This is a genomic window from Streptomyces sp. NPDC005266 (assembly GCF_040607655.1).
Lineage (GTDB): Bacteria > Actinomycetota > Actinomycetes > Streptomycetales > Streptomycetaceae > Streptomyces.
Genome location: NZ_JBEXHC010000016.1, coordinates 1 through 57,392, shown reverse-complemented (window position 1 = coordinate 57,392; position 57,392 = coordinate 1). Strand labels below are relative to the sequence as shown.

At 70.9% G+C, this 57,392-nt stretch carries 50 protein-coding genes, 1 tRNA gene and 2 pseudogenes (1 of these 53 running past the window's edge); 29 read left to right on the top strand and 24 right to left on the bottom strand.

Features of this window, described 5'->3' with window-relative positions; genetic code table 11:
• From topA to ABZU99_RS24855, 8 genes are all read left to right on the top strand, one after another.
• A protein-coding gene (gene topA / locus ABZU99_RS24890) for a type I DNA topoisomerase (protein WP_356047834.1) crosses the window boundary here: on the top strand, positions 1-2,269 show its 3' portion. It extends 581 nt beyond the left edge of the window; only the last 2,269 of its 2,850 coding nucleotides appear in the window; its start codon lies off the left edge, out of view; its stop codon occupies positions 2,267-2,269.
• Between the two features lie 112 nt (positions 2,270-2,381).
• A complete protein-coding gene (gene tmk / locus ABZU99_RS24885; protein ID WP_356047832.1) occupies positions 2,382-5,750 on the top strand; it encodes a dTMP kinase in 3,369 nt (1,122 codons plus the stop codon).
• 181 nt (positions 5,751-5,931) lie between these two features.
• Complete coding sequence (locus tag ABZU99_RS24880; protein ID WP_355947316.1) at positions 5,932-7,170, top strand: DNA polymerase III subunit delta'; 1,239 nt, start codon at positions 5,932-5,934, stop codon at positions 7,168-7,170.
• Between the two features lie 92 nt (positions 7,171-7,262).
• The gene (locus tag ABZU99_RS24875; protein WP_355947318.1) at positions 7,263-8,804 is read left to right on the top strand and encodes an alpha/beta hydrolase; all 1,542 of its coding nucleotides are present in this window, start codon (positions 7,263-7,265) and stop codon (positions 8,802-8,804) included.
• A 108-nt stretch (positions 8,805-8,912) separates the two neighbouring features.
• Positions 8,913-8,986 (top strand) — tRNA-Thr (locus ABZU99_RS24870).
• A 192-nt stretch (positions 8,987-9,178) separates the two neighbouring features.
• Positions 9,179-9,730, top strand: a complete 552-nt coding sequence (locus tag ABZU99_RS24865; protein WP_356047830.1) for a hypothetical protein — start codon at positions 9,179-9,181, stop codon at positions 9,728-9,730.
• A gap of 186 nt (positions 9,731-9,916) precedes the next feature.
• The gene (locus ABZU99_RS24860) at positions 9,917-10,678 is read left to right on the top strand and encodes a DNA alkylation repair protein (RefSeq protein ID WP_356047828.1); all 762 of its coding nucleotides are present in this window, start codon (positions 9,917-9,919) and stop codon (positions 10,676-10,678) included.
• The gene (locus tag ABZU99_RS24855; RefSeq protein ID WP_356047826.1) at positions 10,675-10,887 is read left to right on the top strand and encodes a hypothetical protein; all 213 of its coding nucleotides are present in this window, start codon (positions 10,675-10,677) and stop codon (positions 10,885-10,887) included. The genes ABZU99_RS24860 and ABZU99_RS24855 overlap by 4 nt, the downstream gene beginning before the upstream one ends.
• 140 nt (positions 10,888-11,027) lie before the next feature.
• Here the strand turns inward: ABZU99_RS24855 and ABZU99_RS24850 are convergent, their stop codons facing one another.
• The 3 genes from ABZU99_RS24850 to ABZU99_RS24840 all read right to left on the bottom strand — a co-directional run bounded on the left by ABZU99_RS24850 (position 11,028) and on the right by ABZU99_RS24840 (position 14,082).
• Complete coding sequence (locus ABZU99_RS24850) at positions 11,028-13,175, bottom strand: NACHT domain-containing protein (RefSeq protein ID WP_356047882.1); 2,148 nt, start codon at positions 13,173-13,175, stop codon at positions 11,028-11,030.
• Positions 13,176-13,497: 322 nt separating this feature from the next.
• Positions 13,498-13,758 (bottom strand): hypothetical protein, encoded by a 261-nt coding sequence (locus tag ABZU99_RS24845; protein ID WP_356047824.1) that lies wholly within the window; start codon positions 13,756-13,758, stop codon positions 13,498-13,500.
• An 18-nt stretch (positions 13,759-13,776) separates the two neighbouring features.
• A complete protein-coding gene (locus ABZU99_RS24840) occupies positions 13,777-14,082 on the bottom strand; it encodes a Scr1 family TA system antitoxin-like transcriptional regulator (protein ID WP_355945333.1) in 306 nt (101 codons plus the stop codon).
• Here ABZU99_RS24840 and ABZU99_RS24835 point away from each other — a divergent pair.
• Both ABZU99_RS24835 and ABZU99_RS24830 read left to right on the top strand, forming a co-directional pair.
• Positions 13,998-14,372 carry a hypothetical protein gene (locus ABZU99_RS24835; RefSeq protein ID WP_356047886.1) on the top strand — a complete coding sequence of 125 codons (375 nt, stop codon included), beginning with the start codon at positions 13,998-14,000 and terminating at the stop codon, positions 14,370-14,372. The genes ABZU99_RS24840 and ABZU99_RS24835 overlap by 85 nt on opposite strands.
• A gap of 418 nt (positions 14,373-14,790) precedes the next feature.
• On the top strand, positions 14,791-15,642 hold the full coding sequence (locus tag ABZU99_RS24830) for an RNA polymerase sigma factor SigF (RefSeq protein WP_355945693.1): 852 nt from the start codon (positions 14,791-14,793) through the stop codon (positions 15,640-15,642).
• A gap of 120 nt (positions 15,643-15,762) precedes the next feature.
• Here the strand turns inward: ABZU99_RS24830 and ABZU99_RS24825 are convergent, their stop codons facing one another.
• Positions 15,763-15,933, bottom strand: coding sequence for a hydrophobic protein (locus tag ABZU99_RS24825; RefSeq protein ID WP_355945336.1), 171 nt, complete (start codon positions 15,931-15,933; stop codon positions 15,763-15,765).
• Positions 15,934-16,144: 211 nt separating this feature from the next.
• On the opposite strand from ABZU99_RS24825, the gene ABZU99_RS24820 reads away from it, so the two are divergent.
• Both ABZU99_RS24820 and ABZU99_RS24815 read left to right on the top strand, forming a co-directional pair.
• Positions 16,145-16,501, top strand: a complete 357-nt coding sequence (locus tag ABZU99_RS24820) for a PRC-barrel domain-containing protein (RefSeq protein ID WP_355945339.1) — start codon at positions 16,145-16,147, stop codon at positions 16,499-16,501.
• 91 nt (positions 16,502-16,592) lie between these two features.
• Complete coding sequence (locus ABZU99_RS24815) at positions 16,593-16,763, top strand: hypothetical protein (RefSeq protein WP_355945340.1); 171 nt, start codon at positions 16,593-16,595, stop codon at positions 16,761-16,763.
• Between the two features lie 417 nt (positions 16,764-17,180).
• Here ABZU99_RS24815 and ABZU99_RS24810 read toward each other — a convergent pair whose 3' ends face one another.
• From ABZU99_RS24810 to ABZU99_RS24760, 11 genes are all read right to left on the bottom strand, one after another.
• The gene (locus ABZU99_RS24810) at positions 17,181-18,128 is read right to left on the bottom strand and encodes a polyprenyl synthetase family protein (protein WP_355945343.1); all 948 of its coding nucleotides are present in this window, start codon (positions 18,126-18,128) and stop codon (positions 17,181-17,183) included.
• Positions 18,129-18,302: 174 nt separating this feature from the next.
• Positions 18,303-19,916, bottom strand: a complete 1,614-nt coding sequence (locus ABZU99_RS24805; RefSeq protein ID WP_356047821.1) for a GAF domain-containing sensor histidine kinase — start codon at positions 19,914-19,916, stop codon at positions 18,303-18,305.
• Complete coding sequence (locus tag ABZU99_RS24800; protein ID WP_355945347.1) at positions 19,904-20,593, bottom strand: response regulator transcription factor; 690 nt, start codon at positions 20,591-20,593, stop codon at positions 19,904-19,906. Before ABZU99_RS24800 ends, ABZU99_RS24805 begins: the two co-directional genes overlap by 13 nt.
• Positions 20,594-20,636: 43 nt before the next feature.
• A complete protein-coding gene (locus ABZU99_RS24795; protein WP_356047819.1) occupies positions 20,637-21,290 on the bottom strand; it encodes a hypothetical protein in 654 nt (217 codons plus the stop codon).
• 256 nt (positions 21,291-21,546) lie between these two features.
• Positions 21,547-22,224: a response regulator transcription factor gene (locus ABZU99_RS24790; RefSeq protein WP_355945353.1), complete on the bottom strand. Its 678-nt coding sequence runs from the start codon at positions 22,222-22,224 to the stop codon at positions 21,547-21,549.
• Positions 22,221-24,128, bottom strand: coding sequence for a PAS domain S-box protein (locus tag ABZU99_RS24785; RefSeq protein ID WP_355945356.1), 1,908 nt, complete (start codon positions 24,126-24,128; stop codon positions 22,221-22,223). The genes ABZU99_RS24790 and ABZU99_RS24785 overlap by 4 nt, the downstream gene beginning before the upstream one ends.
• A gap of 2 nt (positions 24,129-24,130) precedes the next feature.
• Complete coding sequence (locus ABZU99_RS24780; protein WP_355945359.1) at positions 24,131-24,562, bottom strand: hypothetical protein; 432 nt, start codon at positions 24,560-24,562, stop codon at positions 24,131-24,133.
• A gap of 165 nt (positions 24,563-24,727) precedes the next feature.
• On the bottom strand, positions 24,728-26,158 hold the full coding sequence (locus tag ABZU99_RS24775) for a hypothetical protein (RefSeq protein WP_356047816.1): 1,431 nt from the start codon (positions 26,156-26,158) through the stop codon (positions 24,728-24,730).
• Between the two features lie 24 nt (positions 26,159-26,182).
• The gene (locus tag ABZU99_RS24770) at positions 26,183-27,871 is read right to left on the bottom strand and encodes a glycosyltransferase family 39 protein (protein ID WP_356047814.1); all 1,689 of its coding nucleotides are present in this window, start codon (positions 27,869-27,871) and stop codon (positions 26,183-26,185) included.
• Positions 27,861-29,156 carry a glycosyltransferase gene (locus tag ABZU99_RS24765; RefSeq protein ID WP_356047812.1) on the bottom strand — a complete coding sequence of 432 codons (1,296 nt, stop codon included), beginning with the start codon at positions 29,154-29,156 and terminating at the stop codon, positions 27,861-27,863. Before ABZU99_RS24765 ends, ABZU99_RS24770 begins: the two co-directional genes overlap by 11 nt.
• Positions 29,153-29,653, bottom strand: a complete 501-nt coding sequence (locus ABZU99_RS24760) for a GtrA family protein (protein ID WP_355945371.1) — start codon at positions 29,651-29,653, stop codon at positions 29,153-29,155. Before ABZU99_RS24760 ends, ABZU99_RS24765 begins: the two co-directional genes overlap by 4 nt.
• Positions 29,654-29,994: 341 nt before the next feature.
• On the opposite strand from ABZU99_RS24760, the gene ABZU99_RS24755 reads away from it, so the two are divergent.
• From ABZU99_RS24755 to ABZU99_RS24735, 5 genes are all read left to right on the top strand, one after another.
• Entirely contained in the window at positions 29,995-31,104 is a 1,110-nt protein-coding gene (locus ABZU99_RS24755) for a S8 family serine peptidase (RefSeq protein WP_356047810.1), read from the top strand.
• Entirely contained in the window at positions 31,104-32,198 is a 1,095-nt protein-coding gene (locus ABZU99_RS24750) for a glycoside hydrolase family 6 protein (protein WP_355945376.1), read from the top strand. Before ABZU99_RS24755 ends, ABZU99_RS24750 begins: the two co-directional genes overlap by 1 nt.
• A 1,060-nt stretch (positions 32,199-33,258) precedes the next feature.
• The gene (locus ABZU99_RS24745) at positions 33,259-33,588 is read left to right on the top strand and encodes a DNA-binding response regulator (RefSeq protein WP_355945379.1); all 330 of its coding nucleotides are present in this window, start codon (positions 33,259-33,261) and stop codon (positions 33,586-33,588) included.
• Positions 33,585-34,874 carry a glycoside hydrolase family 5 protein gene (locus tag ABZU99_RS24740; protein ID WP_355945382.1) on the top strand — a complete coding sequence of 430 codons (1,290 nt, stop codon included), beginning with the start codon at positions 33,585-33,587 and terminating at the stop codon, positions 34,872-34,874. Before ABZU99_RS24745 ends, ABZU99_RS24740 begins: the two co-directional genes overlap by 4 nt.
• A gap of 197 nt (positions 34,875-35,071) precedes the next feature.
• Positions 35,072-35,764: a signal peptidase II gene (locus tag ABZU99_RS24735; protein WP_355945385.1), complete on the top strand. Its 693-nt coding sequence runs from the start codon at positions 35,072-35,074 to the stop codon at positions 35,762-35,764.
• Between the two features lie 37 nt (positions 35,765-35,801).
• On the opposite strand, the pseudogene ABZU99_RS24730 reads toward ABZU99_RS24735, so the two are convergent.
• The 6 genes and pseudogenes from ABZU99_RS24730 to ABZU99_RS24705 form a co-directional block, all read right to left on the bottom strand.
• Positions 35,802-35,876, bottom strand: a pseudogene (locus ABZU99_RS24730) (zf-HC2 domain-containing protein); the annotation flags it as partial.
• 65 nt (positions 35,877-35,941) lie between these two features.
• Positions 35,942-36,487, bottom strand: coding sequence for an RNA polymerase sigma factor (locus tag ABZU99_RS24725; RefSeq protein ID WP_355945387.1), 546 nt, complete (start codon positions 36,485-36,487; stop codon positions 35,942-35,944).
• Between the two features lie 133 nt (positions 36,488-36,620).
• A complete protein-coding gene (locus tag ABZU99_RS24720; RefSeq protein ID WP_355945389.1) occupies positions 36,621-37,436 on the bottom strand; it encodes a zf-HC2 domain-containing protein in 816 nt (271 codons plus the stop codon).
• Positions 37,433-38,029: a sigma-70 family RNA polymerase sigma factor gene (locus tag ABZU99_RS24715; protein WP_355945391.1), complete on the bottom strand. Its 597-nt coding sequence runs from the start codon at positions 38,027-38,029 to the stop codon at positions 37,433-37,435. The genes ABZU99_RS24720 and ABZU99_RS24715 overlap by 4 nt, the downstream gene beginning before the upstream one ends.
• Positions 38,030-38,232: 203 nt before the next feature.
• Positions 38,233-39,261, bottom strand: coding sequence for a rod shape-determining protein (locus ABZU99_RS24710; protein ID WP_355945393.1), 1,029 nt, complete (start codon positions 39,259-39,261; stop codon positions 38,233-38,235).
• 246 nt (positions 39,262-39,507) lie between these two features.
• A complete protein-coding gene (locus ABZU99_RS24705) occupies positions 39,508-41,214 on the bottom strand; it encodes a bifunctional 3'-5' exonuclease/DNA polymerase (RefSeq protein ID WP_356047804.1) in 1,707 nt (568 codons plus the stop codon).
• Positions 41,215-41,550: 336 nt separating this feature from the next.
• Here ABZU99_RS24705 and ABZU99_RS24700 point away from each other — a divergent pair, with 336 nt between their 5' ends.
• Positions 41,551-41,784, top strand: a complete 234-nt coding sequence (locus tag ABZU99_RS24700) for a DUF397 domain-containing protein (protein ID WP_236056705.1) — start codon at positions 41,551-41,553, stop codon at positions 41,782-41,784.
• 61 nt (positions 41,785-41,845) lie between these two features.
• Positions 41,846-42,997, top strand: coding sequence for a site-2 protease family protein (locus ABZU99_RS24695; protein ID WP_355945399.1), 1,152 nt, complete (start codon positions 41,846-41,848; stop codon positions 42,995-42,997).
• 43 nt (positions 42,998-43,040) lie between these two features.
• On the opposite strand, the gene ABZU99_RS24690 is transcribed toward ABZU99_RS24695, so the two are convergent.
• Entirely contained in the window at positions 43,041-43,553 is a 513-nt protein-coding gene (locus ABZU99_RS24690; protein WP_356047802.1) for an ATP-binding protein, read from the bottom strand.
• 332 nt (positions 43,554-43,885) lie between these two features.
• Between ABZU99_RS24690 and ABZU99_RS24685 the strand changes: the two genes are divergently transcribed.
• From ABZU99_RS24685 to ABZU99_RS24655, 7 genes and pseudogenes are all read left to right on the top strand, one after another.
• A complete protein-coding gene (locus ABZU99_RS24685) occupies positions 43,886-44,749 on the top strand; it encodes a helix-turn-helix transcriptional regulator (RefSeq protein ID WP_356047800.1) in 864 nt (287 codons plus the stop codon).
• 91 nt (positions 44,750-44,840) lie between these two features.
• Positions 44,841-46,298 carry an aldehyde dehydrogenase family protein gene (locus ABZU99_RS24680; RefSeq protein ID WP_356047798.1) on the top strand — a complete coding sequence of 486 codons (1,458 nt, stop codon included), beginning with the start codon at positions 44,841-44,843 and terminating at the stop codon, positions 46,296-46,298.
• Between the two features lie 261 nt (positions 46,299-46,559).
• Positions 46,560-47,048 (top strand): annotated as a pseudogene (locus tag ABZU99_RS24675) (DinB family protein); the annotation flags it as partial.
• A 147-nt stretch (positions 47,049-47,195) separates the two neighbouring features.
• Positions 47,196-47,852, top strand: a complete 657-nt coding sequence (locus ABZU99_RS24670) for a PadR family transcriptional regulator (RefSeq protein ID WP_355945413.1) — start codon at positions 47,196-47,198, stop codon at positions 47,850-47,852.
• 135 nt (positions 47,853-47,987) lie between these two features.
• Positions 47,988-48,974: an ATP-binding cassette domain-containing protein gene (locus tag ABZU99_RS24665; protein WP_356047796.1), complete on the top strand. Its 987-nt coding sequence runs from the start codon at positions 47,988-47,990 to the stop codon at positions 48,972-48,974.
• Positions 48,971-49,756 (top strand): ABC transporter permease, encoded by a 786-nt coding sequence (locus tag ABZU99_RS24660; RefSeq protein ID WP_355945418.1) that lies wholly within the window; start codon positions 48,971-48,973, stop codon positions 49,754-49,756. Before ABZU99_RS24665 ends, ABZU99_RS24660 begins: the two co-directional genes overlap by 4 nt.
• An 86-nt stretch (positions 49,757-49,842) precedes the next feature.
• Entirely contained in the window at positions 49,843-51,177 is a 1,335-nt protein-coding gene (locus ABZU99_RS24655; protein ID WP_356047794.1) for a hypothetical protein, read from the top strand.
• Between the two features lie 63 nt (positions 51,178-51,240).
• On the opposite strand, the gene ABZU99_RS24650 is transcribed toward ABZU99_RS24655, so the two are convergent.
• Both ABZU99_RS24650 and leuE read right to left on the bottom strand, forming a co-directional pair.
• On the bottom strand, positions 51,241-52,656 hold the full coding sequence (locus ABZU99_RS24650; RefSeq protein ID WP_355945424.1) for a glutamate decarboxylase: 1,416 nt from the start codon (positions 52,654-52,656) through the stop codon (positions 51,241-51,243).
• A 78-nt stretch (positions 52,657-52,734) separates the two neighbouring features.
• Positions 52,735-53,406, bottom strand: a complete 672-nt coding sequence (gene leuE / locus ABZU99_RS24645; protein WP_355945427.1) for a leucine efflux protein LeuE — start codon at positions 53,404-53,406, stop codon at positions 52,735-52,737.
• A gap of 95 nt (positions 53,407-53,501) precedes the next feature.
• Here leuE and ABZU99_RS24640 point away from each other — a divergent pair, with 95 nt between their 5' ends.
• The 3 genes from ABZU99_RS24640 to ABZU99_RS24630 all read left to right on the top strand — a co-directional run bounded on the left by ABZU99_RS24640 (position 53,502) and on the right by ABZU99_RS24630 (position 57,191).
• On the top strand, positions 53,502-54,260 hold the full coding sequence (locus tag ABZU99_RS24640; RefSeq protein ID WP_356047792.1) for a MerR family transcriptional regulator: 759 nt from the start codon (positions 53,502-53,504) through the stop codon (positions 54,258-54,260).
• Positions 54,261-54,584: 324 nt separating this feature from the next.
• Entirely contained in the window at positions 54,585-55,301 is a 717-nt protein-coding gene (locus tag ABZU99_RS24635; protein WP_355945433.1) for a VTT domain-containing protein, read from the top strand.
• 177 nt (positions 55,302-55,478) lie between these two features.
• Positions 55,479-57,191 carry a threonine/serine exporter family protein gene (locus tag ABZU99_RS24630; RefSeq protein ID WP_356047790.1) on the top strand — a complete coding sequence of 571 codons (1,713 nt, stop codon included), beginning with the start codon at positions 55,479-55,481 and terminating at the stop codon, positions 57,189-57,191.
• Positions 57,192-57,392 lie beyond the last annotated feature (201 nt).

The following is a 57,392-nucleotide window of genomic DNA, read 5'->3' as shown; positions in this document are numbered from 1 at the left end:
CACCCGGCTCGTCGTCGAGCGGGAGCGCGAGCGCGTCGCCTTCCGCTCCGCGGAGTACTGGGACCTGACCGGCACCTTCGCCACCGGCCGCGCCGGTGACGCCTCGGACCCCGGGACCTTCGGCGCGCGTCTGAGCAGTGTCGACGGCCGCCGCGTCGCGCAGGGCCGCGACTTCGGTCCGAACGGACAGCTCAAGGAAGGCGCCCAGGTCCTGCACCTGGACGAGGCCAATGCGCGGGCACTGGCCGCCGCGCTTCAGGACAGCGTCTTCTCGGTGCGCTCCGTCGAGTCGAAGCCGTACCGCCGCTCGCCGTACGCCCCGTTCCGTACGACCACCCTCCAGCAGGAGGCGTCGCGCAAGCTCGGGTTCGGTGCCAAGGCGACGATGCAGGTCGCGCAGAAGCTGTACGAGAACGGCTTCATCACCTATATGCGTACCGACTCCACCACGCTGTCCGACACGGCGGTGGCGGCGGCCCGGAGGCAGGTCACGCAGCTCTACGGCGCGGACTACCTGCCGGACAAGCCCCGGACCTACGCGGGCAAGGTCAAGAACGCCCAGGAGGCACACGAGGCGATCCGGCCGTCGGGCGACCGTTTCCGCACCCCGGCCGAGACCAGGCTGACCGGCGACCAGTTCCGTCTCTACGAACTGATCTGGAAGCGCACCGTCGCCTCCCAGATGAAGGACGCGGTCGGTCAGTCCGTGACCGTCAAGGTCGGCGGACGCTCCAGCGACGGCCGGGACGCCGAGTTCTCCGCCTCCGGCAAGATCATCACCTTCCACGGCTTCCTCAAGGCCTACGTCGAGGGCGCCGACGACCCGAACGCCGAGCTCGACGACCGCGAGCGCCGCCTCCCGCAGGTCAGCGAGGGCGACCCGCTCACGGCCGAGGAGATCCAGGCCGACGGCCACGCGACCAAGCCCCCGGCCCGTTACACCGAGGCCTCGCTGGTCAAGGAGCTGGAGGAGCGGGAGATCGGCCGTCCGTCGACCTATGCGTCGATCATCGGCACCATCCTCGACCGCGGCTATGTCTTCAAGAAGGGCACGGCTCTTGTGCCGTCCTTCCTCTCCTTCGCGGTCGTCAACCTGCTCGAGAAGCACTTCGGCTACCTCGTCGACTACGACTTCACCGCGAAGATGGAGGACGACCTCGACCGCATCGCGCGGGGCGAGGCCGAGGCCGTGCCGTGGCTGCGCCGCTTCTACTTCGGCACGGAGGACCTCGACCGGTGCCCGCCCGACGAGGACCATCTGGGCGGACTGAAGGCGCTGGTCACCGACCTGGGGGCGATCGACGCCCGCGAGGTCTCGTCCTTCCCCGTCGGGGACGGCATCGTGCTGCGTGTGGGCCGCTACGGCCCGTACGTCGAGAAGCCGTCCGCCGTGGAGGGTGAGCCGGGGCAGCGCGCCGATGTGCCCGAGGACCTGCCGCCGGACGAGCTGACCGTCGAGCTGGCCAAGGAACTGCTCGCCAAGCCGAGCGGTGAACGCGTGCTGGGGAAGGACCCGGGGACCGGGCGGACCATTGTGGCCAAGGACGGCCGCTACGGCCCGTATGTCACCGAGCTGCTGCCCGAGGACACCCCCAAGAGCGGTAAGAACGCGGTCAAGCCGCGGACGGCCTCCCTGCTCAAGTCGATGTCGCTGGACACGGTGACACTCGAGGACGCGCTCAAGCTGCTGTCGCTGCCCCGCGTCGTGGGCGTCGATCCCGCGACCGGCGAGGAGATCACCGCACAGAACGGCCGCTACGGCCCGTATCTGAAGAAGGGCACCGACTCGCGCTCGCTGGACAGCGAGGAGCAGATCTTCACCATCACACTGGAAGAGGCGCTGGCGATCTACGCGCAGCCCAAGCAGCGCGGCCGGGCCGCGGCCAAGCCGCCGCTGAAGGAGTTGGGCACCGACCCGGTCAGCGGGAATCCGGTCGTGGTGAAGGACGGCCGCTTCGGCCCGTACGTCACGGACGGCGAGACCAACGCGACGCTGCGCCGGGACGACGACGTCGAGGCGATCACCCCCGAGCGCGGCTATGAGCTGCTCGCGGAGAAGCGCGCCAAGGGCCCGGCCAAGAAGACCGCCAAGAAGACGACGGCGAAGAAGACCGCCGCCAAGAAGACGACGGCCAAGAAGACCGCCGCCAAGAAGACCGCGGCGAAGAAGACGACCACGGCGCAGAAGACGACCACGGCCAAGAAGACCGCCGCCAAGAAGACGACGGCGGCCAAGGCGGCCGGGGAGTCGGCAGCCGACGGGGAGTGACCCGGCGGCCAAAGCGGCACAAGGCGGAGCAATCTCCGCACGCCGCACGTCCCCCCGCCCGTTTGTTCGGCCGGGGGGACGTGGATCCATGTGATCCGGATAGGCTGGCGGGATGACGCGAGAGCAGCCAACGGACGTGACCCCCACTTCCGGCGCCCTTGCCGCGGACTCCCGCGAGCGTGCCGTACGAGCCCTGCTGCGCTATCCGCCCCTGCGGCGGCTGTGGAGTGCCCAGCTCGTCGGCGGCACCGCCGACGCGCTCGCCGTGCTGGTGCTCATCCTCCTGTCGCTGCAGGCGTCGGTGGCCGCGGGCTCCTTCGGCGGCGGCTATCGCGGAGCGGGCTTCGCCGTCGCCGCCGTCCTGGGCGTACGGCTCTTTGCGACGGTGCTGTTCGGGGCGGTGCTGCTCGGGCCACTCTCCGCGCTGATCGGCCCCTCCGGTCCGCTGGACCGCCGCTGGACCATGATCGGCGCGGATGTCCTGCGGCTCGTCCTGCTCCTCATCGCCCCGCTGTGGATCGACTGGACCCCCAACGACGCGGTCGCCTGGCTGCTCATCACCACCTTCGTCCTCGGCGTCGCCGAGCGCTTGTGGACCGTCGCCAAGGACGAAGCGGCCCCCGGGCTGCTTCCGGCCCCGCCCGCCGAGGGCGCCGCCGTACGGCCGCTGCCCGACCACCTCGACGGGCTGCGCCGGCTCTCCCTGCGGACGAACTTCCTGACGCTGCCGATCGCCGCCGCCGGGCTGCTCGTCGTCGCACTCATCTCCAGGCTGCTGGGCACCGGCGTGGAGTGGTTCCACGGCCACCAGGCCGCCCTCGGCTCGTACGTCGGCGCCGGGCTCTTCGCCGCCTCCGTTTCGATCCTCTACTTCATCGAGCTGCCCAGCGCGCGGACGACCCGTACGCGCTCCCCTCTCGAAGGGCTGCGCCGTCCCCGGGCCGCGTCCGGCACCGGCACCGACAAGGGCCGCACCGGCGCCGTCCCGCTGCTGGTGCTCTCCTGCGCCGGGGTGGCGGCCGCGATCGCCGCGGCCGTGGGCGTCGCCGCGCTGCAGGCCGTCGACCTCGGCGGCGGTCCGGTCGGCTTCTCGCTGCTCGTCCTCGTCCTCAGCGGCGGCCCGGCCCTCGGCATCCGCTGGGCGCCGAAGGTCCTCCCGGGCCTGTCGCGGCGTCGGCTGCTGGCGATGTCGGTCGCGTTGACGGGCCTCGCGCTGCTGACGGCGGGCCTGGTGCACGACGCGACGACCGTCGTACTGATCGCCCTGCTCGCGGGCCTGTCGGCCGGCGTCGCCGCCCACACCGGCCACGCCCTCCTCGACCAGGAGTCCGAGGAGTCCCGCCGCCCCCGGATGACCGAGCACCTGCACGCAGCCGTCCGAGTCTTCGTCGGCCTCGGCGCGGTCGTCGCCCCGCTGCTCGCCGCCGCCATCGGACCGCACCGGCTGGGCAGCGGCGACTTCGTCTTCGCCCACGGCGGCGCCGCCTTCACGCTCATGCTCGTCGGCGCGCTGCTGCTGCCCGTCGCGGCGCTCGTCCTCGGCAGGACCGACGACCGGCAGGGCGTCCCGCTGAGCCGCGATCTGCGCGAGGCGCTGCGCGGCGGGGACGCGGTGGAGGGCCCGGCTGCCACAGGCTTCTTCATCGCCGTCGAGGGCGGCGACGGAGCGGGGAAGTCCACGCAGGTCGAGGCGGTGGCCGAATGGATCAGGGCCAAGGGCCACGAGGTGGTGGTGACCCGTGAGCCGGGCGCGACCGCCATCGGCAAGCGGCTCCGCTCGATCCTGCTCGATGTCTCGTCCGCCGGGATCTCGCACCGCGCGGAGGCGCTGCTGTACGCGGCGGACCGCGCCGAGCACGTCGACACCGTGGTCCGTCCGGCGCTGGAGCGCGGCGCGGTCGTCATCTCCGACCGCTATATCGACTCCTCCGTCGCCTACCAGGGCGCGGGGCGCGACCTCGCCGCGACCGAGATCGCGCGTATCTCGCGCTGGGCGACCAACGGCCTGGTGCCGCATCTGACAGTGCTGCTGGACGTCTCGCCCGAGACCGCGCGTGAGCGCTTTACGGAGGCCCCCGACCGGCTGGAGTCCGAGCCCGCCGAGTTCCACCAGCGCGTACGGGCCGGATTCCTGGCCCTCGCCGCCGCCGACCCGGCCCGCTATCTCGTCGTCGACGCCGGGCAGCTGCCCGAGGCGGTCACCTCCGTGGTGCGCCACCGCCTGGACCAGATGCTGCCGCTGTCGGAGGCGGAGGTGAAGGCCCAGGAGGAGGCCCGTAAGGCCGCCGAGGAGGAGGCCCGCCGCAGGGCGGCGGAAGAGGCCGCGCGCAAGGCCGAGGAGGAGCGGCTGGAGCGCGAGCGCCAGGCGGCACTCGCCAAGGCGCGCGCCGAGGAGGAGGAGCGCAAGCGCCGCGAGCTGGAGGAGGCGCGGCAGCGCGAGGCCGAGCGGCAGGCGGAGGCGGCCCGGCAGCGGGCCGAGGACGCGCGCCGCAGGGCCGAGGAGGACCGTAAGCGCATCGAGGCCGAGGACCGGGCCCGCGCCGCCGAGGAGGAGCGTCGCCGCCTCCAGGCGGAGACGGAGGCCCGGCAGCGGGCCGAGGCGGATGCGCGCCGTCAGGAGGAGCAGCGCAGGGCCGAGGAGGCGCTGCTGCGGGCGGAACAGGCACGGCAGGTGGCGGAGGCGAGGCCCTCGGCGCCCTCGGCGCCCTCGGCGTCCTCGGCGCCCTCGGGGGCCGAGACGCCGACGGTGGAGACCGAGGCCCCGGCCCGGCCGGCCGAGGACGAGGGCCGGTCCGGGGCCCCGCAGGCCCCCAGGGACCCGGGGGGCGGCGCGGACGCGTCAAAGACCGTCCGGACGCCTCGCTTCGACCCGCGGACCGGCGGTTCCCCCGACGCTCCGGCCTCGAACGCGGCCGATGAGACCGCCGTGCTGCCGCCCGTACGCCCCCAGGACGTCCCGGACGTCGAGGAGACGGCCGTCCTCCCCAAGCCGCCCGCCGACGCTCCGGCCTCGAACGCGGCCGATGAGACCGCCGTGCTGCCGCCCGTACGCCCCCAGGACGGCCCGGACGTCGAGGAGACGGCCGTCCTCCCCAAGCCGCCCGCCGACGCCCCGGCGTCGAACGCGGCCGACGAGACGGCCGTGCTGCCGCCCGTACGGGACGAGCGTGCCGCCGACCCGGCGGACCGGGTGCCGTCGTGGCTGTTCCGCGAGGAGCAGGGCCAGGGCCAGGGGCAGGGGCACGGCCAGGGGCACGAGCCGGGGAGCGAGCGCACGCGCGAGATGCCGCAGTACGGCCAGGGCCAGGCCGGGCCTCGCGGCGGGCCTGAGGCCGGGCCTCGGGGCGGCGCCGAGTCGTCGCGCCGCTCCGCCCGGCGCCGCCCGGAGTGGGCGGAAGAGACCCCGCTGGACGATCTGCCGACGCTCGCCGACGAGCTGCTGGGCCCGCACGACGACGAGGACGGCGGCCACCGCCGCTGACTGCGGGGACGGCGGCCACCGCTGTTGACTGCGGGGACGGCGGCCACCGCTGTTGACTGCGGGGACGGCGGGCGCCGCTGTTGACTGCGGGGCCGGCGGGCGCCGCCGCCGGACCGCGGCGCCCGCTGTCAGCGGGGTGGCCCACAATGGGATGCCGTAAGCACGAACAGCGGAGGCAGCCATGGCGGTGTGGGACGACCTGGTCGGGCAGGACCGTGTAGCGGCCCAGCTGACGGCTGCCGCGCGGGACGCTGACGCGCTGGTCACGACCGTCGCCCAGGGCGAGACCGGGGCCGCGGACGACGCCCGCGCCCGGTCCGGGGCGGCGTCCAGGATGACCCACGCCTGGCTGTTCACCGGCCCGCCCGGCTCCGGGCGGGCCACCGCCGCCCGTGCCTTCGCCGCCGCGCTGCAGTGCGTCAGCCCCGACCGGGCGCTCGGCGGCGCCCCCGGCTGCGGCTTCTGCGACGGCTGCCACACCGCCCTCGTCGGCACGCACGCCGATGTTGAGGTGGTGCGTACGGACATGCTCTCCATCGGCGTCAAGGAGACCCGCGATCTCGTCCGCCGCGCCCAGCTGTCGCCTGCGGGCGGCCGCTGGCAGGTGATCGTCCTGGAGGACGCCGACCGGCTCACCGAGGGCGCGGGCAATGTCCTCCTCAAGGCCGTCGAGGAGCCCGCGCCGCGCACAGTATGGCTGTTGTGCGCGCCCTCCCTGGAGGATGTGCTGCCCACGATCCGCTCCCGCTGCCGCCTCCTCACCCTCCGTACGCCGCCGGTGGAGGCCGTCGCGGATCTCCTGGTCCGCCGTGACGGCATCGACCCCGAGCTCGCCGCTTCCGCCGCCCGCGCGACCCAGGGCCACATCGGCCGCGCCCGCAGGCTGGCCACCGACGAGCGGGCGCGTGCCCGCCGCGCCGCGGTCATGAGGCTTCCGCTGCGCGTCGACGACGTCGGCGGCTGTCTCAAGGCGGCCCAGGAGCTGATCGACGCCGCGGCCGAGGACGCCAAGCAGGTGGCGGAGGAGGTCGACACCAAGGAGACCGAGGAGATGCGCGCCGCGCTCGGCGCCGCCGCGGGCACGGGCGGACGGCTGCCGCGCGGCACCGCCGGTGCCATGAAGGACCTCCAAGACCGCCAGAAGCGCCGCGCGACCCGCACCCAGCGCGACACCCTCGACCTCGCGCTCACCGATCTGACGGGCTTCTACCGGGATGTGCTGGCCCTCCAGCTGGGTTCGCGGATCGCCCTCGCCAACACTGATGTGCGCGACGCCCTGGAGCGGGTGGCGGCCGGCTCGAAGCCGGAGCGGACGCTGCGCCGGATAGAGGCGGTCACGGCGTGCCGCCAGGCGCTGGACCGCAATGTGGCGCCGCTGCTGGCGGTCGAGGCGATGACCATGGCGCTGCGCGCGGGCTGAGTCACTCGTACGGGTTCGCCCGAATGCGCATGGAGCGTGTTCAGACGGATACGCTCCGTTAGCGACTCGACCGCGAACCGAGGGATCCGCCGATGGACATCAGACGCCGCCGTACGCTCTCCCCTCTCGGCGCCGCGGTCGCGGCCGCCGGGCTGCTGTTCACCGGCTGCTCGGCTGGTGCCTCGCAGCCGAGCGCCGCGTCGATGCCTGCGAGGGCCGTACCGGCGGCCCTCAAGCCGTACTACGAACAGACGTTGAGCTGGCGCCCCTGCGGTGACGCGGGGTACGAATGCGCCACGCTCAAGGCCCCGCTCGACTACGCCCAGCCCGGCACAGGCCGGGACCTGCGGCTCGCCGTCTCCCGGAAGAAGGCGACAGGCGCCGGCAGACGGCTCGGCTCGCTGCTGGTCAACCCGGGCGGTCCGGGCGGCTCCGCGATCGGTTATCTGCAGAGCTACGCGGCCGTCGGCTACCCGGCGCGGGTGCGAGCCCGCTACGACATGGTGGCCATGGACCCGCGCGGCGTGGCCGACAGCGAGCCCGTCCGCTGTCTGAGCGACAAGCAGATGGACGCCTTCACCCAGACCGACCAGACGCCCGACGCCCCCGCCGAGACCGCGCGGCTGGTCGCCGCGTACAAGAAGTTCGCCCGCGGCTGCGCCGCCCGCTCCGGCAGGATCCTCGGCCATGTCTCGACGGTCGAGTCGGCCCGCGACATGGACCTGCTGCGCGCCGCCCTCGGCGACAAGAGGCTCAACTACGTCGGCGCCTCCTACGGCACCTTCCTCGGCGCGACCTACGCCGACCTCCACCCCCGCCGCGTCGGCCGTCTCGTCCTCGACGGCGCCCTCGACCCCGCGCTGTCCGCCGAGCGCATGAACCGCGACCAGACCGCCGGCTTCGAAACCGCCTTCACCGCCTTCGCCAAGGACTGTGTGCGCCGCGACGGCTGCCCCCTGGGCACCCGCACCGTGGCCGCCGCCCGCGACCGGCTTGAAGCCTTCTTCGCCCGACTGGACTCCCACCCGGTGCGCACCGGCGAGTCCCGCAAGCTGGGCGAGTCCCTCGCCACCATGGGCGTGATCGCCGCCATGTACGACGAAACCGGCTGGCCCCAGCTGCGCACCGCCCTCCGCTCCGCGATGCGCGGCAACGGCGGCGGCCTGCTGAACCTCGCCGACCTGTACTACGAGCGCGACACCGACGGCTCGTACGCCAACCTCATGTACGCCAACCCGGCCGTCAACTGCCTCGACCTCCCACCCGCCTTCCGCACGCCCGCCCAGGCCGAGAAGGCCGTCCCCGCCTTCGAAAGGGCATCCCCCGTCTTCGGCAGGACCCTCGCCTGGGCCGCCCTGAACTGCGCCTACTGGCCCGTCCACCCGACCGGCACGCCCCACCGGCTCCACGCCGAGGGCGCCGCCCCCATCGTCGTCGTCGGCACCACCCGCGACCCCGCCACCCCCTACCGCTGGGCCCGCTCCCTCGCCGCTCAGCTCTCCTCCGCCACCCTCCTCACCTACGACGGCGATGGCCACACCGCCTACGGCCGAGGCAGCCGCTGCATCGACACCGCGATCAACACCTACCTCCTGACCGGACGCCCTCCCGCCCCCCGCAAGCGCTGCCCCTGACCAGCCCGAACCCCCGCCCCGGCCCTCCGTCCCTCCCCGTACGGAGCACCCCTCGAAACTGTGTAGACTTGGCGACGCTGCGGCTGCCCATACTGGCGCCCGCAGCATGCCGCCTTAGCTCAGTCGGCCAGAGCGACGCACTCGTAATGCGTAGGTCAAGGGTTCGATTCCCTTAGGCGGCTCCGACAAGGTCCAGGACAGACGCCGTCTGACCTGGACCTTCGTAATTCTCCCCAGGGGCCTGTGCCCTCACGCGACTTCGTTCCGGACCTCGTGGCAGCCGCCGGTGGCCGACCGGTGGCCAGACGTGCAAATGGCGTGCAGCAGCGGTGGCCAAGGGCGATGATGGGGGCGGGCGTACGGCGGTCTGGTCATTGTTCTACACCTACAAGGACCGGAAACGGATCAAAGAGCTCTCAGACCACCGCAATGCCCTTCAGCACTACGGGCTGAAGTACAACGCGTATGCCATCGAGTCCCGTGCAGCGAGGGTGCTCGACTTCCTGATTACGTTCATCCACAGGCACCTCATCCCGGGGCTCGAACCCGCCGAAGCTATGGGCGTCGAGCAGGACATGGACACGTTCCGGTTGAAGCTCAAGGGCATTGAGACGCTGGTCAAACAGCGCATGAATGACCTCCGGAGCGAGCTAGCCAAGGTCGCTGACGTGACGGTGAAGTGCCCTGATTGTGAGCAGTGGGCCATGGTCGCCGACGGCAGGGAGGAGGGTTCGACTTGCCTGTTCTGCCACCAGGTATGGCCGGAGGATCCAGAGTCCGCAGCCGCCAACTACGCGTGGATCATCTTGGGGCTGGATGACCGATCCTGCGGGAGGGGCAGGGCACTTTCGTCCCCGCCTTCTATGTGGAGCCGGCCATCCTTGCCGATCGGGAGAGGCTCGACTTCGTCCGTGACGCCTATCTGAGCCACAAGAACTGGTACCTGTGGTGGGGCCTGGCGGGCGGAACCTGGCGGACCGCTCGAAGGACACGATCCGGGCCGTGGTCGAGATGCAGCAGGAGTACGAGTACGTCATGCAGAGCAAGCCGCGGCTGGAACGGGCACCGCGGCCGGTGACCACCCAGCCACTCAAACTCACGATCGGCACCTCATGACGGATGTTCCAGCGCTCGCCGAGGACTTGTTGAAGACGCTCGCGGGCCGGGCGGATCCGGACTTCGCGGCGAGAATGCAGCGGTACTTCCCGCACGAGATCCGGGCGCTCGGGGTCGGCAACGCCGCGGTCGCCGAGATCGCCACCGACTACTTCCGTGACCGGCCCGACATCTCCGCGGCGACGCGACTGCTCCTGGCGGAGGCGGTGTTGGCGCGCGCCGAGCACCACGAGGAGGTGCTGCTGGGCTTCGCGGTCCTGCACAAGGTCGCCAAGACCGGATTCGGCGGCGAGTTGCTGGACCGCTGCGAGCACTGGCTGGAGACGTACGTGTCCAACTGGGCGCAGTGCGACGACATGTGTCTGAAGCTGCTGTATCCGTTCTTCCTCGGGCATCTGGAGCTGATCCCACGGACACGGCGCTGGGTCGAGTCCACCTCCCCGTGGGCCAGGCGTGCCGCGAACGTGGCAGTCGTGAAGTTCGTCCGGCGCAAGGTGGGCCGGACGGTCTTCGAGCTGCCGCTGTCGCACGTCTTCGACAACTGCGTCCGGCTGATGCACGACGACCACGTCTACGTGCAGAAGGGCTGCGGCTGGCTGCTCAAGGTCACCGCCGAGGTCCATTCCGGCGAGGTGGCCGAGTTCCTGCGCACCTGGCACACCGAAATGACCCGCGACACGTTCCGGTACGCGGTGGAGAAGATGGACCCGCAGATGCGGCGGTCCTTGATGGCACTGGGACAGGGAGAGACGCGATGAACGTGACCGGCCGCTACCTCCACCGGCGGGGCATCCACTGTGAGACGGCCTGCCAGTGCGCCATTCTCGCGGCCGGCGGATACGAGGTGGACGAGGAGGTCGTGTTCGGGCTGGACGGCGGTTTCGGCTTCTCGTTCTTCCCGGCGAACGGCAATGCGCCGGACATCGCCGTCGGCGAGCAGGCGAGCCGCTTCGGGCGGCGCGGCTGATGGGTGTCGAGGTCGCCATGCATACGCCGAAGTCTGGCGCGGGCCTGGCCAAGCTGCTCGAGTCGGCGCCGGCCGTCATGACCCGGGTGGACCTCGGTCTGCTCCCGTACTGGGGTCTGAACGGGCTGCCTTTCGGCCCCTCACTGGGGCGGAAATCCGGCGGAGGCGCCTGGCTGTCGGCCGTCTCCCGGCGAAGCAGGCGGGGTGGGGTTGGCGGCGAGCCAAACCTGCAGCTCACGGTGGCGGAACTGGTAGGCGGAACCGGCACGCCTCAACAGGCCCGCTTGCACGGACCAGTCGAGGAAGGGATTGAGGAGGAGGGGGAGGCGACCGAAGAAGCACAGCTGGGACAGGCGGTAGCGGAGGTTCGCGCCGTTGAACAGCAGCAGGCTGTACAGCGCGTAGCCCGCCGCGAGGGGAATGCTGCCTCGCAGTTCCCCATGGGCCGCACCGCTGAAAAGGATCGTGGCACCACCCATGACTCCGAATCCGCACGCGACCTTCAGATCGTCACGCAGGACGTGCACCGAGCATGCGGTGTCCTCCGGTTTGGTCGCCATCGCCGTGTACATCCACGCCGTGTACAGAATGTAGACCGGGTAGAGGAGGCCGCGGATGAGCCCTGCCTGCTGGATATGCCACGGTATGAGGACGAGCGTCGGGATGATGAAGGCGGCGGAGTACGCGGGCCACCGCTTGATCAGACGCCAGGGAGATTGCAGCCTCCGCGGCTCTGCGAACAGCACCCAGATGGCCACCAGTACCGGTGCGGAGGTCAGCCAGTAAGCGTCCCACTGACTCGCGCCGGTCACGTCCGGAACGAGCCGGAAGAACGCGAAGGCCACCGTCGCGACCACCGCCAGATAGGGGACAGCAACGGTCCACCGGCCGGGCACCACCCACAGCTCGTGTGGCCGGAACATGTCGCGTCCCCTGCCTTCCGTGGAGGTGACGTGCCGGGCCAGCCGATGCAGCCAGCGGTGGACCCGCGCCAAGCGGTACCCGCGGCGTTCGTGCGCGCCCACCACGGCCGGGATGTACGCGTCCATCAGGAAGCGGTTCAGTTCTGGCGTGGAGGTGAACCGGGTGAGCTCGGCCGGATCGCCGTCCTCGGCGTAGACCGCGGCTGTCAGGCTCAGGCGCCAGGGTGTGAGCAGCGCCTCCGCGACGCGGGGCCGCGCGGTGAGCCCGGCGAACAGGGCGTCGAGCCGCTCGAGCTCGCCGACGTGGGCGGCCAGGAATTCGCGGGCCTCCTGCTGCCGTACGCCCTCGATCGTGATGTGAGCCGCGTGCTTGAGGCGGACCGCGGGCCGGTTCCCCGCCCGCTTTCCTAGCACCGTGTACAGGTCGGAGCGGCAGGTGACGACGACGGGACCGGCGTGCGCTCCCCTGCGCAGCTCATTCAGCCGCCGCAGTGCCTCCCGGGCGCGCGGGGCGGCCGGATCAGGGCTGCCGTCGGAACGGGGCGGGTCCATCTCGTCCAGACCGTCGAGGACCGGCAGTACGAGCCCGTCCTCGATGAACTGGCGCGCCCGGGAGGGCGGGTAGTCGTAGACGCGGACCAGGTGGTCGATTAGCAGGTCAGTGAGCTGCGTCGTGGTCGGGTCCCAGCCGCTCAGCGGCACACGTACGGGCACGGGGCTGTCGGGTACACGGCGCGAGGCGAGATCGATGACCAGCTCCAGCGCCGCTGTGGTCTTGCCCGCGCCCGGCGGGCCCGTGATCACCAGGCGGCCGGGCCGCAGGGCACGGTAGTAGGCGCCGATGCCGCCCTCACCGTCGGTATCGGGCATCAGGTGGCCGTCGGCCGCGGCGTTCTCCGGCTCGGCGCCACGCGTCGGGACGTGCCGAAAGCGGAGGTCTATCTTTGCGTGCTCACCGCCCGTCAACAGCAGCTGCTGATCACCCTCACCGTTCGCCACATGCACGGCCAGACGCTGGGCCCGCCGCCAGTCGTCGTGCCGCCACGCACCGGGCCACCACATCCAAAGCAGCACGGCCGCCGGTAACGCGGCTGCCCCTATCCAGCCAGGCACCGGACCGTCCACGGGCCCCCACCACCGCAGCACGGCCCACGCAGCGCCGCAGCAGGCAAGCACGACCGCCGCCACCCGCCGAGCGGTCCGCAGCCGACGGGGAAACGGCGGGGCAGGAGGAGGGGGAGGCGGGTCGGCCGGGGCGTGGTAGTGCACGTCGCCCACCGCCCCGGCCTGGATGAGCGGACCGTGGACGGGCGCGCTCACGTCGTTGCGCACCGTCGGCTGGTCGTCCGGTCTCTTCGGCGTCACCCTAGCCCCCACTGCTGTCAGGTGTACGAGCAGTGTAGGAGCGGGCTGTGTCTCGTGGCAGCAGGATGGGGACGTGGCCGGCCAGGAAGTCCGCCCAGGACCGTCGGTGCGGCCTCGCCCCGCTGGCGAGCGCGGCATGGCACGCGAGCCGGAAAACAACCCGTCGACCCGCCTCAGAGGGCCCACAGGACACCCCAGACCTACCCCCGCTTGGCGTAACTCCACGAATGCCGTCCAGGCGGTTCGCTGGACGGCCATGAGCCCCCGGTCGCGGGCCTTCGTGTCCCGGACCATCACGTGCTTCGGGTCGTTGTCGGCCACTTCAACACAGTTCTCTGTCCCCGTGTAGGAGCTGGTACGCCAGTTCGGGGCGGCCACGGGCTGCATCTTGGTCTCCTAGTCGCTTGGCATCTGATCGAAGTGGTGAATCGCTGTGAGGATTGAGGTCTCGGACTGCAGGGCCGTAGACCGCTGACTGCTTCAAGAGGGCGAACGCCTTGGCGTACAGCTCGATTTCTCGGGGCTGGGTGACGGAGAACTCCGCCGAGTAGGTCTCTACGAGGACGAGCTTGTCGTCGAACATCGAGAAGGAGTTGCCGGGTCAGATGCCGACGGGTGCGGATCGGGGGATGATGCCCAGGCTCAGCCGGGGAAGGCGCATCACCGCCAGCAGGCGGTCGAGCTGCCCCTTCATCACCTCCGGGCCGCCGAAGTTGGTGTAGAGGGCCTGTTCGCCGAGCACCACGTTTCGCCGGTGTCCCTGTTCATGTCGCGGCCACAGCGTCGCCCCGTGGCGACGCGAACTACCTCGCCGCCAGACCAGTGCGGCTGGCCGCCAACTCGCCGCTGCCCCGGCGGCTGGAGTTGCTGCGTGCCCTGCGCCCGCTGAAACGCTGGGTACCGTCACGGCACGCCAGCGAACTCGACGAGGAAGCCACCATCCAGCAGGTCGCCCAGCGGGCCGCCGCACATCGCGACGGTGCTCGGCTGCCCGTACTGAGACCGGCGGCGGAACGCTGGCTCGACGCCGTCCTCGTGGTGGACGGCCATCCGGCGAGCATGCTGCTGTGGACGCCCCTCGCCCGTGAGGTGCACCGGCTGCTGATTCAGCTGGGGGCCTTCCGCGACCTGCGGATCCGCTATCGGCACGCACGGCCCGACGGCCCGCCGGGTTTGAGCGGAGTCAGGCAATGTTGATCAAGAGTGGGATGATCATGTGCTGACTCGTAATGCGTCGGTCAAGGGTTCGATTCCCTTAGGCGGCTCCGATAGAGGCCCAGGTCACATCGTGTGATCTGGGCCTTTCGCTGTCCTGGGGATGCGGCGCGGTGTGCGGCAGGCGGCGGATCCCCTTGGGCCGGCCGACGACCGGCCCAAGGGGGCGTCGTCCTCGCCGATGACGCGTTCCATGACGGCGATGCCCGGATGGACCTCGTCAATCCGGGTGGTTATGTTCCGGTTTGATGGCATATCGCCTCTCCGGCGTGCCGCAGGACAAACGGATGAGGTGTGAGAGGTGGGAACCGGGGTAGACGGGTCCTCAATCAGCCCGAGCGGACAGCCGAGATAGAGGGAGTGCGACGTGAACGGCACGGCACCCGTTACGACGTCAGAGCTGGCAGCAGCCGAAGCTGAGCAGGTAAGTGAAGTCGAGGTCGCCGGACTGCCCAGCGTTGAGGACCCGACGAAGGTGGCGCCCAAGGACGCGCGGGCGCTGACGAAGACTTTCCTGGACCGGCTGACGGAGCTCGAAGAGGGGACGCACGAGTACCAGTACGTGCGGAACACCCTGATCGAGCTCAACCTGTCGCTGGTCCGGTACGCCGCCCGGCGGTTCCGTAACCGCTCGGTGGAGATGGAAGACGTCATCCAGGTCGGCACGATCGGGCTGATCAAGGCGATCGACCGGTTTGATCTGACCCGGGAGGTGGAGTTCACCACCTTCGCGGTGCCGTACATCGTCGGCGAGATCAAGCGGTTCTTCCGGGACACGAGTTGGGCGGTGCACGTCCCGCGCCGTCTCCAGGAGCTGCGGATCGACCTCGCGAAGGCCAACGAGGACCTCTTCCAGCGGCTCGACCGGTCGCCGACGACCACTGAGCTCGCGGAGCATCTGAAGCTGAGCGAGGAAGAGGTCATCGACGGGCTGGTGGCCAGCAATGGCTATCTGACCACCTCCCTGGACGCGCCCGCCGACAATGAGAGCGGGGGGGCCAGCCGGGTGACGACGTACGCCGACCGGTTCGGTGACGTCGACCCCGCGATGGAGATCGTGGAGAACCTCCACGCCCTCAAGCCGCTGGTGGAGGAGCTCGATGAGCGGGACCGCCGGATTCTGCAGATGCGGTTCGGCGAAGAGATGACGCAGTCGGAGATCGGCGCCGAGCTCGGCGTCTCGCAGATGCATGTCTCCCGGCTGCTCACGAAGGCGCTCACCCGATTGCGGCGCGGGATGCTCGCCGAGTGAGCGGAGGCTGACTCGATCACCGAGGTCAACCAGTAGCGGCGGTCGTCGCTATGTCATGGGGCCCGGCCGGAGGTTCTCCGGCCGGGCCCCAGGTGTGTCCGGTGTGTCTGTTCGGGTGGTCTACCAGCGGTACCACCGACCCCGGCGGCCACCGGGGGCCGCCGGCCGGACGATGAAGCCGAGCAGCCAGACCGCGAGCACGATGACGGCGATCCACCACAGGGCCTTCAGGGCGAACCCGGCACCGAAGAGCAGCAGGGCCAGAAGAAGAACGACAATCAAGGGGACCATGGCTATCAACCTCCGGGTCGCGAGTACCCCCCGGCGAATCAGGCATGCCTGATCATTTCGGGCGCATCGAGGGCTGCGCGGGCAAGTGGGTGCGGTGCGGGGGGATTTGGCCCCATGCCCCACGGCCGTGTACCCCCGGTGGATGGATGGCCTGGCGTCCCGGCAGAAGCCGGGGCAGGCTGGAAGGGCAGAGGTCAGAGGGTGATACGTGATGATCCAGCCAGCCGATATCCGTGAGTGGCGCGACCGGGATGTCGTCGATGAGCAGGGCCGCAAGATCGGGGCGCTCGAGGCGATCTATGTGGCCACGACCACCGACGAGCCCGCCATGGCCACGGTCCGGACCGGCCTGCCCACCCGTCACCGCCTGGTGTTCGTCCCCATCGACGACGCGATCGTCGGACCGGACTATGTCAAGGTCCCGTACGGGCGGGGGCTGGTGAAGAAGGCGCCCTCGATCGGTCTGGACGACGTGCTGCCCGCCGAGCAGGAGGGGGCGATCTTCCAGCACTACGGGAAGGCGTACCAGCCGGGCGCGGCGGGCGAACGGCAGCTCGCCCGTCGCTGAGACCCCCGCCGCTGAGACCCCCGCCGCTGAGACCCCCGTCGCTGAGACCCCCGTACGCCGCTGAGGAGCTGAGGAAAGGAGACCCGGGGCCATGGCTCTCTTCCTGTTCCTTGTGATCGTGGCCATCGCGCTCGGCATCATCGGCACGGTGGTGCACGGGCTCGGCTATCTGCTGGTCATCGCCGTGGTGCTGTTCGTGGCCGATGTCGTCTTCGGCGTCGTGCGCTGGGCGCGGCGGACCCGGAGGGGCCGTCTCCGGTGACGGCGCGGGTCCCTTCGGGCCGCACCGCGTAGGCCCCGGCATCCCTTGAACGCTTGCCGGGACCCTCGGCGCCTCGGCGCGCGACGCGAGGTGAGCCGCCTCCCCGGTCGCGGGTGCCGCGGGGCGGGTCAGCCGATGCGGGCGTGTGGCGCCCGCAGCCTCCCGGTCGCGGGTGCCGCGGGGCGGGTCAGCCGATGCGGCCGCGTGGCGCCCGCCGCTCACGGTGGCGGTCACGGTGGGCGGGGGTTCCCTCGCTGTGAGGCGACGAAGGGAACGTCCTGCCGCGTCCGGTGGCTGCCGTTGTGAGGCCGGGGGCGCTGGAGGAATTGGGCGGGCGCTGGTGCGGCGCCGGGAGACGTTGGACCCCGATGCGCTGTCGCGGCTGCGCCGCTTCGGGGAGGCGTTGCCGCGGGGCGATCAGCGGTCGTGAGCGAGGGCGCGCTGGGTCACCGCCTCGCACAGGGATGCCAGGGCCGCCCTGGCGTGGCGGTCGGGCAGCGGGGACAGGGCCGCGCGTGCGGCGGCGGCCTGGCGGGCGGTCTCCTGGCGGGCCTGTTCCAGGGCCGGGTGGGCGCGCAGCCGCGCCACCGCCTCCGCGTACTGGGCCTGACCGGCGGAGCCCGCGGTGAGCTGGTGGTACAGCTCGCGGTCCGCCGGCTTCCCCCGCCGCAGCAGAAGGACGGGCAGCGTCGGGCGGCGCGCCGCGACCGTCTCCAGCTCGTCGGCGAGATGGCCGGCGACGCCCAGCCGTTCGCCGCACCGGGCGAGGGCGTCGGCGATGTTCTCGTCCGCGCCGGAGGTCATCGCGCCGAGTCGGCCGGAGACGGCGGTCAGTGAGCCGGTGCGGCTGGCCAGGACTTCGAGGTGGTGCTCGACGGGGTCACGGCCCTCGGCCGGGCCGGTCGCCTCCAGGATCTGGCCGGTGACCAGCCGTTTGAACGCGTCGGCCTGGATCCGTACGGCCTCGGGCCCGAGGTCGGCCAGGATGTGTGAGGCCCGTGCGAAGAGGAAGTCGCCGGTGAGCACCGCGACGGAGTTGTCCCAGTTGACGCCCGTGCCGGGGGTACGGCGGCGCCGTGCGTCCGTCTCGTCGGCCACTTCGTCGTGATAGTGCGTCGCCAGATGGGTCAGCTCGACGACGACGGCCGCGGGCACCACCCCCGGCGCCAGGGGATCGCCGAACCGGGCGGCCAGCAACACCAGCAGCGGCCGGAGCCGCCATCCGGTCGTGCGCATCAACTCCCGCGCGGCCTCCGTGATGAACGGAACGTCGCTCTTTGTGGCTTCCAACAGGCCCTTTTCGACCGCCGCTTGTCCGGCCCTGAGGCCGTCCGCCAGCGCCCGGTCCCGCACGGTCGGCTGCATGGAGGCAAATGTCTCATATGCCGGTCAAAAAGCGTGGTCAAGGCAATCGTCAAGAGGCGTGGTCAGGCCATGCGGCCGAGTCCTGCTCATGGGCCGGTGGGTACCGTCGCCGGGATGCGGGCGAGTCCTGTTCATGGGCCGGTGGGTACCGTGACCCGGATGCGGCTGCCCTGCTCATGGGCCGGTGGGTACCGTCGCCCGGATGCGGCTGCCCTGCCCCGGGCGGCTGTCCACCTTCAGCTCGCCGCCCACCTCCCGGGCCCGCTCCCGCATGGAGAGCAGCCCCAGATGGCCGGGGAAGGAGCCCTGGCAGTCGAAGCCGACGCCGTCGTCGGCGACCGTCAAGGTGACGGTGCCGGGGCCGCTGAGCAGATGGAGCTGGACGTTGCGGGCCCGCGCATGCTTGGCGATGTTGTGCAGCGACTCCTGCGCGATCCGGAAGAGGGCGTGCTTGGCCTCCGGGGTCGTCTCCGGTTCGGGCCCGAGCTTGGCCTCGGTCGCGATCCCGTACCGGTCCCGGAGCGCCTCGACGTGCTGGGTGAGCGCGGCGACCAGGCCCTCGGTCTCCAGCGACTCGGGCCGCAACCGGCACAGCAGGGTCCGGGTCTCGGTGATCGCGACGTCGGCGAGCCGCCGTATGTACTCGATCGGCTCGGCGAGCTGGGCGAGCTCGGCCAGCCCGGTCGGCTCGGCGAGATCGCGTTCCAGCAGCTCACGAGCTGTACGGGCGCCGAGCGCGATGCCGTAGAGCGCCTGGGAGACCGAGTCGTGCAGCTCGCGGGAGATCCGCTGCCGCTCCTCCTGGACGGCCTTCTCCTGGGTGGCCGCCCGCAGCCGGTCGTGCTCCACCGCGCAGGCGGCGTGCCCGGCGATCACTTCGAGGACGGTCATATCGGCCTCGCCGGGGTCGCACCCCGCCGGGAAGTGGCAGCACATCGCGCCGATCGCGGTGGTCGCGCGCAGCAGCGGCCAGGCGGCGACCGCGCCCCGCGCCGGGCCGTCGTCGCCCACGCGGCACAGGGCGCCGCCGGCGTGGATCACCGGAGTGGATCCGGCTATGGCCTCCAGCGCCGGTTTCCGGGACGGCGGGGTGTGGCCGTGGCCGCCGCCCGCCAACCGCAGCACCGCGCCGGGGCCGGGCTCCAGCAGATAGACGGTGCAGCCGGCCGCGCCGGTACGGGCCACCGCGGCCGCGGCCAGAGAGTCCAGCGTGTGCCGTACGGAGCCCTGGCCGGCGGCGGCTGCGGCGAGCCGGCGCAGATGCTCCCGGTGCCGGATCCGGGCGACCGCGTGACCGGCGGGGGACGCGAAGCGGCCGACCGTCGTCACATCAGCGCGGGTGAGCCGGCGCCCGCCACTGTGGTTGACCACCTCGATCACGCCCACCGGCTGCCCGCGCACCAGCAGCGGCGCGTCGAGCACCGAGGCCAGGGCCGCGTCGTGCGGCTCGCGCCGGTACCGGGGCGGCCTCCGCTCGCCGCCGGAGACCGTCGGCCGGCCGGCCCGGATCGCCTGGCGGGCGGGGGCGGAGCCACCGGGGGTCAGCAGCCCGCGCGGGGCGGCCGCCGGGGCGCCGTCGGCCGCGCGTTCCGTCAGGACGTCGCCCGGCTCCAGCACCATGACCCGTGCCATATCGGCGCCCAGCACCTCGCGTAGCCGGCGGGCGATCAGCCGTAGCGTCGCGTCCGCGGTCTCGCCCGCCAGGATGTGCTCGGTGACCTCGGCGAGCGCCGCGGCGCGCCGCCTCCGTCCGGTCCGGATCCACCGCATACCGATCACGCCGACCACCACTGCTCCCTCGTCGTCGTCTCCAGGGCTTCGGGAGGGGTGAGCTCACCGGCCGGGACCAGGCCCGACTGCACCGCGTACACCGCGGCCTGGGTGCGGCTGTGCACCCCGAGCTTGGTCAGGATGTGGCTCACATACGTCTTCACCGTCTGCTGTCCGATCCGCAGATCGTGCGCGATCTCCTTATTGGCCTTGCCGCGCGCGAGCATGGTCAGGACCTCGGTCTCCCGCTCGGTCAGCTGTTCCGGCCCGCTCGGCTCCCTGACCTGGCCCATCAGCCGGGAGATCGCGGCGGGGGAGACATGGATCTGGCCGGCGGCCGCGGCCTTGACCGCGTTCCTCAGGTCGTCGGCCTCGGCGTTCTTCAGCAGGAAGCCGATGGCTCCCGCGCGGACCGCGCCCATGACCATGGCGTCGTCGAGGGAGCTGGTCAGTGCCACCACCTCGACCTCCGGAAGGTCCTGGCGGATCTCCGCCGTGGCCGACACCCCGTCCATCACGGGCATCAGCAGGTCCATCAGGACGACGTCGGGGCACAGCTCCCTGGCCAGCCGGACGGCCTCGCGGCCGTTGGTCGTCTCGCCGACCACCTTGATGTCGTTGTCGAGCCCCAGGATCATGCGCAGGCCCTGCCGGACCACGGCATGGTCGTCTGCGATCAGAACTCGAAGCGCCACGTTGGCTCACCTGCCCAGGAATCGAGACGGTCGGGGTCAGCGGTTAGAAGAGACGGTCGCGGTCAGCGGTTCGACGAGGGGAAGGGCCAGCAGGACGAGGAGCCCCGCCACCCACCCGGCCGGCACATCGCTGACCCAGTGGGTGCCCGGATGGACGGTGGTCAGACCGATGCCGAAGGCCATCCCGCAGGTGATCACGGCGCCCGCCCCGACGGTGGCGTCCGGCGAGATGGGCGAGGGCGCCCCGGATGACGACGGCGTTGGCGGTGTGACCGGAGGGGAGGACGTCTCCGCCGCGGAAGAGCTCGGCGGAGCCGGGGGTCTGGGCGGCGTGCGGGCCCAGCCTGCCGGTGAGGATCTTCACGGCGCCGACGCTCCCGTTGAGGACCGGCAGCGCGATGCCCAGGGCGAGCGGTGGGCGCGGGTCCCGGGTCCGCCGGCCGCGCCAGGACAGCCATGCCAGGGCCGCGACCGCGGTGGGGCCGCGCTGACCCGCGATGCCGAAGACGTCGAAGGCGGTCTGGGCCTGCGGCCACTGCTTGTACGGCTTGAGCATGCCCACATGCCAGTCGAGCCGGACGAGCTCCGAGCCGGTGAGGACGGCCACGAGGACCGCCGCGTAACAGGCGGCGGCCGTCAGGAAGACGATCGTGTGCCCGCGGCTGTGCGGGCATCGGATCCGTCCGGGGACTCGCATGGGGAGGGAACCCGTCCCGGTGTGCCCGGAATTCCATCGGACGGGGGACTTTGTCACCCCTCGGGTCCCCCAACCGTCCGGGCCCATCCGTCGGGCCCCATCCGCCCGGGCCCATGTGGCGGAGCGCCCCCGGGCCCGGCGGGCTCCAGGGGGCGCGCCCGCGGTCGGGGGCCCATCCGTCGGGCCCCATCCGCCCGCGCCCATGTGGCGGAGCGCCCCCGGCTCGGCGGGCTCCAGGGGGCGCGCCCGCGGTCGGTCAGTCCGGTTCCGCGGGCTTGAAGCCGAATTCGGCGGCCTTGGCGACCGCCTCCAGCTGGGAGCGCGCCTCCAGCTTCTCCAGGATCTTGCGCACATGGGTGCGCACGGTGGCGTAGCTGATGCTCAGGTGCTCCGCGATCGCCCGGTTGTCCAGGCCCTGGCTCATCAGGGTGAGGATCTCCTGTTCGCGCGGGGTCAGGCTCTCCAGACGCTCGGTCTGCTCGGCGGACGACCGGGTGGACTCGCGGTGCCGGGCCAGCACCTCGACCAGGGTGCTGGCCGGGATGAGGGTCTCGCCCTCGGCGGCCGAGCGGATGGCCGAGGCGATCTCATCGCCGCTCGCCGACTTCAGCAGATAGCCGCAGGCGCCCGCTTCCACCGCGGCCAGCAGCGCCGAGTCACTGGCGTCGGCACTGAGGATCACGATGGCGGTGGAGGGGTCATGGGCCCGGATGCCGGCCGCCGCGTCCGCCCCGGTGCCGTCGGGCAGCCGGAAGTCGACCAGGGCCACATCGGGCTTCATCTCCTTGGCCATGGGCACGGCCTCGGAGACCGAGTCGGCCCAGCCGACCACCGTGAGGTCCTGGTACTCGGCCAGCAGCGCCCAGAGCCCCTCGGCCACCACCCGGTGGTCCTCGACGATCAGCACCTTGGTCAGACCCGGTGGTGCGGTCACGGCTGGGCGTCCCCTCCGGGGGAGCCGACGGGGCCGAGGGACGGGGCCGGGGCCTCACCCAGCGGCACCCAGAACTCCACGGTGGTGCCCGAGCCCGGTTCGCTTTCGATACGGCACCAGCCGCCGGCTATCTGGGCCCGCTCCTGGATCAGGGAGAGCCCGAGATGGCCGGGGCGGGACTCGACCTCCAGGGGGTTGTAGCCCTCGCCGTCGTCGACAATCCGTACCAGACAGCCGTCGTCGAGCCCGAGCAGCTGCACATGGACGGTCTTGGCCCGCGCGTGCTTGCGCACGTTCATCAGGGCCTCCTGGGCGGTGCGGTAGATCAGCGCCATGGTCTCGGGCGGGGGCTTGACGGAGAGCCGGTCCTCCAGCCGGTAGGTGATGCCGGTCTCGGTGCGTATCTGCTCCAGCAGCCCGCGCAGCGCCCCGGCCAGACAGCCGTGCTCCAGGCTGGACGGCCGAAGGTCGAAGATCAGCTGACGCAGCCGGCTCAGCGACAGCTTCAGCGTCTCGTCCAGCTTGTCCATCACCCGCTGCTCCTCCGGGTCCCGCAGCCGCCGGCGCAGCTGCTGGAGGCGGAGGCTGGCCGCGGTGATCACCTGGATGGTGTCGTCGTGGATGTCGGCGGCGATCCGGCCGCGCTCGGCCTCCTGGGCGTGGACGAGATGGCTGAGCAGCGCCTGGCGGTCGCGGTCGGTGACCTCCAGCAGCTCCAGGCTGCGCTCCAGCACGAACTGGGCGCGCTGCACCTCGGTGATGTCCCGGATGGTCAGGACGGTGAGCAGGCCCTCCTCGGTGCGCAGCGGGCTGATGCTGACGTCGGCCGGGAACTGCTTGGCGTCGCTGCGCCGGCCGACCAGCTCGATGCTGTGGCCGACGGGCTCCTCCACGGAGTCGTCCCATTCGCGCAGCGAGACGGTGAGCGGCTGGTCGGGCAGGAGCGCCTCGACGGCCCGGCCGATGAGATGGTCGCGGTCGTAGCCGAAGAGCGCCTCGGTGCGGTTGTTGGCGGCCTGGATCCGGCCGTCGGCGTCCACGATCATCATCGCGTCCGGGGAGGACTCGATGAGCTGCCGGAAGCGGCTTTCGGCGGCCCGGAGCTGGCTCAGGTCGGAGACGAAGACCACGCACCGGGGACGCCTGCCCTGCAGATGGCCGCCGCTGAACTGGGCGGGGAACTCGGTGCCGTCCCGGCGGCGGCCACTCATCGCGGAGGGCGCGGTGAACACCCGGCCGATCAGCTGCTCGGAGGCGGTGCGATAGTGCTCGGGGACCAGGTCCCGCAGCCGCTTGTCGCGCAGCTCGGCCGAGCTGTAGCCGAACATGTGCCGTATGTGTGCGTTCGCGAACTCGATCCGGCCGCGTGAGCCGACGACCAGGACCCCGCACGGCGCGTGGCCGAGCAGTTCCAGGTACGACTCCTCCAGCCGGCTGCCGACCAGGTCCTCGAACCGCCAGGAGGCGCGGTCGGCGCGGCGCAGCGGCTCGGCGCAGTCGGCGAGGAGCTCCGAGGACATGGAGAACTGATCGCGGGCGGCCCGGGTGATCGCCTCGAGGATCTCCTCGGCGGGTGTGCCCTTGACCAGATAGCCGGTGGCTCCGACCGCGAGCATGTTCAGCACGGTCTCGCGGTCGCCGTGGGCGGAGAGCGCCACCACCCGCGCCTCGGGGACCTGGTCGCGGATGGCCCGGACGCTGCTGGGGGCGTCGCCCTTTGGCATGTGCACATCCATGATGACCACCTGGGGGCGGTGCTCGACCGCCGCGCGCACGGCCTGTTCGTGGTCGACGGCAAGGCCCACGAGTTCCAGGTCGGGGTGGGAGTCGATGAGGTCCGCGAGGGCTTCCCGGACGGCCGGATCGTCATCGGCCACCACGACGTCGATGCGGTTGTCGCCCATCGCTACCCACCTCCCTTGAGGACGGCACCCTGCAGCTCGCGGATGCTGAGTTCATCGCGCCGGCAGTGCGCCAGCGACGGCATGACCGCGGCCATGGGCGCGATCAGCACGTTGTAGTGACTTCCTATGCGGTCGCACACGGCGACGGCTGCCGCGGCGTCCCACACCGCGGCCCAGAAGGCCCAGTCCCGTCTGCGGTGATACTGCGCGGCGTCCAGGGCGGCCCGGCGCGCCACCGCGGCGGCGACCAGGATCCGGTACCGCTCCTCGTCCGTCGTGGTGCGGTGGACCTCTGCCCATCCCTCGGCGCGGGTCTGGCTGGAGGTCTGCTTCCACAGATCGGCCACCCGGTCGATTTCCTCCGGGGAGAGATCCTCGATATGGGTCAGGAATTGCAGGACTCTGCGGGAGTTAGGGCCGAAAATAACACTCATAGGACACTCCAGGACGCATGGTACATCTATGGAACACCCGGCCCCCCGATGAGCCGCCCGCGGCCGCCGGGCGGCCGCTGACGTGGGCCACTTCACCCGCCGCCTCCCCCGCTGCCCCGCGGCGGACGACCGGCCCACGTTCTCGCTCGGGTGTCATGTCCGTCCCTAATCCCCTTGGCCACGGCCGGAGGACATATTGATGCTCGCCTTGGCCACGCCACCGCTCTTCTGGCCGATGAGCTGGAAGGACACTCCGTTCTCATCCGCCGGCGTGATCTTGTACGACCCCACGGCCGCCGCCTTGCCCCGGCTGTCCACCTGGAAGGTGCCGATCTTCCGCTGCCCGTTGGAGCCGGATCCGGCGTAGGCGGTCACCGTCTCCCCGGGGGCGAAGCCGGCGCAGTAGAAGCTGAGCGTGGTGCCGGCCCTGCCGCCGAAGGCGCTGGGCTCGGCGGACGGGGCGTACGGCAGCACGGTGAAGCCCGAGCGGACCACGGCCCGGCTCTGGTCACCGATCGCCATCAGCGTCTGCCGCCCCTTGAGGCCGAACGGCACGTTGAACGCCACATCGCGGATCTGCCCCATGCCGTTCGCCTGGGCGGTGAAGGCCGGCAGGCCGCCGGTGGAGTTGATGTAGACCAGGACCCGCTCGCCCGGCGCGAACTTGTTGGCGGACAGCGTGATCCGCTGGCCTGCCTTGAGGGCGTACGGCTTGGACTTCATCGAGGGGTACATGGCCAGCATCTGGAAGGGCGCGGTGGCCGTGGTCTTGCTGCGCTTGCCCACCAGGACCAGGGTGCTGGAGCCCGTCGGAGCCACCCCGACCTTGATGTCCGCACGGCCGACCCCGCCGCTGCTGTCGGTGTGCAGCGTGGTGACGGGGGTGCCGCTGACCCGTCCCCAGAACACATCGATCGCCTCTCCGGGGCGGAAGCCGTGCGCGCTGACCGAGACGACGTCGCCCGGCCGGCCCACCATCTTGTTGATCTTCGCGGTGCCGACCGCGCCGCCGGTGACCACCTGGGCCTCGGCGGTCTTGGTGGAGCCGCGCTGCTGAGCGACCAGGGTGGCGGGCCGGTTGCTCGCGGATTCCGGCATGCGGAACCGGGCGTAGATCGAGCCGTAGCGGTCCGACCGGACGCTGCCGATGGCGCGGCCCTTGGTGTCCGACTTCCGGGCCTTCAGCAGGATGTCCACCGTGACCTTCTTGTCGAAGCCACCGCCCTCGACGGCGGCGCTGCCGCCGGGGGTCACCAGGCCCGGGTTGATCACGATGATCGGGCCGGACGCCTGCGGGACCCGCTGGTTGCCCAGCTTGATGGTCTTGGGCTGCTTGGGCGGCCGTACCTCCTGCTCCTGGGCATGGCCCTTCTTCGGGGCACCGCCGCCTCCGTTGCCGGTGGTGTTGAGGGCACCTCCGAAGCCGCCGCGCGCGATCACCTGGACGAGCGATCCGACGATCGCGAAGACCACGAGAGCCAGCAGGATCGTCTTCCAGGAGAGCTTCTTCTTGCCGCCGGGGGCGGGGCTCTCCTCGTTCTCGGGAACATCCCTGTCCTCCGGAATGTCCTCCCAGTCGTCGTCGTACTCAGGCATGGCCTTCACCTCCTCTTCCCATGGCTATTGCACACGGTAGATTTCGAGCTTGATATTGCCCTGGGTCCGGGACCAGACTCGGTCCGAATTCCGCAGCGCCTGCAGAATCCAGTTCTCCCGGCCGTCCGCATTGTTCGAAGCGATGGACTTGCGCATCTTGTTCGACATGATGATGTAGTCGATGTTCTGCCATCGCTTTTTGAACAGCTTGTCCCGTAGGTCCGGGTCGGAGGCGGCGTTCCAGTGGGAATGCGCGTATGGATAGAACGGGCGTACATCGTGCAATTCGCCCCATAGGTCGTCGTCCATGATGACTCTTGAATTGGGCGGTACGTGCTTGCGCACCCAGGCGATCTGGGCATGCTGCATCCCGGTGAGATTGATGCGGGACTGATACTGGTCAGCGATCTGCGTACGCCCCTCGGTGTTGGTGTGCACGAGATATCCGGAGGCCGGTGACACCAGGAGTACGGCGGCTATCAGGGAGGGCAGTGCGACCCGGGTCATGGAATGGGCCCGACGCATGAAACGACTTCTGAACGAGGCCTTCAGCAGCCGGTCCGCGACCATGCCGATATTGATCGCGAACATCGGGATCAGCGGGGTGACGTAGAAGTCCAGCACCACGCTGCCGCGCACCAGATAGAAGGCGTATCCGAAGGCCAGGGTCCCGGCGATCAAAAACCCCAGATTGCGCTTCCGGTCCCGTGTCCCCAGCCACAGGCTGATGACCATCGCGCACAACCCGACGATCAGCAGAAAGCTGTCCCGGACCAGCCAGCTGGTCTGCAGCAGCCCGCTGGGGCTGAACAGCGTGCCCTGGTTGCGGTTGAGCTGCCACCACATGGTGTAGAGAAGCGAGACGTGGTCCGCGGGCGGATTGGCCAGGTCGAAGTCGAAACCGCTCGGCAGCAGCTCGTTCTTGAGCAGTGCGTACGTCACATAGGCGCCGATCGGGGCCGCCGCGGCGAACGGCCACAGGGCGCGGGTGAACCGCAGGCTGGGCGACCCCTTGATCCTCCGGTAGAGCAGATACATGAAGCTCGGCAGGAAGAAGAGCGCGTTCTCCTTGGTGATCAGGGCGATGCCCAGGGCCGCTCCGCCTCCGATCACCGATCTGATCGTGATCGCCCGGCGGAGCAGCACGAACAGGCTCAGCAGCAGCCAGAAGATCATCAGGTTGTCCAGCAGGACCTGCCGCTGGAAGTAGACCGCGATGGGCGAGACATTGAAGAAGAACGCGGCGATGGTGGCGGCCAGCACACTGCCCGACAGCTTGCGGGTGATCTCGAACAGCAGATAGACGCTCCCGATGTGCACCAGCAGCATCAGAAACCGGCCGGTGTTGATCGCGTTCCCGAAGGTCTCGAACTGGTCGGGCAGCGGGAAGACCCAGCCGGCCAGCGTGATCCACCCCACCGGGGCGTGGTCGTAGTCATAGGTGTAGGGGGACAGCCGGGTCTCCCGCACCAGCGACCACGCCCGCTGCATGTAGATGCCCTCGTCGGTGAGGTAGAGCGGGTAGCGGAAGAGGTGGTAGCCGTGCGTGAGCAGGCCGGTGAGCACGGAGACGACCAGGGCGGCCTTCCCCTTGTTCCCCAGCGGGGGGAACACACCGCGCTCCACGGAGAACCGCGGGCGGCGCCGCCGCGCGGGGCGCGCGGGGGCTTCGTCGACCGTGACCGGCCGCGAGGATTTGGTGTTATCCGACACGCGACTCCGCCTCCTCGGTCGGGGCCCGGTGGGCGCCCACATGCTGTGTCTTCTCCCAGTCGTGGCGGCCGAGCATCTGGCGCCGCATGGCCCGCAGCGCCGCGTAGGCCAGGACCAGTTGGAACGGGAACCAGGCGATGGCCATCCGGACGACGGTCCTCGGCGAGGCCTCGAGCCCGTGCGCGCCGGTGAACTCGTACAGGCCGACCACCTGGACCAGGAAGTGCGCGGCCAGCAGAAGGACCGGCAGATACGAACAGAGCGCGATCAGCACCGGCACCTTGAGGATGAGGATCATGCCCAGCGAGATCGGCAGATACAGGCCGAGGAGCGCCTGTCCGCGGGGGAAGGCCAGGACGTAGAAGGCGAGCCAGCGCTGCTTGCGCGTCGGCATCTTCTTCCAGGTGCCCTTCTTCAGGGTCTGCATAAAGCCCTGGCTCCAGCGGGTGCGCTGCCGGATGAAGTGGCCGAGGGTCGGCGGGGTCTCCTCCTTGGTCACATACCGGTCGTCATAGACCACGCGCACCCGCTCGCCCATGGCCGATATCCGCAGGCCCATGTCGGCGTCCTCGGTGAGATTGCGGTCGTCCCAGCCGCCGAGGCGCAGCAGCAGCTCACGGGCGAAGAAGACGGTGTTGCCGCCGAGCGGTATGGAGCCGGAATGGGCGTGGTAGTGCAGCCGGCTCTTGAACCAGAAGAAGTACTCCAGGACGTTCAGCGTCGAGTACCAGTTGGACTCGTAGTTCATCAACTGGACGCCGGCCTGGACCACCTTGACCCGCTCCTGCACCATCACGGTGTTGACCAGGCGGAAGATCTCCGGGTGGATGTCGTCCTCCGCGTCGAAGATCGTCACGACCTTGTTGGCGGTGTGCGGGAGGGCGGTGTTGAGCCCGTGCGGCTTGTTGATCGGCTTGTCGTCGAAGACCACGACCCGCACATTGTGAAGGCCTTCCCGCTTCAGCTCGTCGATCTTCTCCTCGGCCTTTTTGATCGTGCCGTCGTCGTCCTGTGAGCAGATCACGAAGACCTCCAGCAATTCGGGCGGATAGTCGGCCCGCACCACTCGTTCGATGGTGTTCTGGATGACGTCTTCCTCATGCCGGGCGGGCAGCAGGACACTGAAGGAGAGCCGCGGCGGCAGGAATTCATCCGGCGCCCTGGACTTCCGCTCGGCATCCGCCCGGTCCCAGGTGTAGAGCATGAGATAGAGGACGTGTGCCGACTGGACGGTGAGCAGGATCGAGACCACCACCAGCACCAGGTAGATGAACGCGACAATCATCGGCTTCGCCTCCCCCAGACCCAGCCCGTACTGGTGGCGAAGTTCACCGCGAAGGCGGCTGCTATGCCGATCCAATTCGCCAGCAGCAGATGCACTTCGGCGCGGACCAGCGACCAGACGATGAGTACGTTGACCGCGAGTCCGCCCAGTACGGATACGTTGAATTTGACGAACCGCCGGGTGGACGGGGTACGCGCCGCGAAAGTCCACCGGTCGTTCAGCAGATAGTTGTGGAACACGGCGAGCTCCACCGCGATCGACGACGCCACCAGAAGCGGCAGTCCGGCCCAGTGATAGAGCGCGTAGAGGGCCACGGTGTTCACCAGCACACCGCCCCCGCCGACCACCGCGAAGCGCAGTGCCAGGCCAGGGAGGCCAGCCATCGGATTCCGCATCGGGAGGGCTCGCGAGAACATTCCGGTCCGCCTCCGGGAGGCGTTCTCCACCTCTTCGTCCGGCTCACCGGTGCTCTCGCTGAACGTTCGGAAACGCTGCATCGCGACTCCCTCGACAGGAGGCTCTTTCGGCCGTTGCGTCCAAGAGTGCGTCACCCGAATTGGAGGTAGTACCCGCGCTCGGGGGAGCGGTGAGTACACCTTCGGTGGACCCCTCTTCTCCCCCGTATTGGGGGGAGCCGGATCCCGGGCGGGCCGCCGGTCCCCCAAAGAAGGGACCGGCGGCTCCCTCTTTCGCGGGTGTCATTACCTGAGGGGGATCGCCAAGATGAAATGGGCCCGACGGCCTTGCGTCCCGTGCGACGAGAGTAGGTGACGTAATGTCAGGTCACGTGATGTCACGCCATCCATGCGCCGGCCGGGCCGGAGCAGTCATCGCAGCGATGACGCTCGCACTGGCCACGCCGGCCGCGGCAAGTGAATCCGATTCCGGTGGGCTGCATGAATCCGAATGGGCGCTGACCGCGCTCAAGGCGGAGCGCGCCTGGACATTCAGCAAGGGTGCCGGAGTGACCGTGGCGGTCGTCGGCAGCGGGGTCGAGGCCCGCCATCCGGATCTGCGCGGGCGGATCGTCCCCGGAAAGGATTTCGCGGGCAGCGCGAGCGGCGCCGGAACCCGTGACGACGGCCGCGCGGCCGAGCAGGCCACCCATGCCGCCGGGATCATCGTCGGCACCGGGCGCAATTACCGCGGCGACGGGGTATTCGGGCTCGCGCCCGAGGCCCGGGTGATGCCGCTCGGCGTCTGCCGCGACGGACGCCCCCTGGCCGACGCCACCGCCAGGGCCATCCGCCATGCAGCGAGCAACGGCGCGCACATCATCGATGTCGCCGTCTCCTTCAAACGCCCCACCCCCGCCCTCAAGGCGGCGGTGAAGTACGCCGTCAGCCAGGACGCCGTGGTGGTGGCCGGCGCGGGCGACAACGGCAAGGACGGCAACCGGCCCACCTACCCGGCGTCCCTCCCCGGGGTGGTCGCCGTCGTGGCCACCGACAAGAAGGGCGCCGTGTGGACCTCGTCGCACCACGGCGGGAAGATCATCCTGGCCGCGCCCGGCGTCTCCATCCTCACCACCTCCGGCAACAACACCTACTGGACCGGCGACGGCACCGCCTTCGCCGCGCCCTGGGTCGCGGCCGGAGCCGCGCTGCTGCGCTCGGAGCACCCCCGCTGGAACGCCAACCAGGTCATCCAGAAGCTGATCGACACGGCCGACCGCAAGGGCTCCGCGGGCCATGACCCCCGCTATGGGTATGGGGTCATCGCCCCGGCCCAGGCGCTGGCGGACCGGGCCGCGCCCCCCGCCTCCGCCGAGCCCTCCGCCCCCCGCAGCCATCCGGCCGCCAAGCCGGCCGCCGCCTCGAAAACCGAGGGGGATGAGTCCGCCCTGGTCACGATAGGAGTGGTGGCGGGAGTCCTGGTGGTGCTCGCGGTCCTCGCCGTCGTGCTCATCAGCCGCCGCAGGCCCCCCGGCAACTCCCACAACGGCTGATGCGGGCCATCGCGATGATCGCCAGGCTGCGCGGCCGCACCGACGGCCGGACCCGCCCGTCGGTGCGCCGGCGCGGATCCCTGTGGATGGGCCGGGGCGTCGCCCACCTGCTGATGATGGTGCTGGTGGCCGAGGCCGTGATGGCCGCCACCGCGATGCAGTCGCTGTTCACGACCGCGCCCCGGACGCCCGCCGCTGTCCGGCCGTCACTCCCCGTGTCCAAGCCGTTCTTCCCCGCGACCACCCGCTTCTACACCGACCCCCACAACCCGGCCGCGAAGTGGGTGCGCGACCATTCGCGCGACCGGCGGGCGGCGGCCATCCGCAAGCACATAGCCGCCCAGCCGCAGGCCGCCTGGTTCACCGAGACCAATGAGTCCCTGGTGGAGGAGCGGGTCCGCGGCCTGGTCGGCACGGCCGCGGCCCAGCGGCGGTGGCCGGTCCTGGTGGCGTACTCCATCCCGCTGCGCGACTGCGAGCAGCTCAGCTCCGGCGGTATAGGGGACGTGGCCGCGTACCGGCGCTGGATCGACGCCTTCACCCGCGGGGTCGGCGACGCACGGGCCATCGTGATCCTCGAACCGGACGCGCTCGCGCACCTGGGCTGTCTCAAGCGGCGGCAGCGCGCGGAGCGGTTCGCGGCGCTCTCCTACGCCGCCCGGGTGCTGGAGCGGCGGGCCCCGCGGGCCCGGGTCTACTACGACGCCGGGAACTCCGGCTGGCAGCCGGCGCGCACCATGGCCGAGCGGCTGCGGCACGCCGGTATCGACCGCTACGGGGACGGCATCGCGGTCAATGTCTCCAACTTCAACGCCACCGGCGACGAGGTGCGCTACGGCCTGACCGTCCTGAAGGAGCTGCGCCGCCCCGGGCTGGGGATCGTGGTCGACACCAGCCGTAACGGCGCCGGTCCGACGCGTAACCACCGCTTCTGCGATCCGCCGGGACGCAAGCTGGGCAGACCCCCCACCGCCGCCACGGGGGTCCCCGGAGTCGACGCCTTCCTCTGGGTGAAGCAGCCGGGCCAGGCGGACGGCTGTGCGGCGGGTGCGGGCGTCTTCGTCCCCCGCTACGCGTACCGGCTCACGGGCTGACCCCCGGCTCACGGGCTGAGCGGCCCCGTGACCCCCGGCTCACGGGCTGAGCGGCCCCGCTCCCACTGGCTCGGCCGGTCCTGAGAGGACCGGCCGAGCCTTTTTTGTGCCCTCCGGCCCCCTCCGGCCCCCTTCGGCCCTCCTCCGGCACTTGGCGCCCCTCCGCTCCTCCGGCGCCCCTCCGCCCCCCGGCACTCCTCCGCACTCCTCCGCACTCCTCCGGCGCCTCCGGTGCCCTCCGTTGCCCTCCGTTGCCCTCGGTCCTCCGGCCCTTCTCCGGCGCCCTCCGGCCCTTCTCCGGCGCCCCTCCGGCGCCCCTCCGGCGCTCCTCCGGCGCTCCTCCGGCCCTCCTCCGGCGCCCCTCCGGCGCTCCTCCGGCGCTCCTCCGGCCCTCCTCCGGCGCCCCTCCGGTCCCTCTCCGGCCCTTCTCCGGCGCTCCTCCGGCCCTTCTCCGGCGCTCCTCCGGCGCTCCTCCGGTCCCTCTCCGGCCCTTCTCCGGCCCTTCTCCGGCGCTCCTCCGGCGCTCCTCCGGCGCTCCTCCGGTCCCTCTCCGGCCCTTCTCCGGCCCTTCTCCGGCCCTTCTCCGGCGCTCCTCCGGCGCTCCTCCGGCGCTCCTCCGGCGCTCCTCCGGCGCTCCTCCGGGCCCTCTCCGGCGCTGCCGCCTGCCCTGATCCGGCCGGCTGAGCCCCGGCGCGGACCTCCTCGCGCCCCTTCTCCGGGCCCCCTCGCGCCCCTTCTCCGGGGGGCCTGTGCACCCTCTCCGGGCTTCTCCGGCGCGCCCCCTCAGAGCCCCTCCGTGCCCCTGTTTCAGGGCTCTCCCGCGCTGTCGCACGCCCTCACCCACCTCCCAAATCAGACATAACACGCACAAAGCGGCCGAATTCTCCTACCTCAATTGAAGTAGGCGGGATTCGGCCATTTGGCGTGCGCGCCTTTCCTGCAATTGAAGTACGCAGATTTCAATCATGCGTACGGCGATTCGGGGCTTGTTCACTCCCTAATGTCGTGAAGCGAAAGGACAAACCCGAAGGAGCTCCATTCGATGCACAGAGTTCTCGTCGTGGAGCACCACGCCCAGGTGTTGAGTGCTCTCGCCGACCTCGTGGTCGAGGAGCCCGGACTGGAGCTTTCCGGTATTGCCGGATCGGCCCGAGAAGCAATTTCTCTGGCCCATCACAAGCAACCGGATCTGGTGCTGATCGACGTGGATGAGCCGAGCTGGCAAGCGCAGCGGCTGGACCGCCTGATCGGCGAACTCCTTCCGAGCGCGCGGATTGTCCGGCTGACCGCAGTCTCCGACCCGCAGATGGGATGTCTGGAATCTCCGACAACCACCACTCGCGTCCTCAAGACCGCAGTACCCGAATTCCTCAGGAGCATCACCGAATGAATTCCCCCATGGACCAGAACAACGCCCCGACCACTTCCGAGACCGCCGCGACGAAGCGCGGACCGCGCTCCCAGCGTCTGCGGTTCGGTATCGCCACGGCCGTCGTCGCTGTCGCTGCCGTGGGTGGCACGGTGACCGCGTTCGCGATGAACAACGAGAACTCGAACCCCACGGCCACCGCCGCGGCGGGCAAGGCTGCCGGGTCCGATGTGAAGATGCCGCTGTCCACCCACAAGGGTGACATCGTGGACTCCAACGGCCGCAAGGTGACCCTGACCGGTGTGAACTGGTTCGGTATGGAGACCGGTACCTTCTCGCCGCACGGCCTGTGGACCCGTAACTGGGAGTCCATGCTGGACCAGATGGCGAAGCAGGGCTTCAACACCATGCGGCTCCCGTACTCGAACGAGATGTTCGACGCCAAGAGCAAGCCCAACGGGATCGACTGGAAGAAGAACCCCGACCTGAAGGGCCTCAAGGGCCAGCAGATCATGGACAAGATCGTCAAGGGTGCCACCGACCGCGGCATCATGGTGATCCTGGACCAGCACCGCCCGGACCAGTACGGCCAGAGTGAGCTGTGGTACTCCCAGAAGCTCACCGAGGACAAGTGGCTGAGCGACTGGGTCAAGCTGGCCAAGCGCTACAAGGGCAACGACCGGGTGATCGGCGCTGACCTGCACAATGAGCCGCGTGGCCAGGCCACGTGGGGTGACGGCAACGCCAAGACCGACTGGCGTCTGGCGGCCACCAAGGCCGGTAACGCGATCCACAAGGTCAACAAGAACATGCTGATCTTCGTGGAGGGCACCGACCGCCACGGCCAGGAGCAGTTCTGGTGGGGCGGCGACCTGCAGGGCGTGAAGAAGAAGCCGGTTCAGCTCAAGGAGAAGAACAAGGTCGTCTACTCGCCGCACGACTACGGTCCGGGTGTCTACAACCAGAACTGGTTCTCGGCGAAGGACTTCCCGAAGAACATGCCGGCCATCTGGAAGAAGCACTGGGCCTACATCAAGCAGGAGAACATCGCTCCGGTGATGCTTGGTGAGTTCGGTGGCAAGAAGACCGCGGGCAAGAGCTCCGAGGCCATCTGGCAGAACTCCCTGATGGACTACCTCAAGAAGAACGGCATCAGCTACACCTACTGGACCTGGAACCCGGACTCGGGTGACACCGGCGGTGTGCTGGCGAACAACTGGAAGTCCCTCGACAAGAACAAGATGAAGATGCTGGCCAAGTACCAGACGCCGCTGCTGGAGGCGCGTGGGGACGCTGCCAAGAAGTGACCCCTTCGGATACTCCGCCGGTAACGGCGTAGGCCGGACAACGAGGGCCCGCAGGCATCCGCCTGCGGGCCCTTCGTCGTATCCGGATCCCCCGTTCGTATCGGGCCCCTTCGGGAAGCGGGGCGTCCTCCCACCGGGTTTCCTTCCCGGGCCGCAGACCCGCGACCGCGGACCGGCCCCCGTGCACAGGGAGGCCGATGATGAAGCCCCACCAGCCGACCGGCCGGATGCTCTTCCCGCTGGTCGCGCTCACCGTGATCATGGCCGACCAGGTGAGCAAGGCGATGGCGCTGGCCGCCTGGGGCGGTACCCCGGGGCCGCAGGCCGGGTTCGGGCCGTTCCGCCCGCTGCTGGTGCACAACACCGGAGTGGCCTTCGGTCTGGGCCAGGGCCGGCCCGTGCTGATCGTCATGATCACCCTCGCGGGTGCGGTGGCCACGCTCGCCGCGACCGGCGCCGGGCTGCGGGCCCGTGGCCGGGGTGCCGCGCTCGGCCTGGGGCTGATCGCCGGGGGCGCGATCGGCAACGGCGCCGACCGGGCGATCCGGCCGCCGGGGCCGCTGCGCGGCGCGGTCGTCGACTGGATCACGGTGGCCGCCCACGGCCCCGTCTTCAACCTCGCCGATGTGGCCCTCATCACCGGGACCGTGCTCACCGCGGCCCTGCTGCTGCGCCGGGTCCCGCGCGAGCGGGCGGCCCCACCGGCCGTCAGCCCCCGGCCTTGTGCACCGCGCTCTGACCGGCACCGCGATCCGCGTCCTGCTCCGCGTCTGGCGACGGCCCCGGCCCCGGCCCCTGGCTCTCCCGCTCCGCGAGAGACTCCGCGAGCTCACGCAGCCGCCCCAGGGCCGCTGCGTCCCTCTCCTCGCGGGCGCTCAGCGCGCGGGTGATGCGCTGGTAGACGGAGAGCTCCCGGGCGCAGCGGTGGCACTCGGCCATATGGGCCCGTACCCGTCCGGCGGCCGGCGCGTCCAGTTCTCCGTCCAGATACGACTGGAGCATCGGCTCACCCACCGGGCATCCTTCGGTCCGGCGCCGCTCGGTCTCCCGCCACCATGTCCATCTGCTCATGCCCCACCTGCCTCCGATTCCGGGCCCGTGGCCAACAGCTGGTTCCGGATCCGCTTGCGCGCCCGGTGCAGCCGGCTCATCACCGTCCCCTTGGGGACGTCCAGCACCTGTGCGGCCTCCGCGTACGACAGTCCGTCCACATGCACCAGCCGCACCACCTGCTGGTCCCTGAGCGGGAGGGCGGTGAAGGCGGCGTCCACGGCCTCGTCGAAGGCCGTGTCGACCACCAGCTGCTCCGGGGTCGCGTCCCGGGCGGGGACGAGCCGCTCCAGTTCGGTGTCCGGATCGTCGAGCAGCCGGGGCCGGCGCTGGCGGCGCCGGCTCACCTCCGCGTGGCGCATGATCGTCAGAAGCCAGGCCCGTGGATGTCTTCCGTCAAAACGGCCGACGGCCCGGTACGCCCGTAGTAACGTGTCCTGAACGAGATCTTCCGCGTCGGCGTGCTGGGCGGTCAGGGACATGGCCACGCGCAGCAGCACCTCGACCTCGGGCAGCACATACTGCGCAAACATGTGCTGCTGATGGGCGTCCGGGTCAGCCACGTGTGCCTCCTCGGATCCGGACCCCCGGGGACGGACGCGACGGCATGTCACATTCTGTGTAACACCCCGTGCACCGCGCCGCACGGCATGGTCGGCGATCCGAGTGGCACACCCTCGGTGACCGCTGGTGGAGCTATGCGTTCAGGGAGACCAGGCGCTTTCCGTCGGTGGTACGGACCTCGAAGCGCTCGATGTCGGCACGCTTCATGGCCGCGCCGCCATGCGCCCACAGCGGATCTCTGGCGACCTTCTGCGGGCTGTTCGCGATCCCGTATCCCCACGCGGGCACGGACCAGGTCATCAGTGTCTGCTCATGCCCGTCCTTGGAGATCGCGACCAGGCTGCAGTCGAGCGGACCCTTGACGTTCTTGAGCCTCAGGATGGCGTCGGTGCCCCACATCTTGTCCTCCATGGCGATCGCCGCGTTCACCTTGGTGACCGGGTCCGTGCCCTGGACCTTGTCGGGCATCTTCTGGAACGCGGCGCTCGGGCTCGGAGCGGCCGTGACGGGGGTGTCCGAACCGGAGTCGGAGGTGACCGCGATCGTGCCGAGCGGACCGCCGACGATCAGCGCGGCAGCCGCCGCGACCAGGTAGAGGCCACGCCGCCGGCGCTTGCTGCGGGCGGCCGCGACCTCGCCGACCATGCGGTGGAGCATGCCGGTGCCGGGGCGCGCGGTGAGGGTTTCGATGGCGGTGGGGGTGGCGCTGAAGGTGTGCGGGGTGTGGCCCGTGAGCTGGGTACGGCCGGGGGCGCCATGGAGACCGGGGATGTCGGTGGCAAGATCGGCCAGCAGTGGTTCCAGCCCGGTCAGCTCGTCGAGCTGCCGCCCGCACTGGTCGCAACCGGCCAGATGCTCCTCGAAGTAGGTGGCGTCCGCCTCGTCGAGCACGCCGAGCACATACGCCCCAACGGCGTCATGTCCCGCATGGTGCGTCTGCGCTGTCATGCCGTCACTCCTCTCTCCTCAAGCGCGAGCTTCATGGAGCGCAGCGCGTAGAAGACCCGGGACCGAACCGTCCCGCTGGGTATACCGAGCGTCTCCGCCGCCTCGTTGACCGTACGGCCCTTGAAATACGTTTCGACCAACACCTCGCGATGGGCGTCGCTGAGGTCGTGCATCGCGTCGGACAGTGTCATCAGCCGTAGCGCCCGGTCGATCTCGTCCTCCGCAGGCATCAGTTCCAACGGGGAGGGGTCGACCTCCTGCGGCCGGGCCTGCCGGCTGCGGTGTCCGTCGATGACGATCCGCCGGGCGACCGTGACCAGCCAGGGCCGGATCGAGCCGGTGGCCCGGGACAGCTGGTCGGCGTTCCGCCAGGCGCGCACCAGGGTCTCCTGGACGACGTCCTCCGCGCGATGCCGGTCGCCCGCCACCAGACGCAGGACGAACGCGAGCAACGGCCCGGCGTGCTCTTGGTAGAGCGCGCGCATGAGCTGCTCGTCCGGCCTGCCGCGCCTGGATCTTGACGGACGCTCATCGGCCACGGCGGCATCGTCGTGCACCTGAACCTCCAGGACCTGACCTGAGTTGGACAACATCAACGGACGACTCCCGGTCTGAGCCCCGGGGGGGTTGGGCGGCCATGTCGGCCTCTTCCTCCTCACTTACGGAGGGGAGAGCCCGGCTGCTCAACGCGTCGGGAAGAATCTTCCGGTCAGGTGGAGCGGAGGGGTGGGCGAGCCTTGCGAGGGAGAAAGGACCTTGCGAGGGTGGGCGGTCCGGTGGTCCGTGCCGGGACGGCTCAGGAGACCATCGCGTCCAGGACGAGGGGCTGTACCCTGCCGTCGAGCATCGCGCCCAGTCCCTCCACCGCGCAGACGTCCGGGTTGTCGGCGATGGTCAGCGGCATGCCGGTGGCCTCCCGCAGCAGCGCGTCGAACCCGGGCAGCACCGCGCTGCCGCCGGCCAGCATGATGCCGCGGTCGGCGAGGTCGGCCACCAGATCGGGCGGGCAGCGGCGCAGCACCGTGCCGATCGCGTCCAGGACGCCGGTCAGCGGGGTCCGCATGGCGGCCCGTACGCTCTCGACGTCGATCTGTACGGAGCGGGCGAGCCCCGTGGCCACGTCCCGGCCGTGCACCTCGGCGCCGCCCGTGGCCGGTACGTCCGCGCCGAGGACGAGATGCAGCGGGCGGACGGCCTGGGTGGGCAGCATCAGCGCGTGCTCATTGCGCAGATGCTGGATGACGGCGTGGTCGACGGTGTCCCCGCCCACCGGCACCCGCTCGGCGGCGACGATCGAGCCCAGCGACAACACCGCGACCTGGGTGGTGGCCGCACCACAGACCACGATCATCGTCGCTTCGGGCCGTTCGACCGGCAGACCGCAGCCCACGGCGGCGGCGATCAGCGTGTCCACCAGCTCGACCCGCCGGGCGCCGATGCCGGTCAGCGTCTCCATCGCGGCGCGTTGCGCCAGCGGATCGGCGTCATGCGGAACGCAGACGGCGGCGCTCAGCAGCGGTCTGCGCCGCCAGGCGCGGCGCAGCTTGTTGCCGAGGAGCAGCCGCAGCATCCGCTGGGCCATCGCGATGTCGACGACGGTCCCGTTCGACACCGGGCGGACGACCCGGATGTGCGAGGGCGTCCGCCCCGTCATCCGCTCGGCCAGCGCGCCTACCGCGATCAGCCCGCCGGTGTGGGTGTTGACGGCGGCGACGGTCGGCTCGTCGACGATGAGGCCGGTGCGCTTGAGATAGACACGGGTCCTGGCCGCGCCGAGGTCGACGGCGATGGAGCAGCGGCGCAGCCGCTCAAGGCTGATGGTCATGGCAGGTCTCCCTCTGGGCGGCGTCATGGGCCGCCGCCCGGCGGCCCTGCGATCATCGTGCGGCGGTGATCAGCGGCGCTGCCCGCCGGGCTGCGCCGGTCGGACGAGCCCCGTCCCCCGCCCCCACGCGACGATCCGCCGGGCACTATGCGGTTACGGCGAAGTCAAGTGCTGATCCTTCTCGGCGTCCAACCCCTCGGCCAGGCCGAACGGCGAGCGATCAGCGGCGAACTTCACCGCATCCGCTTAGCCCTTCGCGTCCGCGTAGCACTCCACCGCCGCCACCGTGAAGGGAAACCGCACCGGGGTCTCGCCGAAGGCGGTGCGGCCGGCCGTCTCGCCCGCCGTCGCGATGGCCTCACGGACCGCGTCGACCTCCTCCCGCGGGCAGTGCACGATGACCTCGTCGTGCTGGAAGAAGACCATCTCCGCGCGGAGACCGGCTGCGGCCAGGGACTGCCGCAGGGCCGCGAGCATCAGGACGGCCCAGTCGGCGGCGCTGCCCTGGACCACGAAGTTACGGGTGAACCGCCCGCGGGCGCGGGCGCCGGCCGTGGAGCCGTACGACGGCTCCTCCTGCTCCCGGGGCAGGCCCGCCTCGTCGGCCGGCTCCCCGGCGAGGCTTCCGTCGGCGGGCGGGCAGGTGCGGCCCAGCCAGGTGCGCACCAGCCCGCCCTCCTCGCCCGCGCGGGCCGCGTCGTCCACATAGGCCACGGCCGCCGGGAAGCGCCGCCGGAGGGCGGCGAGGTGCTTGAGGCCATCGCCCGACGTCTGTCCGTAGACCGCGCCCAGCAGCGCGAGCTTGGCCTGGTCCCGCCGGCCGGAGAAGGCGCGGTCGGACAGGGCCGCGTACAGATCCCGGCCGCTGGCCGCGACCTCCATCAGCCCCGGGTCCCGGGAGATCGCGGCGAGCACCCGCGGCTCCATCTGGTCGGCGTCGGCGACGACCAGCCGCCACCCCGGGTCGGCGACCACCGCGCGCCGCACCACCTTGGGGATCTGCAGCGCCCCGCCGCCGTGGGTGGTCCAGCGACCGGAGACCGTGCCGCCGGGCAGATACTCGGGGCGGAACCGGCCGTCGCGCACCCAGGACTGGAGCCAGGCCCAGCCATGGGCGGTGTGCAGCCGGTAGAGCTTCTTGTAGCGCAGCAGCGGCTCGACGGCCGGGTGGTCGATCTCCTTCAGCTCCCAGGCGCGGGTAGAGGTGAGGTTGATGCCCTCGCGGGCGAACGCCCTGATGACCTCGGCGGGCAGATCCGGCCGCACCCGTACCCCGCCCGAGAAGGCGCGCGAGACCTCGTCGGCCAGCTCGGCCAGCCGCCGCGGCTCCAGACCGCCCGGATAGCGCTCGCCGAGCAGCTCGTCCAGCAGCTGCCGGTGGCGGTCGGCCCGCCAGGGCACCCCGGCGCGCCCCATCTCGGCGGCGACCAGCGTCCCCGCCGACTCGGCTGCCGTCAGCAGCCGCATCCGGCCGGGGTGCTCGGCCGCCTCCGTACGGGTCAGCTGCCCCGCGTACACCCCGAGCAGCGCGTCCAGCGGATCGGTGCCGGGTGGCAGCGGAGGCGGGCCGGGGTCGAAGAGGGACGGCTGGGGCTCGGCCTGGGCCGTCCGCGTCCGCGGATCCTCGGGCACCGGCAGCCCGCGCAGCCGCGCCCACGCCGCGGCGAGCGAACGCGGCGCGCCCGAGCGCCCCTCGTGACCGAGCAGCAGCGCCTCGGCCGCCTCGACGTCATAACACCGCTCGACGCGGACGCCCGCGGCGAGCAGCCGCGGATAGATCTCGGCGGTGGACCGCCACACCCACCGGTCGGCCTCCGGGCGGGACCGCACGGCCTCGGCGATCCCGCCCCGTGCCGCCGGGACCTCGACAACCGGTCCGGCGGCCTTTCCCATGGCGTCCAGCGGGCAGAGACGAACACCCCCGTCGTCCGTCTCCGCCGCTGCCCACCTCATGTCCGTGAGTGTGGCAGGGGGGACTGACAACGCCCTGGGACCAGGCGGTCCGCGGGTCTCGCTGGAGGCCCGGCTCAAGGAATTCGGGTCGCGGACCAACCCGTCGGGCGTCCTTGGCGTCATTCATGACGACTGCTCTTCTTCGCGCGGGGCAGAAGACGCGGATGTCGGGTGATCATGCGGGCCCGATGCACGTGCATCTGCCAGTGCATCATCACGTGCGAGTGCGCATGCTTCTGCTCATGCATTCGCAAAGGAACGCGGCTATGATCCCAGACTGTTGACGTCTGTACTAACAGTGTGGAGAGCCCTGTGCGCGACCACCCGTACAACGGCATGGCGGCCGCTGACCTTCAGGGGGTCGTCTGGCAGAAGAGCAGACACAGCAATTCCCAGGGGTCGTGTGTCGAGTTCGCCAAGCTGCCCGGTGGGGATGTGGCCGTACGCAACTCCCGCTTCCCGGACGGACCGGCGCTCATCTACACCCCCGCCGAGGTCGAGGCGATGCTGCTGGGCGCCAAGGACGGTGAATTCGACCATCTGGCGCACGACCCGGCCGGTCTGGGCTGATCCCCCAGGGCGAGTGACACTGGTAGTGACGGGTACGGGACCCAACTGATGTGAGACGGCGATGAACGGCTCGGTCCGCGTCGGACATGTACTCGGGGTGCCACTGAGGATGCACTGGAGCGTCCCGGTGCTGATCGTTCTGCTCGCCTACGGGCTGGGCCGCGAGACGCTGCCCGCGTGGACCCCGGGACGGACCGGCGCCGTCTACGCGATCGCCAGCGCCGTCGGCGCCGTCCTGCTGATGGCCAGCCTGCTGCTGCATGAGGCCGCGCACGCCGTCACCGCCCGCAGGAAGGGTGTCTCGGTGGAGGATGTGACGCTCTGGGCGCTCGGCGGCATGACCAAGATGGGACGGCCCGGCACCGCGGGGGTCGCGTTCTGGGTGGCCGTCATCGGACCGCTCACCAGCCTGGTCATCGGCGGCGCGGCCGTCGGCGCGGGGATCGGGGTGAACGCGCTCGTCGGGTGGGGGGTGCCGGCGGCCGTCCTGGTCTGGCTGGGCTGGGCCAATCTGCTGCTGGGCGTCTTCAATCTGCTGCCCGCCGCGCCGCTGGACGGCGGCCGGGTGGTGCAGGCGGCGATCTGGTGGCGCACCGGGGACCGGGAGCGGGCCGACCGGGCGGCGGGGCGCAGCGGCCAGATCTTCGGTATCGCGATGATCGCCTTCGGCTGGATCTCCTTCCTGCGCGGGAACACGGGCGGGCTCTGGCTCTCGCTGGTCGGCCTCTTCATAGTGATGATCGCCAACGCGGAGCGGCAGCGGGCCGGTGTCACGACGGCGCTGCGCGGCGTACGGGTGGGGGATGCGATGTCGTCGCCGGTCGCCACAGGGGCCGACTGGCTGACGGTGGGGCGGTTCATCGACGAGGTGGCGGCCCATTCCCGCCATTCCGTGATGCCGCTGCTCGACTTCGAGGGCCGGCCCAGCGGGGTGGTCCAGCTGCGTAGCCTGGCCGCGGTGCCGGCCTCCGAGCGAGAGGACCACCGGGTGCGCGAGGTGGCGACGCCGCTGTCGCGGTGCACGGTCGCCGAGACGGACGAGCCGCTGAGCGAGGTCCTGGACCGGGCGCGGCCGGGTGGTGGCGGGATGCCGGTGCTGGTGGTGGACCACGGGCATCTGGACGGGATCGTCACCATGCACGATGTGACCCGGCTCTTCCAGCTGCACAGCCTGGGGATCACGACGGCCCCGCCGGAGTCCACCCACCCGTAGGGCGGGACCCTCGAGCGGCCGGGACCCTCGAGCGGCCCGGGGCTCAGTCGCGGGGGAGACGGAACAGGGCCCAGACGACCTTGCCCCGTAGCGTTCCGGCCAGCGGATGCCAGCCCCAGCCGTCCGTGAAGGACTCCACCAGATGGAGCCCGCGCCCGGACTCCGCGCCGCAGCCGGCCTCACCGGCCACCGGCCCGTCCTCGCTGGGGTCGCGTACGGCGCACACCAGCCGCGAGGGACATCGCATCAGATGGAGCCGCACCTGTGGTGGCTCATGGTCGTCGGCCGGGCCGTCGGTGCGGCCGCTGGGCAGCCCGCCTGGAAGGGCGTGCCGCAGCGCGTTGGTGACGAGTTCGGAGACGACCAGGGCGACCTCGTCGTGCAGTTCGGGTATCTCCCACTGCCGCAGTGTGGAGCCGGCGAACTCCCGGGCCCCCTTGACCGCTTCGAAACGCGCCGGGAGTGAGCAGGAGACGGATCCGCGGACGGCGGAGGGGTCGATCGGCGGGAGCCCTCGCCACAAGGGCTCCAGCAGAGCCGGACCTTCGCTCCCCATGCGAGCACTCCTGCATCCGTGGCCGTGACGAATCCTGACCAGATCTCGTTCAAGCTTGCACGTGCGCGAACCCTATGGTTCCGAATGCGTAGGGCAGATGCAAGGGCAGATGCACGTGCACGCAGGTTATTTGGGAGTCTTCACCCCTTTTTACTCGCATTTATTTCTACCAAGGCGTGCGTAGGCTTCTCAGCTGAGTGACGACATGTGTACAGCGCGGAGCGTAAGTAGTGGCAGACTTCCGCCTCGGGGCTGCGGGGGTTCGCCTTCGGAAGGGTGCGTTCCGTACATGGGTGCCGTACAAGGGTTCCCGACAAGGGAGGGTCACGGACATGGCCGCAAGCGAGTCGAGCGGATCGGTGGTACGCCGTATCCTCCTGGGCTCCCAGCTCAGGCGGTTGCGTGAATCCCGGGGCATCACCCGCGAGGCGGCGGGCTATTCGATCCGCGCCTCCGAATCCAAGATCAGCCGGATGGAGTTGGGCCGGGTGAGCTTCAAGGCGCGCGATATCGAGGATCTGCTGACGCTGTACGGCGTCACGGACGAGGCGGAGCGCGCGGCGCTGCTCGGGCTGGCCCGCGAGGCCAATCTCACCGGCTGGTGGCACAGTTACGGCGATGTGCTGCCCGGCTGGTTCCAGACCTATGTCGGGCTGGAGGGCGCCGCCTCCCATATCGCCTGCTACGAGGTCCAGTTCATCCACGGTCTGCTCCAGACCGAGGCATATGCGCACGCCGTCGTCACCCGCGGTCAGCCCAAGGCGTGCCCGTCCGAGGTGGAGCGGCGGGTGGCGCTGCGGATGGAGCGGCAGAAGCTGCTGGTCTCCGAGCGGGCGCCGCGGTTCGAGGTGGTGCTGGACGAGGCCGCGCTGCACCGTCCGTACGGCGGACCGGGCGTGATGTCCGCCCAGCTGCGCCATCTGATCGCCGTCTCCGAGCAGCGGAATGTGATGCTGCGGGTGATGCCCTTCGCCTTCGGCGGGCACGCGGGGGAGAGCGGGGCGTTCACCGTGCTGCGCTTCCCCGAGTCGGATCTGCCGGACGTGGTCTATCTGGAACAGCTCACCAGCGCGCTCTATCTGGACAAGCGCGACGAAGTGGCGCAGTACGAGCGGGTGTTGGAACGGCTGAGAGCCGACAGTCTCTCTCCGGCCAGGAGCCGGGATTTGCTCCGAGGGCTCCTTCACGACGCCTGACCCCTCACTAGGATGACGTTCGGTCAGGAAACCCCCCACACGCGTACGCGGGTGGCAGTGAACGACCCCGCGTCCTCCAGATAGGGATGGCATGTCCTACTTCTCCGAGTTGGCCTATCAGTACATCGACGGCGAGTGGCGCGGCGGAAGCGGTTCCTGGGACATCGTCGACTTCAATCCGTACAACGGGGAGAAGCTCGCCTCCATCACCGTGGCCACCGTCGAAGAGGTCGACCTGGCCTATCGGGCGGCCAAGCGGGCGCAGCCGGAGTGGGGTGGCGCCAACCCCTATACCCGGCGGGCGGTCTTCGAGCGGGCAGTGCGGATCATAGAGGACCGCGAGAAGGAGCTCACCGAGACGATCATCGCGGAGTGCGGCGGCACCCAGGTGAAGGCCGGGTTCGAGCTGCATCTCGCCAAGGAATTCCTGCGTGAGGCGATCCAGCTGGCACTGCGTCCCCAGGGCAGCATCCTGCCGTCGCCACAGGACGGCAAGGAGAACCGCCTCTATCGGGTGCCGGTCGGTGTCGTGAGCGTCATCAGCCCGTTCAACTTCCCCTTCCTGCTGTCGCTGAAGTCGGTCGCCCCGGCGCTGGCGCTGGGCAACGCCGTTGTCCTCAAGCCGCATCAGAACACCCCGATCTGCGGTGGCGGCCTGGTCGCCAAGGTCCTGGAGGAGGCCGGGCTGCCCGCCGGGCTGCTCAATGTCGTCGTCACCGATATCGCGGAGATCGGCGACGCCCTGATCGAGCACCCGGTGCCGAAGGTCATCTCCTTCACCGGGTCCGACAAGGTCGGCCGGCATGTCGCCACCGTCGCCGCCTCCCACTTCAAGCGCTCGATCCTGGAGCTGGGCGGCAACAGCGCCCTGGTCGTCCTCGACGACGCCGACCTCGACTACGCGGTGGACGCGGCGGTCTTCAGCCGCTTCGTCCACCAGGGGCAGGTCTGTATGGCGGCCAACCGGGTGCTGGTGGACCGTGTGGTGGAGCGCGAGTTCACCGAGAAGTTCGTGGCCAAGGTGAAGTCGCTGAAGGTGGGCGACCCGGGCGACCCCACCACCCATATCGGTCCGCTGATCAACGAGGGCCAGGCCGAGGCCATCACCTCGCTGGTCGACCAGACCGTCGCCGACGGCGCCACCGCGCTGGTGCGGGGCCGGACCGAGGGCACCCTGGTGGAGCCGAGCGTGCTCACCGGGGTTCCGGAGGGCTCCGCGATCCTCGGCCAGGAGATCTTCGGCCCGGTGGTGCTGCTGATCCCGTTCGACGGCGACGACGAGGCCGTACGGATCGCCAACGACACCGACTACGGGCTCAGCGGAGCCGTGCACACCGCTGATGTCGAGCGCGGGGTCCGCTTCGGCAAGCGGATCCACACCGGCATGATCCACGTGAACGACAGCACGGTCCACGACGAGCCGATCGTGCCGTTCGGCGGTGAGAAGCACTCCGGGCTCGGGCGGCTCAACGGCGAGTCGATGATCGAGGACTTCACCACCACCAAGTGGATCTCCATCCAGCACGGGCGCAGCCAGTTCCCGTTCTGAGCCATCCGTCCCCGCGGTGATGAGGACAGAAGCTGACCGCAAGAGGTTCTGGCGTCAGGGGTGTCGAGGGGCGCCGGATCGGGGCGCTTCCTGACGAGAGGCGGAAGCCATGCCCGTAGTCGTGAACCCCGAATCCTGCCTCGACGAGCGGAGCCATCCGTCCCCGTGGTGATGAGGACAGAAGCTGACCGCAAGCGGTTCTAGCGTCAGGGGTATCGAGGGGCGCCGGACCGGGGCGCTTCCTGACGAGAGGCGGAAGCCATGCCCGTAGTCGTGAACCCCGAATCCTGCCTCGAAGAGCGCTCCGCGCTGCTGGCCTACTTGGATGCGCAGCGCGGCGGCATCCGGCGCGCCGTGCACGGCCTCACCGAGGAGCAGGCCCGCAGCGCGCCCAGCGCCAGCGCCCTGTCGCCGGCGGGGCTGCTCAAGCATGTGACCTTCGGCGAGCGGAGCTGGATCCGCAAGGCGCGGGGCGATGCGGCGGGGAGGCTGTCGCGGGAGGCTCAGGCGGAGTGGGAGGACAGCTTCACCCCGTCGCCGGCCGAGACGGTCCAGGTGCTGCTGGGCCGGTACGAGGAGGTCGCGCGCGTGACCGAGACGGCCGTGCGCGCGCTGTCCTCGCTGGACGAGACGTTCGAGTCGCCCCGCTTCCCCTGGGACGAGGGCGGCACCCGTACCTGGCGCTGGGTGGTCCTCCATCTGATCGAGGAGGTCGCCCGGCACGCGGGCCACGCGGACGTCATCCGCGAGACGATCGACGGCCAGGGCGCGTTCGGCCTGGTCTTCGAGACCGGCGATGCCCGAGCCCGACTGGTCGGTCCTGGAGCGGTGACCCCCTCGGTGCGCCCTACGCTTGACCCGTCGAGCGGGTGTCGTGTCGGGCGGAATGAGGAAGAGATGTCGGCGATCCGGCTGCTGGTTCTGGGCGCGGTGCGCCAGCACCGGCGGGCGCATGGCTACCAGGTCCGTAACGACCTGGAGTTCTGGGGCGCGCACGAGTGGTCCAACGCCAAGCCCGGGTCGATCTATCACGCCCTCAAGCAAATGGCGAAGCAGGGACTGCTGCTCGCCCACGATGTCGCGCCGAGCACGGCCGGCGGCCCGCCGCGCACCGAGTACGAGCTGACCGAGGCGGGGGAGCGGGAGTACTTCACTCTGCTGCGGGAAGCGCTGCTGCGCCATGACCAGAGGATCGACGTGCTGACGGCCGGGGTCGGCTTCATCGTCGATCTGCCCCGCGCCGAGGCCATCGCGCTGCTCAAGGAGCGGGTCGCGGCGCTGGAGGGGTGGCGGGCCGAGGTGACTCGCCACTGGACGCCGCCGGAGGGCACCCCGGACCCGTGGGGTCATATCGGCGAGATCATGAAGCTCTGGATCCACTCCGCCGACAGCGGGGCGGAGTGGACCCGGGGGCTGATCGAGCGGCTCGAGCGCGGGGCGTACGTCATGGCGGGCGAGGGGGAGCGCTCGATGGACGTGCTGCCGGACGGGGTGCCGAACCCGTACGCCGCGCCGGACGAGGGCGCGGACGGGGGCGAGAGCGCTCCCCGTTAGGCACGACCTCCACCACGACCTTCATGCATAACGACCCCGCATGGCAGCTAATCAAGTTTGACTAGACCCGTATCGGGAAATAGCTTCCCGGTGCGCGTAGTCAAGTTTGACTACTACAAGGAGAGAGGGGAGACCGTGACCGACAGCGATCCCGCGATCGTCGTCGAAGGACTGCGGAAGACCTATGGAGCCGCCCAGGCCCTCGCCGGGCTCGATCTGACCGTTCCGGCGGGCACCGTGCACGCGGTGCTCGGCCCCAATGGCGCGGGAAAGACCACCTGCGTACGGATTCTGGCCACCCTGCTGCGGCACGACGGCGGCCGCGCCGAGGTCGCCGGGTACGACGTGCTGCGCCACCCCGATCGGGTCCGCTACCGCATCGGACTGCTGGGCCAGCATGCGGCGCTCGACGAGGAGCTCAGCGGACGGCAGAACCTGGAGATGTTCGGCCGCCTCTACCACCTGGGCGGGCGCCGCGCGGCGGCCCGGGCGGACGAGCTGCTGGAGCGGTTCGGCCTCGCCGACGCCGGTACCAAGGCCGTCAGCCGGTACAGCGGCGGGATGCGGCGCCGGCTCGATCTCGCCGCGAGCCTCATCATGGCGCCGCGGGTGCTCTTCCTGGACGAGCCGACCACGGGCCTCGATCCGCGTGGCCGGACCGAAGTGTGGAGCGCGGTCCGTTCACTGGTCGGCGGCGGTACGACCGTCCTGCTCACCACCCAGTATCTGGAGGAGGCCGACCAACTCGCCGACCGCATCTGCGTGATCGACCGCGGCCGGGCCATCGCGGACGGCACCGCCGACGAGCTCAAGACCCGGCTCGGCGGGGACCGTATCGAGGTCGCGCTGCGCGACGCGGACCACCTGCCCGCCGCCGCCTCGGTCGTCGGCATGGCCGCCCGCGTCGGCGCCGTCGAGACCGACCCCGACCGACGGAGGGTCAGCGCCCGGGTGACCGACCGGGTGGCGGCGCTCACCGAGGTCGTACGGGCCCTGGCAGCCGCCGGCATCGAGGCGGATGACATCGTGCTCCGCCGCCCCACCCTCGACGAGGTCTTTCTGCACCTCACCGGGGAGTCCGCCAAGGACGGCGAGCGCGCCGAGGAGGAGACGACCGTATGACCACCACGACCCTCATCGACTCCTGGACCATGACCCGGCGCGGGCTCGCCCACTGGGCGCGGCAGCCCGTCCAGGTGATCGTCGGGCTGGCCTTCCCGGTGATGATGCTGCTGATGTTCGCCTACTTCCTCGGCGGCGGGATGACCGTCCCGGGCGGCGGCGACTACAAGGAGTATCTGGTGCCGGGCATGTTCGCCCTCACCATGGCCTTCGGCCTCGAAGGGACGATGCTCGCCATCACCCAGGACCTCAACAAAGGCGTCATCGACCGCTTCCGCTCCATGCCGATGGCCCCCTCGGCGGTGCTGGTCGGGCGCAGTGTGCTGGACATGATCCAGTCGGCGCTCGCCCTGCTCGCCCTCATCGGGACCGGGCTCGCGATGGGCTGGCGCTGGCACGGCGGCCCGGCCGACGCGCTCCTGGCCGTCGGGCTGCTGCTGTGGCTGCGCTTCGCCCTGCTGTGGATCGGCATCCATCTGGGGATGGTCGCCGGGCGCCCCGAACTGGTCCAGGCCGTGCAGATCCTGGTCTGGCCGATCGGCTTCCTCTCCAATGCCTTCGCCTCCCCCGAGACCATGCCCGGCTGGCTCGGTGCCATCGCGGACTGGAACCCGATGTCGGCGACGGCCACCGCGACCCGCGATCTGTTCGCGAGCCCCGGTGGCGGCGGCGACTCCTGGCCGGCCGACCATGCCCAACTGCTCGCGGTCTGTTGGCCGCTGGCGCTGATCGTGGTCTTCTTCCCGCTCGCCGTGGGACGTTACCGGGGGCTCAGCCGCTGACGGCGGCCCGGCCGGCCCGGATGCGGCCCGTATCCCAGCCCGTCACACCCTCACCGGCCGTCGGCGGATGCGGCTACGGTGCAGGTATGGGGAACGACAGCTCGGGCACGGGGGAGATGACGGCGAGCGGGCCCGGATACGCCCTGCTCCTCGCCGCCGGGCCGGCCGGCAAGCAGCGGCTGATGGACGCGGCCGCCGCGCTGCCGCAGCTCGCGGCGGTGCCCCCGGCCGCGCTGCTGGGCACGGCCGGCGGCGCCAGCGTCGTCCAACTCGTGGACCCGGCCGATCCGCAGACCGTGCTGACGCATCTGCGGACGGCCGCCGCGCATCCGGGGCCGGTGCTGGTCCATCTCGCGGGCCAGCTCACCGTCGACACCAAACAGCGGCTGCCGCATCTGGCGCTGGCCCGCACCACGCCGAGGACGGCCCGGTACACGGCGCTGCCATGGCACTGGCTGGCGGCCGAGCTGGGGCGGCGGCCGCCGGGCCGTACGACGGTGCTCGCCGATCTGGTGGCCGACGAGACGGCCTGGCCGAAGATCCTCGACGGCTCCCTGTCCGGCGAGCGGCTCGCCGCCGGGCTGACGCTGTACGGCGCGGTCGCCCCCGCGCCGCCCAAGCGGCAGCTCGCGGCGCCGGTCTACAGCCGGGCGCTCGCCGCGCTGCTGCGGGGTGCCGCCGACCGCCCGCCGTTCGCGCTGCTGCATCAGCGGGCCGTGACGAAGGCGGGGCTGGGCGGCGGGCCGGAACTGCTGCTGGGCGGGGCCATCGACGCGTACGCGCCGCCCGAGGCCGCCCTGTGGGGTGGGCGGGACGGGCGGGACGTACGCAACGGGCGAGGTGCCCCGGTGGCGGCGCCCGAGACGGCCTCGCCGCCGATGCCCACGGCCGCCCCCGCGCTCCCGCATCCGCCGGAGCCCACGGCCGCCCCCGCGCTCCCGCATCCGCCGGAGCCCTCGCACGCCCCCGAGCCCGGACGCGCCCCCGCCCCGGATCCCCACGCCGCCATATTCGCGGCCGCCCACGCCGGGCGGCACAGCGAGGCCGCCTCGATGGCGGCGGCATGGGAGCAGGAGGCCCTCCGGGCGGCCGGTCCCCGCTCCGCCGAGGCGATTCACTGGCTGGAGGTCCGCGCCGACCTCGCCCGGCTCGCGCATGACCCGGCCCGCGCCTGTGAGCTGTGGGTGGCGGTGGCCGACGCCCGCCTGGGCAATGGGGAATCGGCCGGCGACCCGCAGGTGGAGGGCGCCGTGGACCGGGCGCACCACCAGTGGCAGTTCGTCCAGGACCGGGCCAGGGCCAGCGCGCTGGCCCCGCTCCTGATCGAGCTGCGGGAGCGGGTGCCCGGCCGCAGGCCCGGCGCGCTGGAGGCCGCGCGGCGCAGAGCCGAGCTCCTAGGGGCCCGGGCCCATACGGGCTGAGGACCCCATACGGGCTGAGGACCCCATACGGGTGAGGACCGGAGCCGTGGAGGTCGCCGCGGTTCAGTGGTGAAAGGCCGTCGCGCGGTTCTTCGGCCGTCCCAGCGGCGCCGACTGCGACCGCAGTTCCGGCAGCAGCGACGTGAGGTCGTTCAGGAAGAGGTCGGACAGGTCCTTGGAGAAGCCGTTGCGGCACACCACCCGGAGGACGGAAAGATCCTCCCGCTTCGGCGGGAAGGTGTACGCGGGCACCAGCCAGCCGCGTTCCTTGAGCCGCCGGGACACGTCGAACACATCGAAGCTCTCGATGCCCTCCGCGGTGGTGAAGGCGAAGACCGGCAGCTCGTCGCCGCGTGTCAGCATCCTGAAGTCACCGAGCTCCTCGATCCGTTCGGCCAGCGAGGTCGCCACATCGCGGGAGTTCTGCTGGACGGCGCGGAAGCCGTCGCGCCCCAGCCGCACGAGGATGTAGTACTGGGCGGCCACCTGGGCGCCGGGCCGGGAGAAGTTGAGCGCGAAGGTCGGCATGTCGCCGCCCAGGTAGTTGACGCGGAAGACCAGCTCCTCGGGGAGCTCGTCGGGCGTGCGCCACAGCGCCCACCCGACCCCCGGGTAGACCAGGCCGTACTTATGGCCCGAGGCGTTGATGGAGACGATCCGCGGCAGCCGGAAGTCCCAGACCAGTTCCTGGTCGAGGAAGGGGGCGATCATCCCGCCCGAGGCGGCGTCCACATGCACCGGCACGTCCAGCCCGGTGCGCTCCTGGAGGTCGTCCAGCGCCGCGCACACCTCGGCGACCGGTTCGTAGGAGCCGTCGAAGGTCGAGCCCAGGATGGTGACGACCCCGATGGTGTTCTCGTCGCACAGCTCGACGGCCGCCTGGGGGTCGAGATGGAACCGGTCGCCCTCCATGGGCACCTGCCGCGCCTCGACCTCCCAGTAGTTGCAGAACTTCTCCCAGCAGACCTGGACGTTGATCCCCATGACGAGATTGGGCCGGGCGGTCGCCGGATAGCGGTCGGCATTCCGCTTCGCCCAGCGCCGCTTGAAGACCATTCCGGCCAGCATGCACGCCTCGCTCGACCCCGTGGTGGAGCAGCCCATGATCGAATCGGGATCGGGGGCGTTCCACAGACCGGCGAGCATCGTCACACAGCGCCGCTCCAGCTCCGCGGTGCGCGGGTACTCGTCCTTGTCGATCATGTTCTTGTCGCGGCATTCGGACATGAGCTTCCCCGCCTCCCGCTCCATCCATGTGGTGACGAAGGTGGCGAGGTTCTGGCGGGCGTTGCCGTCCAGCATCAGCTCGTCGTGGACGAACTGATACGTGGCGGAGGGCGTCATCGGCCCGTCCGGGAGGCGGCGGCGCGGGGGTCTGGTGGCCATGCCGCCGACCGGGTCGGCCTCGCCGTAGAAGGGATTGACGGAGTAGTACTCGTCCCTGTCGCGATGCTCGCGGGTGCCTTTATGAAGTGCCACCCTCAAAAAATAGGTGCATATAGGACATAAAGCCCGATCCCGCGCCGAGCCCTGTGGTCGCCTGGTTGTCTTGGTTTGTCAGCTCGTGCTGCTCAGCGACAGCTTCGCCGCGAAGCCCAGGAACGCCGCGCCCGCGCCCGCCGACAGTCCGGCGGTCAGCCGCTTGCGCCGCCGGAAGGTGGCCGCCAGATACGTGCCCCCGAAGATCAGCATCGAGAGATAGCTGATGCTGAACAGCTGCGCCCATGCACCCAGTGCCAGGAAGGACAGTGCCGGATGGGCGTAGTCCGGGTCCACGAACTGCACGAAGAAGGAGATGAAGAACAGAATCGCCTTCGGGTTCAGCAGGCTGATGACCAGCGCCCGGCGGTATGGACGCTCCATCGTCCTCGGCTCCGCGTCCGCCCCGGCCTCACCGCCGTCCTGGGTGCGCACGGTCCCCGGGCCCCGGCGCCACAGCGTCCGCGCCCCGCGCAGCATGCCCACCGCGAGCCAGGTGAGATAGCCCGCGCCCGCGAACTTCACCACGTCGAAGGCCACCGGGCTCGCGTGCAGCAGCGAGGCCACCCCACCCGCCGACAGCGCCATCAGCACCGTGTCCCCGCACAGCACCCCGGCCGCCGCCTGATAAGCGGTACGGGGGCCGCGCCGGGCCGCGACCGACACCACGTAGAGCGAGTTCGGGCCCGGCAACAGGATGATCAGCGCCAACCCGATCAGATACGTCGAAAGATCCGTTATCCCCAGCACGTTCCGCAGGATGCCAGCGGCCGCCCGCCACTCCCAAGGCGGTTTCGCCATCCGGACTTGCCCCTCACGCGGCGTGAGGGAGCACCGTAAGGGCCATGAGCTACTCCGTGGGACAGGTCGCGGGCTTCGCCGGGGTGACCGTGCGTACCCTGCACCACTACGACGAGATCGGGCTGCTGCGCCCGAGCACCCGCAATCCGGCCGGGCACCGGAGGTACGACGACGCCGACCTCGACCGGCTGCAACGGATCCTGTTCTACCGGGAGCTCGGATTTCCGCTGGAAGAGGTGGCGGTCCTGCTGGACGACCCGGACGCGGACCCGCGGAGCCATCTGCGGCGCCAGCACCGGCTGCTGACCGCCCGGATCGAGCGGCTGACGAAGATGGCCGCCGCCGTCGAACACGCCATGGAGGCACGGAAGATGGGCATCAATCTCACTCCCGAGGAGAAGTTCGAGGTCTTCGGGGAATTCGACCCGGACGAGTACGCGGAGGAGGCCGAGGAGCGCTGGGGGAACACCGAGGCGTACCGGGAGTCCCAGCGCAGGGCGGCCTCGTACACCAAGGAGGACTGGAAGCGGATCCAGGACGAGGGCGACGAGATCAGCAGCCGCTTCATCGCGCTGATGGACTCCGGCGCGGCGCCGGAGTCCGGGGCGGCGATGGACGTCGCCGAGGAACACCGGCAGTGGATCAGCAGGAACCACTACGACTGCACCTACCAGATCCACACCTGTCTGGGCGAGATGTACGTCGCGGACCACCGGTTCAAGGACAACATCGACAAGGCCGGGCCGGGGCTCGCCGATTACATGGGGGACGCGATCCGGGCCAACGCGGAGCGTCACCGGTAGCGGGTCGGGGGCCGACGGGCCGGGGCCGACGGGGCGGGGGCTGACGAGTCGGGGGCCGACGGGGTGGGGCCGACGGGTCGGGGGCCGACGGGCCGGGGCCGACGGGGCGGGGGCTGACGAGTCGGGGGCCGACGGGGTGGGGCCGACGGGTCGGGGGCCGACGGGGTGGGGCCGACGAGGTGGGGGCCGACGGGAACCAAGGGCGTGCACACGGCGTTGATAGCTTTGGGCGGCACACTGCCAAGAACACCGCAATCAGCCGCCCCGACCCTGCGGCCGGGCCTCGCACGAGCCTGCACCCCTCGACCCAGGAGTTTGTCACCCGTGACCACTCTCGCGCTCGGCCCCCAGTGGCTGGACCCGGACTATCTGATCAACACCTTTGGTCTGCTCGGCGTCCTGGCCGTCGTCTTCGCGGAGTCCGGCCTGCTCATCGGCTTCTTCCTGCCGGGCGACTCGCTGCTGTTCACCACCGGCCTCCTGGTCACCGCCGGCGTGATCAAGCAGGATCTGTGGCTGGTGTGCCTGTCCGTGGTCGCCGCCGCGGTCATCGGTGACCAGGTCGGCTATCTCTTCGGCCGGAAGGTGGGGCCGTCGCTGTTCCGCCGCCCCGACTCCAGGCTCTTCAAGCAGGAGAACGTGGAGAAGGCCCACGACTTCTTCGAGAAGTACGGGCCGAAGTCGCTGGTCCTGGCCCGCTTCGTGCCCATCGTGCGGACGTTCACGCCGATCATCGCGGGCGTCAGCCGGATGAACTATCGCTCCTTCATCACCTTCAACATCATCGGCGGCGCGCTGTGGGGCGCGGGCGTCACGCTGCTCGGCGCGGGGCTCGGCAAGATCGACTTCGTCCATCAGCACATCGAGCTGATGCTGGTCGGCATCGTGCTGCTGTCGGTCATCCCGATCGCGATCGAGTTCCTCCGGGCCCGTGGCAAGGCCAAGAAGGAAGCGGCTGCGGAACCGGAGGCTCCGCAGGGCCCGGCCGCCGGTGCCCCGCCGCAGGGGCAGGCGCCGCGCGGCCGCCACGCCAAGCGCTGACCAGGCGCGACCACTCCTTAACGCTGCTTCACAAGGGTCACCCGGATCACACCGCCCCCATTCTTGGTCGGCGGCCACCGCCCCGCACAATGGGCTGCGGTGGCCGCCGATGCCGTTTCTCAAGCGCATGGCGGCCGCCGAGGACCCGCAGGAAAGGCTGGTGAGGAGCGAGGAGCCGTGGGGACGGAACGACAGCAGGGGCAGCGTGGCGTGAACACGTCGAACACGGACACGGGGGAGACCCGTAAGCCGCTGTCCGACGAGGCGCGCAGTGCCTTCACCCCGCCCCTGGGCGTACCGCGGCCATCCGCGCCCTCGCCCGACGGCGAGCACCCCACCTCGGAGTTCGCCATCCCAGAGGGGCTGACCGCCGAGCCCGCCGCCGAGCCGGAGGGCTCGGCCTTCAGCGCGCCCGCCGGGGTCAAGCCCGCCACCGGCAACCAGACCACCGGCGGCTTCCCCATCATCACCCCGCCGCACGGCATCCCCGTCGTCCGGCTGACCAAGGACGCGCCCTGGCAGGACCGCATGCGCACGATGCTGCGCATGCCGGTCAGCGAGCGGCCGGTCCCCGAGCGCGTCGAGCGGCAGGACGACTCGGGGCCCGCCGTGCCGCGCGTACTCGACCTGACCCTCCGTATCGGCGAACTGCTGCTCGCGGGTGGCGAGGGGGCCGAGGACGTCGAGGCGGCCATGTTCGGCGTGGCCCACGCCTACGGGCTCGTCCGCTGCGAGCCGACCGTCACCTTCACCCTGCTGTCGGTCAGTTACCAGCCCTCGCTCGTGGACGACCCGGTCACCGCCAGCCGCACCGTGCGGCGCCGCGGCACCGACTACACCCGGCTCTCCGCCGTCTTCCGGCTCGTCGACGACATCACCTCGCAGGACGACTTCACCCTCGAGGAGGCGTACCGGCGGCTCGCCGAGATCCGCCGTAACCGCCACCCCTACCCCGGCTGGGCGCTCACCGCCGCCGGCGGTGCGCTGGCCGGCGCGGCGAGCATGCTGGTCGGCGGTGAATGGCTGGTCTTCTTCGCGGCGGCGATCGGCGCGATGCTCGGCGACCGGCTGGCGTGGCTGGCCTCGGGACGCGGGCTGCCGGAGTTCTACCAGTTCGTGGCCGCCGCCATGCCGCCCGCCGCGATGGGCGTGGTGCTCAGCCTCGCGGGCTCGGGGCTGCAGGCGTCCTCCGTGATCACCGGTGGACTGTTCGCGCTGATCCCGGGGCGGGCGCTGGTCGCGGGCGTCAACGACGGGCTGACCGGCTACTACATCACCGCGTCCGCCCGGCTGCTGGAAGTCGGCTACCTGATCATCGGCATCGTGTGCGGCGTGCTGACCGTGCTGTACGGGGGCGTGCAGCTCGGCGCCAAGCTCAACCCCGAAGCGGCGCTGCGCCATGATCACCGGCCGGTCATCCAGATCCTCGCGGCGATGCTGCTCGCGCTGGCCTTCGCCGTCCTGCTCCAGCAGGAACGTCACACCGTCCTGTTCGCCACGCTCAACGGCGCGGTCGCCTGGGTGGTCTACGGCGCGATGGCCGACACCGCCAACGTCCCGCCCGTCGCCGCCACGACCGTGGCCGCGGGCCTCGTCGGCCTCTTCGGCCAGCTGCTGTCCCGCTACCGGTACGCGTCCGCGCTGCCGTACGTGACGGCCGCCATCGGTCCACTGTTGCCCGGTAGTGCGACCTACTTCGGGCTGCTCGCCCTGGCCCAGGGCAACCTGGACCGCGGCATCCCCCACCTCACCCAGGCGGCGGCCCTGGCCCTGGCGATCGCCATCGGGGTGAACCTGGGAGGCGAGGCGGCACGCCTCTTCCTGAAGATCCCCGGCCCCGAGAAGGACCCCACGGGCCGCCGCGCCGCCAAGCGCACCCGCGGCTTCTAGCGTCGCCCCCCGGGGGGGCGACCCCCCGGCCCGGGCCGGGCCGGGGGCGAGGTCCCGGCCCGGGCCGGGGCGGTCTCGGCCGCCGGGGCAATCCCCGTCGGTTGTCCGGCAGCGTCATGGGCCGTGGGGGGGGGGGGGGGGGGGGCCGGGCGGGGGGGGGGGGGGCCCGGGGCCCGGGCCCGGCCCGCGGGGGCCCCGCGC

Bases quoted from the DNA above. Each gene is read 5' to 3' on its own strand.
- tmk (WP_356047832.1), top strand. From the start codon at position 2,382: ATGACGCGAGAGCAGCCAACGGACGTGACCCCCACTTCCGGCGCCCTT.
- ABZU99_RS24880 (WP_355947316.1), top strand. From the start codon at position 5,932: ATGGCGGTGTGGGACGACCTGGTCGGGCAGGACCGTGTAGCGGCCCAG.
- ABZU99_RS24875 (WP_355947318.1), top strand. From the start codon at position 7,263: ATGGACATCAGACGCCGCCGTACGCTCTCCCCTCTCGGCGCCGCGGTC.
- ABZU99_RS24860 (WP_356047828.1), top strand. From the start codon at position 9,917: ATGACGGATGTTCCAGCGCTCGCCGAGGACTTGTTGAAGACGCTCGCG.
- ABZU99_RS24855 (WP_356047826.1), top strand. From the start codon at position 10,675: ATGAACGTGACCGGCCGCTACCTCCACCGGCGGGGCATCCACTGTGAG.
- ABZU99_RS24845 (WP_356047824.1), bottom strand. From the start codon at position 13,758: ATGTTCGACGACAAGCTCGTCCTCGTAGAGACCTACTCGGCGGAGTTC.
- ABZU99_RS24825 (WP_355945336.1), bottom strand. From the start codon at position 15,933: ATGGTCCCCTTGATTGTCGTTCTTCTTCTGGCCCTGCTGCTCTTCGGT.
- ABZU99_RS24820 (WP_355945339.1), top strand. From the start codon at position 16,145: ATGATCCAGCCAGCCGATATCCGTGAGTGGCGCGACCGGGATGTCGTC.
- ABZU99_RS24815 (WP_355945340.1), top strand. From the start codon at position 16,593: ATGGCTCTCTTCCTGTTCCTTGTGATCGTGGCCATCGCGCTCGGCATC.
- ABZU99_RS24810 (WP_355945343.1), bottom strand. From the start codon at position 18,128: ATGCAGCCGACCGTGCGGGACCGGGCGCTGGCGGACGGCCTCAGGGCC.
- ABZU99_RS24795 (WP_356047819.1), bottom strand. From the start codon at position 21,290: ATGCGAGTCCCCGGACGGATCCGATGCCCGCACAGCCGCGGGCACACG.
- ABZU99_RS24785 (WP_355945356.1), bottom strand. From the start codon at position 24,128: ATGGGCGACAACCGCATCGACGTCGTGGTGGCCGATGACGATCCGGCC.
- ABZU99_RS24780 (WP_355945359.1), bottom strand. From the start codon at position 24,562: ATGAGTGTTATTTTCGGCCCTAACTCCCGCAGAGTCCTGCAATTCCTG.
- ABZU99_RS24775 (WP_356047816.1), bottom strand. From the start codon at position 26,158: ATGCCTGAGTACGACGACGACTGGGAGGACATTCCGGAGGACAGGGAT.
- ABZU99_RS24765 (WP_356047812.1), bottom strand. From the start codon at position 29,156: ATGATTGTCGCGTTCATCTACCTGGTGCTGGTGGTGGTCTCGATCCTG.
- ABZU99_RS24760 (WP_355945371.1), bottom strand. From the start codon at position 29,653: ATGCAGCGTTTCCGAACGTTCAGCGAGAGCACCGGTGAGCCGGACGAA.
- ABZU99_RS24755 (WP_356047810.1), top strand. From the start codon at position 29,995: ATGACGCTCGCACTGGCCACGCCGGCCGCGGCAAGTGAATCCGATTCC.
- ABZU99_RS24750 (WP_355945376.1), top strand. From the start codon at position 31,104: ATGCGGGCCATCGCGATGATCGCCAGGCTGCGCGGCCGCACCGACGGC.
- ABZU99_RS24740 (WP_355945382.1), top strand. From the start codon at position 33,585: ATGAATTCCCCCATGGACCAGAACAACGCCCCGACCACTTCCGAGACC.
- ABZU99_RS24735 (WP_355945385.1), top strand. From the start codon at position 35,072: ATGATGAAGCCCCACCAGCCGACCGGCCGGATGCTCTTCCCGCTGGTC.
- ABZU99_RS24720 (WP_355945389.1), bottom strand. From the start codon at position 37,436: ATGACAGCGCAGACGCACCATGCGGGACATGACGCCGTTGGGGCGTAT.
- ABZU99_RS24715 (WP_355945391.1), bottom strand. From the start codon at position 38,029: ATGTTGTCCAACTCAGGTCAGGTCCTGGAGGTTCAGGTGCACGACGAT.
- ABZU99_RS24710 (WP_355945393.1), bottom strand. From the start codon at position 39,261: ATGACCATCAGCCTTGAGCGGCTGCGCCGCTGCTCCATCGCCGTCGAC.
- ABZU99_RS24705 (WP_356047804.1), bottom strand. From the start codon at position 41,214: ATGAGGTGGGCAGCGGCGGAGACGGACGACGGGGGTGTTCGTCTCTGC.
- ABZU99_RS24700 (WP_236056705.1), top strand. From the start codon at position 41,551: ATGGCGGCCGCTGACCTTCAGGGGGTCGTCTGGCAGAAGAGCAGACAC.
- ABZU99_RS24695 (WP_355945399.1), top strand. From the start codon at position 41,846: ATGAACGGCTCGGTCCGCGTCGGACATGTACTCGGGGTGCCACTGAGG.
- ABZU99_RS24690 (WP_356047802.1), bottom strand. From the start codon at position 43,553: ATGGGGAGCGAAGGTCCGGCTCTGCTGGAGCCCTTGTGGCGAGGGCTC.
- ABZU99_RS24685 (WP_356047800.1), top strand. From the start codon at position 43,886: ATGGCCGCAAGCGAGTCGAGCGGATCGGTGGTACGCCGTATCCTCCTG.
- ABZU99_RS24680 (WP_356047798.1), top strand. From the start codon at position 44,841: ATGTCCTACTTCTCCGAGTTGGCCTATCAGTACATCGACGGCGAGTGG.
- ABZU99_RS24670 (WP_355945413.1), top strand. From the start codon at position 47,196: ATGTCGGCGATCCGGCTGCTGGTTCTGGGCGCGGTGCGCCAGCACCGG.
- ABZU99_RS24660 (WP_355945418.1), top strand. From the start codon at position 48,971: ATGACCACCACGACCCTCATCGACTCCTGGACCATGACCCGGCGCGGG.
- ABZU99_RS24655 (WP_356047794.1), top strand. From the start codon at position 49,843: ATGGGGAACGACAGCTCGGGCACGGGGGAGATGACGGCGAGCGGGCCC.
- ABZU99_RS24640 (WP_356047792.1), top strand. From the start codon at position 53,502: ATGAGCTACTCCGTGGGACAGGTCGCGGGCTTCGCCGGGGTGACCGTG.